General features: G+C 45.4%; 57 protein-coding genes and 1 other RNA gene (1 of these 58 running past the window's edge). 33 read left to right on the forward strand and 25 right to left on the reverse strand.

Features of this window, described 5'->3' with window-relative positions:
• The first annotated feature begins 216 nt into the window (after positions 1–216).
• The gene (gene ppk1, locus FTT68_RS03485) at positions 217–2,298 is read left to right on the forward strand and encodes a polyphosphate kinase 1 (RefSeq protein ID WP_005179379.1); all 2,082 of its coding nucleotides are present in this window, start codon (positions 217–219) and stop codon (positions 2,296–2,298) included.
• A gap of 93 nt (positions 2,299–2,391) precedes the next feature.
• On the opposite strand, the gene oxyR is transcribed toward ppk1, so the two are convergent.
• The 4 genes from oxyR to rubA all read right to left on the reverse strand — a co-directional run bounded on the left by oxyR (position 2,392) and on the right by rubA (position 5,712).
• Positions 2,392–3,291: a LysR family transcriptional regulator OxyR gene (gene oxyR, locus FTT68_RS03490; protein WP_005179377.1), complete on the reverse strand. Its 900-nt coding sequence runs from the start codon at positions 3,289–3,291 to the stop codon at positions 2,392–2,394.
• A gap of 13 nt (positions 3,292–3,304) precedes the next feature.
• On the reverse strand, positions 3,305–4,240 hold the full coding sequence (locus FTT68_RS03495) for an alpha/beta fold hydrolase (RefSeq protein WP_045796061.1): 936 nt from the start codon (positions 4,238–4,240) through the stop codon (positions 3,305–3,307).
• A gap of 51 nt (positions 4,241–4,291) precedes the next feature.
• A complete protein-coding gene (locus FTT68_RS03500) occupies positions 4,292–5,470 on the reverse strand; it encodes an NAD(P)/FAD-dependent oxidoreductase (protein WP_005179371.1) in 1,179 nt (392 codons plus the stop codon).
• Between the two features lie 77 nt (positions 5,471–5,547).
• Positions 5,548–5,712: a rubredoxin RubA gene (rubA, locus tag FTT68_RS03505; protein ID WP_005179369.1), complete on the reverse strand. Its 165-nt coding sequence runs from the start codon at positions 5,710–5,712 to the stop codon at positions 5,548–5,550.
• A gap of 504 nt (positions 5,713–6,216) precedes the next feature.
• Here rubA and FTT68_RS03510 point away from each other — a divergent pair.
• The gene (locus FTT68_RS03510) at positions 6,217–6,759 is read left to right on the forward strand and encodes an adenine phosphoribosyltransferase (protein WP_005179368.1); all 543 of its coding nucleotides are present in this window, start codon (positions 6,217–6,219) and stop codon (positions 6,757–6,759) included.
• Positions 6,760–6,812: 53 nt separating this feature from the next.
• On the opposite strand, the gene FTT68_RS03515 is transcribed toward FTT68_RS03510, so the two are convergent.
• Positions 6,813–7,319 carry a YqiA/YcfP family alpha/beta fold hydrolase gene (locus FTT68_RS03515; RefSeq protein ID WP_034598188.1) on the reverse strand — a complete coding sequence of 169 codons (507 nt, stop codon included), beginning with the start codon at positions 7,317–7,319 and terminating at the stop codon, positions 6,813–6,815.
• Between the two features lie 256 nt (positions 7,320–7,575).
• On the opposite strand from FTT68_RS03515, the gene lysS reads away from it, so the two are divergent.
• Positions 7,576–9,102 carry a lysine--tRNA ligase gene (gene lysS / locus FTT68_RS03520; protein WP_005179355.1) on the forward strand — a complete coding sequence of 509 codons (1,527 nt, stop codon included), beginning with the start codon at positions 7,576–7,578 and terminating at the stop codon, positions 9,100–9,102.
• 95 nt (positions 9,103–9,197) lie between these two features.
• On the opposite strand, the gene FTT68_RS03525 is transcribed toward lysS, so the two are convergent.
• Entirely contained in the window at positions 9,198–9,740 is a 543-nt protein-coding gene (locus tag FTT68_RS03525; RefSeq protein WP_016659284.1) for a hypothetical protein, read from the reverse strand.
• A gap of 324 nt (positions 9,741–10,064) precedes the next feature.
• Between FTT68_RS03525 and cysD the strand changes: the two genes are divergently transcribed.
• The 3 genes from cysD (at position 10,065) to FTT68_RS03540 (ending at position 13,113) form a co-directional block, all read left to right on the forward strand.
• Positions 10,065–10,979, forward strand: a complete 915-nt coding sequence (gene cysD, locus FTT68_RS03530; RefSeq protein ID WP_005179347.1) for a sulfate adenylyltransferase subunit CysD — start codon at positions 10,065–10,067, stop codon at positions 10,977–10,979.
• Between the two features lie 103 nt (positions 10,980–11,082).
• On the forward strand, positions 11,083–12,696 hold the full coding sequence (cysN, locus tag FTT68_RS03535) for a sulfate adenylyltransferase subunit CysN (protein WP_180056470.1): 1,614 nt from the start codon (positions 11,083–11,085) through the stop codon (positions 12,694–12,696).
• 144 nt (positions 12,697–12,840) lie between these two features.
• Positions 12,841–13,113 (forward strand): hypothetical protein, encoded by a 273-nt coding sequence (locus tag FTT68_RS03540; protein WP_005179342.1) that lies wholly within the window; start codon positions 12,841–12,843, stop codon positions 13,111–13,113.
• 70 nt (positions 13,114–13,183) lie between these two features.
• Here FTT68_RS03540 and FTT68_RS03545 read toward each other — a convergent pair whose 3' ends face one another.
• A complete protein-coding gene (locus FTT68_RS03545) occupies positions 13,184–13,528 on the reverse strand; it encodes a co-chaperone YbbN (RefSeq protein WP_168414411.1) in 345 nt (114 codons plus the stop codon).
• Between the two features lie 129 nt (positions 13,529–13,657).
• Here FTT68_RS03545 and FTT68_RS03550 point away from each other — a divergent pair, with 129 nt between their 5' ends.
• The 4 genes from FTT68_RS03550 to FTT68_RS03565 all read left to right on the forward strand — a co-directional run bounded on the left by FTT68_RS03550 (position 13,658) and on the right by FTT68_RS03565 (position 16,758).
• Positions 13,658–14,650, forward strand: a complete 993-nt coding sequence (locus FTT68_RS03550; protein ID WP_152342454.1) for an NAD(P)H-quinone oxidoreductase — start codon at positions 13,658–13,660, stop codon at positions 14,648–14,650.
• Positions 14,651–14,874: 224 nt separating this feature from the next.
• Complete coding sequence (locus FTT68_RS03555) at positions 14,875–15,045, forward strand: hypothetical protein (RefSeq protein WP_005179332.1); 171 nt, start codon at positions 14,875–14,877, stop codon at positions 15,043–15,045.
• A gap of 169 nt (positions 15,046–15,214) precedes the next feature.
• Positions 15,215–16,111 carry a YafY family protein gene (locus FTT68_RS03560; RefSeq protein ID WP_168406690.1) on the forward strand — a complete coding sequence of 299 codons (897 nt, stop codon included), beginning with the start codon at positions 15,215–15,217 and terminating at the stop codon, positions 16,109–16,111.
• A 140-nt stretch (positions 16,112–16,251) separates the two neighbouring features.
• Entirely contained in the window at positions 16,252–16,758 is a 507-nt protein-coding gene (locus FTT68_RS03565) for a hypothetical protein (RefSeq protein WP_016659280.1), read from the forward strand.
• A gap of 74 nt (positions 16,759–16,832) precedes the next feature.
• Here the strand turns inward: FTT68_RS03565 and FTT68_RS03570 are convergent, their stop codons facing one another.
• Both FTT68_RS03570 and FTT68_RS03575 read right to left on the reverse strand, forming a co-directional pair.
• On the reverse strand, positions 16,833–18,149 hold the full coding sequence (locus FTT68_RS03570; RefSeq protein ID WP_005179329.1) for a hemolysin family protein: 1,317 nt from the start codon (positions 18,147–18,149) through the stop codon (positions 16,833–16,835).
• Between the two features lie 124 nt (positions 18,150–18,273).
• Positions 18,274–19,263 (reverse strand): LysR family transcriptional regulator, encoded by a 990-nt coding sequence (locus FTT68_RS03575; RefSeq protein ID WP_075167072.1) that lies wholly within the window; start codon positions 19,261–19,263, stop codon positions 18,274–18,276.
• Between the two features lie 637 nt (positions 19,264–19,900).
• Here FTT68_RS03575 and FTT68_RS03580 point away from each other — a divergent pair.
• The gene (locus FTT68_RS03580; protein ID WP_180056472.1) at positions 19,901–21,502 is read left to right on the forward strand and encodes an isocitrate lyase; all 1,602 of its coding nucleotides are present in this window, start codon (positions 19,901–19,903) and stop codon (positions 21,500–21,502) included.
• 144 nt (positions 21,503–21,646) lie between these two features.
• On the opposite strand, the gene FTT68_RS03585 is transcribed toward FTT68_RS03580, so the two are convergent.
• Both FTT68_RS03585 and FTT68_RS03590 read right to left on the reverse strand, forming a co-directional pair.
• Complete coding sequence (locus FTT68_RS03585; RefSeq protein WP_180056474.1) at positions 21,647–22,411, reverse strand: copper resistance protein NlpE N-terminal domain-containing protein; 765 nt, start codon at positions 22,409–22,411, stop codon at positions 21,647–21,649.
• 178 nt (positions 22,412–22,589) lie between these two features.
• The gene (locus tag FTT68_RS03590; protein WP_180056476.1) at positions 22,590–23,054 is read right to left on the reverse strand and encodes a copper resistance protein NlpE; all 465 of its coding nucleotides are present in this window, start codon (positions 23,052–23,054) and stop codon (positions 22,590–22,592) included.
• A 264-nt stretch (positions 23,055–23,318) separates the two neighbouring features.
• On the opposite strand from FTT68_RS03590, the gene FTT68_RS03595 reads away from it, so the two are divergent.
• Positions 23,319–23,912, forward strand: a complete 594-nt coding sequence (locus tag FTT68_RS03595) for a 1-acyl-sn-glycerol-3-phosphate acyltransferase (RefSeq protein ID WP_127800579.1) — start codon at positions 23,319–23,321, stop codon at positions 23,910–23,912.
• A 162-nt stretch (positions 23,913–24,074) separates the two neighbouring features.
• On the opposite strand, the gene FTT68_RS03600 is transcribed toward FTT68_RS03595, so the two are convergent.
• Both FTT68_RS03600 and FTT68_RS03605 read right to left on the reverse strand, forming a co-directional pair.
• Positions 24,075–24,407 carry a hypothetical protein gene (locus FTT68_RS03600; RefSeq protein WP_104488721.1) on the reverse strand — a complete coding sequence of 111 codons (333 nt, stop codon included), beginning with the start codon at positions 24,405–24,407 and terminating at the stop codon, positions 24,075–24,077.
• Between the two features lie 124 nt (positions 24,408–24,531).
• Positions 24,532–25,293 (reverse strand): 3-oxoacyl-ACP reductase, encoded by a 762-nt coding sequence (locus FTT68_RS03605; RefSeq protein ID WP_168370105.1) that lies wholly within the window; start codon positions 25,291–25,293, stop codon positions 24,532–24,534.
• Positions 25,294–25,436: 143 nt separating this feature from the next.
• Here FTT68_RS03605 and FTT68_RS03610 point away from each other — a divergent pair, with 143 nt between their 5' ends.
• From FTT68_RS03610 to FTT68_RS03650, 9 genes are all read left to right on the forward strand, one after another.
• Positions 25,437–26,312, forward strand: coding sequence for an urease accessory protein UreD (locus FTT68_RS03610; RefSeq protein WP_180056583.1), 876 nt, complete (start codon positions 25,437–25,439; stop codon positions 26,310–26,312).
• A 155-nt stretch (positions 26,313–26,467) separates the two neighbouring features.
• The gene (ureA, locus tag FTT68_RS03615; RefSeq protein WP_045796076.1) at positions 26,468–26,770 is read left to right on the forward strand and encodes an urease subunit gamma; all 303 of its coding nucleotides are present in this window, start codon (positions 26,468–26,470) and stop codon (positions 26,768–26,770) included.
• A 9-nt stretch (positions 26,771–26,779) separates the two neighbouring features.
• Positions 26,780–27,088: an urease subunit beta gene (locus FTT68_RS03620; protein WP_180056478.1), complete on the forward strand. Its 309-nt coding sequence runs from the start codon at positions 26,780–26,782 to the stop codon at positions 27,086–27,088.
• A 12-nt stretch (positions 27,089–27,100) separates the two neighbouring features.
• Positions 27,101–28,801 (forward strand): urease subunit alpha, encoded by a 1,701-nt coding sequence (gene ureC, locus FTT68_RS03625; RefSeq protein ID WP_180056480.1) that lies wholly within the window; start codon positions 27,101–27,103, stop codon positions 28,799–28,801.
• 192 nt (positions 28,802–28,993) lie between these two features.
• Positions 28,994–29,821, forward strand: coding sequence for a DUF2971 domain-containing protein (locus FTT68_RS03630; protein WP_168370108.1), 828 nt, complete (start codon positions 28,994–28,996; stop codon positions 29,819–29,821).
• Positions 29,822–29,948: 127 nt separating this feature from the next.
• A complete protein-coding gene (gene ureE / locus FTT68_RS03635) occupies positions 29,949–30,434 on the forward strand; it encodes an urease accessory protein UreE (protein WP_180054781.1) in 486 nt (161 codons plus the stop codon).
• Entirely contained in the window at positions 30,421–31,086 is a 666-nt protein-coding gene (locus tag FTT68_RS03640; RefSeq protein ID WP_005179301.1) for an urease accessory protein UreF, read from the forward strand. The genes ureE and FTT68_RS03640 overlap by 14 nt, the downstream gene beginning before the upstream one ends.
• 145 nt (positions 31,087–31,231) lie before the next feature.
• Complete coding sequence (ureG, locus tag FTT68_RS03645) at positions 31,232–31,846, forward strand: urease accessory protein UreG (protein WP_005179298.1); 615 nt, start codon at positions 31,232–31,234, stop codon at positions 31,844–31,846.
• Between the two features lie 342 nt (positions 31,847–32,188).
• The gene (locus tag FTT68_RS03650; RefSeq protein WP_104487345.1) at positions 32,189–32,620 is read left to right on the forward strand and encodes a hypothetical protein; all 432 of its coding nucleotides are present in this window, start codon (positions 32,189–32,191) and stop codon (positions 32,618–32,620) included.
• Between the two features lie 52 nt (positions 32,621–32,672).
• Here the strand turns inward: FTT68_RS03650 and rsmD are convergent, their stop codons facing one another.
• Both rsmD and mrdA read right to left on the reverse strand, forming a co-directional pair.
• Positions 32,673–33,227, reverse strand: a complete 555-nt coding sequence (rsmD, locus tag FTT68_RS03655) for a 16S rRNA (guanine(966)-N(2))-methyltransferase RsmD (protein ID WP_016659264.1) — start codon at positions 33,225–33,227, stop codon at positions 32,673–32,675.
• 3 nt (positions 33,228–33,230) lie between these two features.
• Positions 33,231–35,243, reverse strand: coding sequence for a penicillin-binding protein 2 (mrdA, locus tag FTT68_RS03660; protein ID WP_104470010.1), 2,013 nt, complete (start codon positions 35,241–35,243; stop codon positions 33,231–33,233).
• Positions 35,244–35,482: 239 nt separating this feature from the next.
• Here mrdA and FTT68_RS03665 point away from each other — a divergent pair, with 239 nt between their 5' ends.
• The 4 genes from FTT68_RS03665 (at position 35,483) to FTT68_RS03680 (ending at position 38,417) form a co-directional block, all read left to right on the forward strand.
• Positions 35,483–36,001, forward strand: a complete 519-nt coding sequence (locus tag FTT68_RS03665) for a hypothetical protein (protein WP_104484164.1) — start codon at positions 35,483–35,485, stop codon at positions 35,999–36,001.
• Between the two features lie 62 nt (positions 36,002–36,063).
• Positions 36,064–37,380, forward strand: a complete 1,317-nt coding sequence (locus FTT68_RS03670; protein WP_005179289.1) for a hypothetical protein — start codon at positions 36,064–36,066, stop codon at positions 37,378–37,380.
• 82 nt (positions 37,381–37,462) lie between these two features.
• Positions 37,463–38,122, forward strand: a complete 660-nt coding sequence (gene adk, locus FTT68_RS03675) for an adenylate kinase (protein WP_005179287.1) — start codon at positions 37,463–37,465, stop codon at positions 38,120–38,122.
• 88 nt (positions 38,123–38,210) lie between these two features.
• A complete protein-coding gene (locus tag FTT68_RS03680; RefSeq protein ID WP_005179286.1) occupies positions 38,211–38,417 on the forward strand; it encodes a hypothetical protein in 207 nt (68 codons plus the stop codon).
• Positions 38,418–38,510: 93 nt separating this feature from the next.
• Here the strand turns inward: FTT68_RS03680 and nth are convergent, their stop codons facing one another.
• Both nth and FTT68_RS03690 read right to left on the reverse strand, forming a co-directional pair.
• A complete protein-coding gene (gene nth, locus FTT68_RS03685; protein ID WP_045796358.1) occupies positions 38,511–39,221 on the reverse strand; it encodes an endonuclease III in 711 nt (236 codons plus the stop codon).
• 3 nt (positions 39,222–39,224) lie between these two features.
• A complete protein-coding gene (locus tag FTT68_RS03690; protein ID WP_104470011.1) occupies positions 39,225–40,022 on the reverse strand; it encodes an RnfABCDGE type electron transport complex subunit B in 798 nt (265 codons plus the stop codon).
• Positions 40,023–40,363: 341 nt separating this feature from the next.
• Between FTT68_RS03690 and gdhA the strand changes: the two genes are divergently transcribed.
• Positions 40,364–41,707 (forward strand): NADP-specific glutamate dehydrogenase, encoded by a 1,344-nt coding sequence (gene gdhA, locus FTT68_RS03695; protein WP_180056482.1) that lies wholly within the window; start codon positions 40,364–40,366, stop codon positions 41,705–41,707.
• A 78-nt stretch (positions 41,708–41,785) separates the two neighbouring features.
• Here the strand turns inward: gdhA and FTT68_RS03700 are convergent, their stop codons facing one another.
• The 3 genes from FTT68_RS03700 to rlmH form a co-directional block, all read right to left on the reverse strand.
• Positions 41,786–42,547, reverse strand: a complete 762-nt coding sequence (locus FTT68_RS03700; protein WP_087662516.1) for an META and DUF4377 domain-containing protein — start codon at positions 42,545–42,547, stop codon at positions 41,786–41,788.
• A gap of 155 nt (positions 42,548–42,702) precedes the next feature.
• Positions 42,703–43,479: a dioxygenase gene (locus FTT68_RS03705; protein ID WP_087662515.1), complete on the reverse strand. Its 777-nt coding sequence runs from the start codon at positions 43,477–43,479 to the stop codon at positions 42,703–42,705.
• A 112-nt stretch (positions 43,480–43,591) separates the two neighbouring features.
• On the reverse strand, positions 43,592–44,074 hold the full coding sequence (rlmH, locus tag FTT68_RS03710; RefSeq protein WP_005179274.1) for a 23S rRNA (pseudouridine(1915)-N(3))-methyltransferase RlmH: 483 nt from the start codon (positions 44,072–44,074) through the stop codon (positions 43,592–43,594).
• 152 nt (positions 44,075–44,226) lie between these two features.
• Between rlmH and FTT68_RS03715 the strand changes: the two genes are divergently transcribed.
• Positions 44,227–45,189 carry a M28 family peptidase gene (locus tag FTT68_RS03715; RefSeq protein ID WP_180056483.1) on the forward strand — a complete coding sequence of 321 codons (963 nt, stop codon included), beginning with the start codon at positions 44,227–44,229 and terminating at the stop codon, positions 45,187–45,189.
• Between the two features lie 236 nt (positions 45,190–45,425).
• Here FTT68_RS03715 and lon read toward each other — a convergent pair whose 3' ends face one another.
• Together lon and FTT68_RS03725 are read right to left on the reverse strand one after the other, a co-directional pair.
• Complete coding sequence (gene lon / locus FTT68_RS03720) at positions 45,426–47,852, reverse strand: endopeptidase La (protein ID WP_016659256.1); 2,427 nt, start codon at positions 47,850–47,852, stop codon at positions 45,426–45,428.
• A gap of 126 nt (positions 47,853–47,978) precedes the next feature.
• The gene (locus FTT68_RS03725) at positions 47,979–48,587 is read right to left on the reverse strand and encodes a 5-formyltetrahydrofolate cyclo-ligase (RefSeq protein ID WP_168399723.1); all 609 of its coding nucleotides are present in this window, start codon (positions 48,585–48,587) and stop codon (positions 47,979–47,981) included.
• Between the two features lie 274 nt (positions 48,588–48,861).
• Between FTT68_RS03725 and FTT68_RS03730 the strand changes: the two genes are divergently transcribed.
• The 3 genes from FTT68_RS03730 to FTT68_RS03740 all read left to right on the forward strand — a co-directional run bounded on the left by FTT68_RS03730 (position 48,862) and on the right by FTT68_RS03740 (position 52,446).
• Positions 48,862–50,112 (forward strand): YncE family protein, encoded by a 1,251-nt coding sequence (locus FTT68_RS03730; protein WP_180056485.1) that lies wholly within the window; start codon positions 48,862–48,864, stop codon positions 50,110–50,112.
• 37 nt (positions 50,113–50,149) lie between these two features.
• Positions 50,150–50,647 carry a hypothetical protein gene (locus FTT68_RS03735; protein ID WP_180056487.1) on the forward strand — a complete coding sequence of 166 codons (498 nt, stop codon included), beginning with the start codon at positions 50,150–50,152 and terminating at the stop codon, positions 50,645–50,647.
• 215 nt (positions 50,648–50,862) lie between these two features.
• A complete protein-coding gene (locus tag FTT68_RS03740; protein ID WP_373685543.1) occupies positions 50,863–52,446 on the forward strand; it encodes a diguanylate cyclase in 1,584 nt (527 codons plus the stop codon).
• Between the two features lie 210 nt (positions 52,447–52,656).
• On the opposite strand, the gene ssrS is transcribed toward FTT68_RS03740, so the two are convergent.
• From ssrS to FTT68_RS03755, 3 genes are all read right to left on the reverse strand, one after another.
• A non-coding RNA gene (gene ssrS, locus FTT68_RS03745) (6S RNA) lies at positions 52,657–52,840 on the reverse strand.
• Positions 52,841–52,937: 97 nt separating this feature from the next.
• Entirely contained in the window at positions 52,938–53,225 is a 288-nt protein-coding gene (locus FTT68_RS03750) for a cell division protein ZapA (RefSeq protein ID WP_005179243.1), read from the reverse strand.
• 2 nt (positions 53,226–53,227) lie between these two features.
• Positions 53,228–53,779 (reverse strand): hypothetical protein, encoded by a 552-nt coding sequence (locus FTT68_RS03755; RefSeq protein WP_005179239.1) that lies wholly within the window; start codon positions 53,777–53,779, stop codon positions 53,228–53,230.
• A gap of 64 nt (positions 53,780–53,843) precedes the next feature.
• Between FTT68_RS03755 and FTT68_RS03760 the strand changes: the two genes are divergently transcribed.
• The 3 genes from FTT68_RS03760 to ubiH all read left to right on the forward strand — a co-directional run.
• On the forward strand, positions 53,844–54,473 hold the full coding sequence (locus FTT68_RS03760; RefSeq protein WP_180056489.1) for a UPF0149 family protein: 630 nt from the start codon (positions 53,844–53,846) through the stop codon (positions 54,471–54,473).
• A gap of 47 nt (positions 54,474–54,520) precedes the next feature.
• Positions 54,521–55,849: a Xaa-Pro aminopeptidase gene (gene pepP / locus FTT68_RS03765; RefSeq protein WP_160242954.1), complete on the forward strand. Its 1,329-nt coding sequence runs from the start codon at positions 54,521–54,523 to the stop codon at positions 55,847–55,849.
• 798 nt (positions 55,850–56,647) lie between these two features.
• Positions 56,648–57,671: the 5' portion of a 2-octaprenyl-6-methoxyphenyl hydroxylase gene (ubiH, locus tag FTT68_RS03770; RefSeq protein ID WP_180056491.1), read on the forward strand. The gene runs 185 nt beyond the window's last position; 1,024 of the gene's 1,209 nt are visible here — the first part of the coding sequence; its start codon is at positions 56,648–56,650; the stop codon falls past the right edge of the window.

Below are 57,671 nucleotides of genomic sequence, written 5' to 3' on the forward strand. Positions count from 1 at the left end.
TTAATGGAGAAATCTAATCGGTATGTTATACCTGAGAGAAGAGTGAGGAGTTATCCAAGGGTTGTAAAAGGAAAACCTCAAAAATACCCAAGAAAAAGCCAGTCAATCTCTTAACTGACTGGCATTACACAGCAGTGGGCTTTTTTTATGAAATTGTCACAAAATTGAAGCATACTTATGAATAGTGAATACTTGAGAAAAAGTCATAGGGTGCATATGAATACGGCAGCGAGCGCGACCCCTGCGCAAATAGACTATACCTATAATGATCGATACATCAATCGTGAGCTTTCTATCCTCGATTTCCATTTGCGCGTGCTGGAGCAGGCAGTCGATCCTTTGCATCCGTTGCTGGAACGTATGAACTTTTTACTCATCTTTTCACGTAACTTAGATGAGTTTTTTGAAATTCGTGTTGCAGGTGTCATGGAGCAGCTGGATCTGGGTAATGAAAGCCGTAGCCCGGATGGTCTGACTCCGAAACAGGTACTGGAGCAGATTTCCCAAACTGCCCACGCTGCCATTGAGCGCCAATACCGTATTTTAAACCAGGAAATTCTGCCTAAACTGCGTGAAGAAGACATCTGTTTCTTGCGCCGTGGTGAACTAACGCCAGCCCAATCGGCCTGGGTGAAAAAATATTTTCAGGAACAGGTGGCACCGGTCTTAACGCCAATCAGCCTGGACCCGGCTCATCCATTCCCGCGTCTGGTCAATAAAAGCCTGAACTTTATTGTAACGCTGGAAGGGAAAGATGCTTTTGGCCGTCAGATTGACTTGGCCGTGGTGCCAGCACCGCGCTCTTTACCACGTGTGGTGCGTTTACCAGATGAACTGACCGGTGGTAAAGAACATCACGTGATGCTGTCTGCGATTATTCATGAGCATGTATCGGACCTGTTCCCGGGCATGACTGCGACTGGCTGTTATCAGTTCCGTGTCACCCGTAATGCTGACTTGGCCTTAAACGAAGATGTCGAAGATCTGGCCAAAGCGCTGAAAGGCGAGCTGAACTCCCGCCGTTTTGGCCGCGCGGTGCGTCTGGAAGTGACCCAGAACTGTCCGCAACCGATTTATGAATATCTACTAAATGAGTTTGATCTGCATGAAGACCAGCTCTATAAAGTGGATGGTCCAGTGAATCTGGCGCGTTTATTGTCTAACTTTAAACGTCCGCATTTACGTTATGATTCACATACGCCAGTGATTCCGAAAGTGTTGAAAAAGTCCGAGAATATTTTCTCGGCCATGCAAAAGCAGGATATCTTGCTGCATCATCCGTTTGAATCCTTTGCCCCGGTGATTAACCTGCTGCGTGAAGCGGCGCGTGACCCGCAGGTACTGGCAATTAAACAGACTTTGTACCGTAGTGGTGCCGATTCTGAAATCGTACAAGTCTTAGCGGAAGCGGCGCGTAATGGTAAAGAAGTGACCGCGGTCATTGAGCTGCGTGCGCGTTTTGATGAAGAATCCAATATTGCCGTGGCCAACGTGCTGCAAGAAGCCGGCGCGGTGGTGGTCTATGGCATTGTCGGTTATAAAACCCATGCCAAAATGATTCTGGTGGTGCGCCGTGAAAACAACAAGCTGGTGCGTTATGTGCATTTGGGCACCGGTAACTATCATGCCGGTAATGCGCGGATTTATACCGACTACGGTTTGCTCACCACCGACAAGGAACTCTGTGAAGATGTACACCGCATTTTCCAGGAACTGACCGGCATGGGCAAAATGGCCAAGCTGAAAAAGCTGCTGCATGCACCGTTTACCCTGCATACCCAGCTGATCAACTTTATTGATGATGAAATTGCCAATGCCAAAGCCGGTAAACCAGCGCAAATTATTGTGAAGGTGAATGCCTTAACCGAAATGCAGCTGATCAATAAACTGTATGAAGCTTCACAGGCTGGCGTGCAGATTGATCTGATTATCCGTTCGATTTGCTGCCTGCGTCCGGGCTTGCCGGGGCTATCGGAAAATATTCGGGTACGTTCCATTGTCGGCCGATTCCTGGAACATACCCGCGTGTATTACTTCAGCAACAATGGTGATGCGCGTATTTACTGTTCAAGTGCTGACTGGATGGACCGTAACCTGTTTAACCGGGTTGAGGCCTGCTTCCCGATTGAAGATCCGGCACTGAAAAAACGTATTTATCAGCAAGGTCTGCAAATTTATCTGCAAGATAACCAGCAGGCGTGGCTACTGCAGGGAGATGGTACCTGGATTCGTGCACAGGCCGCAGAAGGCGAGCCAGCTTCCAATGCGCAGCGCACCCTGATCGAGATGATTCAGTAAGCGAAGCAAGCCTGATATTTAAAGAATGTCAGGCTTTTATCCGCTAAAAAAATAAGGAGCTGATGCTCCTTATTTTTATGGGTATTGAAGAACTTAGCTGTGCGAGATTTTTTGCAGAATTTGCAATAACACATCAAATTCGCTTTGCAGCGGAGTACTCTTACGCGTTACTAAGGCCAGGGTACGGGTAGGTGCCGCGTCAATCTGTTTCACCACCAGCTCTGAATTGGCCTGAATCATATTGGTATGAATGGCAATTTCAGGCAGTAAGGTAAAGCCGAGGTTGGCTGATACCATTTCCACCAGAGTTGGTAGTGAGCTGGCTTTTAAACGATGATCATTTTTACGCTCGCCAATCGGGCAGGCACTTAAGGCATGATCACGCAAGCAGTGGCCTTCTTCCAGCAGCATCAGGCGAGACAGGTCCAGATCTTCTAAAGATTTGGCCTGAGCCGAGTGTGCATCGGATTTATGGTGGACCAGTACCAGATTTTCTTTGGCAATTTCAGCAACTTTCAGACTGCGGGTATCAAACGGTAGCGCCAGTAACACCATATCCAGGTTACCGTGTTCCAGTTTTTCTACAATTTTTTCACTTTGTGCTTCATGCAGGTGTAACTGGATTTTTGGCAGTTGCTTATGCACTTCATCTAACAGCTGCGACAAAATGAACGGTGCAATGGTTGGAATTACACCTAAATGCAGGTCGCCGGTTAAGGGCTCGCTCATTTCACGGCTTAGACGCATCAAGTCCTGTGCATCGGCCAATAGAACACGCGCTCGGGCTACAACTTGTTCACCGAGAGGAGTCAAACGTACATTCTGGCGATCGCGTTCAACCAATACGCCACCCAATAAGCGCTCTAACTCCATGATTCCGCCCGACAATGTCGATTGAGTCACGAATGAACGGCGCGCCGCTTCTGTAAAATGCAACGTTTCAGACAGTGTAACGAGGTATGACAGCTGTCTTAAGGATGGTAATGCAGCCATAGTGTCCTAATGCTTATAATTTAAAGTGATGAGCAAATAATTCGCTAAGATATGGAATGAAATGCGGAGGGATATCATGCCCCATTCCTTCAATTAATTCAAATTTAGCGTCAGGTATTGCTTTCGCAACAGCCTTACCATGTGCAGGTGGAAGTAAGCGGTCACGAGAACCATGAACAACCAGCGTGGGCTGTTGGATCTGCTTGTCCAGACTGCGCAATGAGCCTGTACATAATATTGCTAAAAACTGCTGAAGTACACCCGCTGGATGGTAACTTCGCTGATATAATTTACGGGCGGTCTGTACCGCTTCCATTTCATTCAGATAACCTGGGGAACCAATCACTTTAAACAGTTTCAGGCTGTGGTTAATAATGCCTTCTTCATCATTGGATGCCGGCTTGCCCACTAGGCTGAACAGCTGTTTCGGGAAAGGAGGCGGTAGGAAAGGCTGGTTGTTGCTGGTAAACAATAGTGCCAGTTTTCTGACCTTGTCCGGATAGCGGGCCGCCAGAATCTGTGCAATCATGCCGCCCATTGAAGCGCCAATCACATCAACCTGTTCCAGCTCCAGTTTATCAATCAGCAGGGCCACATCATCGGCCATATCATACAGGTTATAAGGCGCCCCCTGATTTTCTAAACCCAAGGCAAAACGGCCCATCAGTTTTAGGGTATTCAGGCGCTCGCCCTGATGGCGTACTTTAGAGGACAGGCCAATATCGCGGTTATCAAAACGGATGACCCGAAAGCCTTGGTCAATGAGTGACTTGCAGAAAAAGTCTGGCCAATACAGCAGCTGTGCACCCAGTCCCATGACCAGTAAAATGGTCGGATTGCCAATTTCGCCGCCCATTTCGACATGCAATTCAATGCCATTGCCCAAGTCGACTTTGGTTTCGTGCATAAAACTGCTGTAAGGTGAAACATTTAACCGCAAACTATTCATTCTTATATTCCTTTCTTCAAGGTGAGCGCGCACCCCTGATGGATTAAAGCGCTAAACTGCCGCTGGAATCAAGTCAGGAACAAGTTTACTTAAAGCCAGGCGCTGTTTGCCGGCTGTTGGCCCGAGCAGCACAAAGCCGCGTAAGGTGGCAGTGCTGTCAAAGGCTTTGGCAATCATGCCATCGTCCAGTTCTTCATTTTGCCAGGTCACTTCCACATCTACCGGGGCAGGTAACACCGTTAATGGTGCCGCCGGGGTTTTCACTGCAACCGGCATAGCCGGGTAGTGCACTTGTGTGGTTTCACCATTTAAGGTTTTGGCCAGGGCACGTGCCTGCTGCATGATTGGCATGACATACGGCAATAAAGTCCCGTTGACTTCAGCGCAGTCGCCCACTGCATAAATATCAGCCAGGTTGGTTTCCAGTAAGCCATTGGTCAACACGCCGCGACTGGTATGAATGCCGGCTTCTTTGGCTAAAGTGATATTCGGCTGTAAACCGACGGCGGATAGCACCACATCGGCACTCAGGCTGCGGCCATCGGCCAGTGTCACCAGATAATCACCCTTATCCAGTTTCGATACTTTATCGACCGTGGTGCCCAAGACAAAATGAATCCCGGTTTCTTCCAGGTTCTGTTTAAATGCAGTGGCAATAAATTCAGGCAATAAACGGCCGAGCGGTTGGGGTGCCAGATCAATCACCGTGACTTGATGCTCGGTGTTTTGCAGGTCATTGGCAAATTCACAGCCAATCAGGCCCGCGCCTAAAATCACCACACGTTTATCCTGACGCGCTGCCAGCTGTTCGCGGAAGGCTTTATAGTCATTTAAATTATTGACCACGTGAATATCATCACTGCCATCGCCAGAAATGGCCAGACGAATCGGGTTGGCACCGACTGCCAGTACCAGTTTGGCATAGGCTTGCTGGCTTTCGACGCCATCTTTCTCTAAAGTCAGCAGATGCTGCTCGGCATCAATGGCTTTGACCCAGGTATGCACTTCAATACGCATATTCAGCTGTGCCCCCATTTTTGCGGCATCCCCCAGCGCAATCTGTTCGGGTGCTTTTTTGCCGGCCAGGGCATTGGAGAGGGTAGGTTTTGCATAGTTGATTGCATCATCTGCGCAAATCATGACCAGTTCCTGTTCAGGGTTCAGTTTGCGAAATTCACGGGCGACTGTATAGCCAGCCATACCAGAACCAATGATGACAATCGGATGCATTATTTTCTCCATAAAAGGTTGAGCATAAGTTTCAAGACATAAAAAAAGACCATGCAGTTATGGTCTTCGAGGCGTACTTAGATTTCGACCATCTCAAAATCGACTTTAGATACGCCACAGTCCGGGCAGGTCCAGTCATCTGGAATATCTTCCCATTTGGTGCCCGCGACGATGCCATCTTGCGGCCAGCCTTCTGCCTCGTCATAAATCCATCCACAAACGATGCATTGATACTTTTTCATTTGACTCTCCAAAAGCCGATCTTCAATAAACCTGACCGGCAAAAAATTCCCTAACCAGCATGACTCAGTTGATATGATTTTAACACTTCATATTCGCTTAAATTTTTACGCAGTTATGAGGTTAAAGTAAAGTAAATATCGGAGTCTAATGCTTCATTTCTAAAGCTGAATGGCTAAGAAGGACAAAATTTATCTTTAAAATCTCAAACATTGCATAGTGTCGGACAATATGCACACTAAAAACCAGCGCAAATCTTTTCAAAATATATGAGAGATCACCTAAATTTCGACTAAAGTCGGACAGCTATTTTTGCTTAAATAGGCTATTCTATAATTAGGATAATCTATATTGGTTATTTAGTATAAAAATACCAATAATAAAAACAATGATTTACTAATTTTAATCGGGTTTTATTTAAACCTGAAGGGCGGACTTTGGCTGGTCTTCGCGGTCAAGACGCTGTAAAATTCACCTATTCTTTTTAATCTCTCTCCGATCTCCTTATGAGCAAGCTGTCTACAACGTTGTGGTCTCACATTCGTACTGTCCAAAACTTTCCTAAAGCCGGTATTTGTTTTTATGACTTGACCCCTTTATTCATGAAAAATATTGGTCCGTTGACAGATGCTTTAATTGAAAGTATTCCTGCAGAAAAACTGGCTGAAGTAGATAGCTTTATTGCGGTAGAAGCACGTGGTTTTGTGCTGGCCAGCCTGTTGGCACAGCGTACTGGCAAGGGCTTGTTGCTGGTGCGTAAAGCCGGTAAATTACCACCACCGGTAGTAGGTGTGGGGTATAGCCTGGAATACGGTCTGGACCGTCTGGAAATGGCGGCAGATGTCACCGGTCAGAAAGTTATTATTGTGGATGATGTATTAGCGACTGGCGGTACCTTAAAAGCAGTGAAACAACTGGCGGAAAAATGTCAGCATGAAATTCTGGGTGCCAGTATTTTCCTAGATTTACCAGATTTACACGCAGATTTGGGTCTGAACATCTGGTCGGTACTGGATGAACGCTCTAAGCCGGTGGAAGCAGTTGCTTAAGTCTGAGCACTACCCTGTGAAACATAGAAAGCCTTGCTGAGTGCAAGGCTTTTTTATTTGTGCAGTGATTGCTGTTCCAGTTGCCAGATTAAAGGATTGATATTTTCAGGACACACCAGCCGATGATGACCGCCTTTAAAAGCATGAATTGGCATGTAATTTTCCAGCTGGGTTTGTACCCAGTGCATGTCCAGCTGTTCATCGCCGAGTTCCAGATAGGCCAGCTGCGGAATATCATGGTCCAGTTCCTGTTCGGAAATCTGCGGATAGTCCGGTCGGAAGTCGGGCTGTAAACTCGGATTGGCAATGACGCAGGGAATACCATGCAGCGCCGACATCTTTAAGGCCCAATAGCCGCCGAGGCTATGTCCGACAATAATTTCAGGCTGGATTTTAACAATAATATCGTTATAGAAACTGGCCACCGTCTGGTAGTTCAGATTGCGATAATCCACGGTAATACAGTATTTTTTATCTGCGCAGATGGCATGAAACTTACTCGATTCACGTGAGGAATCCAGCCCATGCAGAAATAGGATTTTCGAGGTGCATCTATTCATTGTTTTCATTCACACTCAAGCGTCTATTGAATAGTTGAAAAGTTTCCTTTTCAATTAATTTCTCCTGCTTATTGTAAGAGTGGTGGCGCAAGAAAGAAGTTAGCTATTGGTCTAACAGTTCAGCAAAAGGCGAGGTGCTGTTTAGCAGAGGTTTAGAAAATGAAAAAAATGGCTTAGGATTCAGCAGAGCATACGAAAAGCCAAATAAATCTGCTATGCTATTACACTTCATTTTTTAGTAATTTTCGAGGCAGAGATGACGCAACCAAACGCTCAGTCGACTTCTGAACCCACTATTTCCGAAAACGATTTAATTGCACAGCGTCATGCCAAGTTAAAGCAAATCCAAGAAAAGGCTCAGGAAAGCAACAGCAGCCCATGGCCGAACACCTTCAAGCGTGAACATTACGCGCAAGATTTACAAGAACAGTTTGCCGACAAATCTAAAGAAGAAATTGAAGGCGGCGACAAGGTGTATGTGTCGGTGGCTGGCCGTGTCATGCTCAACCGTGGTTCGTTTATCGTAATTCAGGACATGACGGGTCGTATCCAGCTGTATGTGGCCCGTAAAGAACTTAGCCCTGAAACCTTGGAAACCATTAAAGGTTTGGACCTGGGCGATATTATTGCTGTTAAAGGTTATATCGGCCGTTCAGGCAAAGGCGATTTATATGTGCATATCGAGCACTTTGAATTGCTGACCAAATCGCTACGTCCATTACCAGACAAGTTCCATGGCCTGACCGATACTGAAGTGAAGTATCGTAAGCGTTATCTGGACCTGATTGTAAACGAAGAAACCCGTAAGACTTTTGAAATTCGTGCCAAAGTGGTATCGGGCATCCGTGCGTTTTTAACTGAAAAACGTTTCATGGAAGTTGAAACCCCAATGATGCACGTGATTCCAGGTGGTGCATCGGCGCGTCCATTTGAAACCCATCATAATGCACTGGATATGCCATTGTTCCTGCGTATTGCGCCAGAACTTTATTTAAAACGTCTGGTGGTGGGCGGTTTTGAACGCGTGTTCGAAATTAACCGTAACTTCCGTAACGAAGGTGTATCGACCCGTCATAACCCGGAATTCACCATGATTGAATTCTACCAGGCCTATGCGGACTACAAAGATTTGATGGAACTGACCGAGCAGATGCTGGAGAAACTGGCCATCGACATCTTGGGTTCGACCGATGTGCCGTATGGCGATGAAGTGTATAGCTTCAAAGGTCCGTTCAAGAAAATCTCGATGTTTGATGCGATTCTTGAGCACAACCCGCAGTTCACCCCTGAAAACGTGAATGACCGTGAATTCCTGGCCAACTTCGTACAAAACGAATTGAAAGAGCAGGTAAAACCGGGCTTTGGTTTAGGCAAGCTGCAAACCATCGTGTTTGAAGAAACGGTTGAAACTCAACTGCGTCAGCCAACCTTCATTACTGAATACCCAGCAGAAACCTCACCGCTGGCTCGCCGTAATGATGAGAACCCGCACATCACTGACCGTTTTGAATTCTTCATTGGTGGTCGTGAGCTGGCAAACGGCTTCTCAGAGTTAAATGATCCAATTGATCAGGCAGAGCGTTTCCAGGCACAGGTGGCTGAGAAAGATGCTGGTGATGATGAAGCGATGCACTACGATGCAGACTTCGTTGAAGCACTGGAATATGGCTTGCCACCTACAGCAGGTGAAGGGATCGGGATTGACCGTCTGGTGATGTTATTCGCCAATGCACCAAGTATACGTGATGTGATTTTGTTCCCGCATATGCGTCACAAGAACTAAAATCTGCTACATCAAATAACCCGCGAATCTCGCGGGTTATTTTTTTTGTTTGAGTATCATCAAGCTATACGTAAAGCACAGATCAGAAGAATTGCTTAGATTAAACTGGTCTGAATACGCACTTTCATGTTCAGGCTTTGCTGCACAATAAAGGATTTCATCCACTGCACCTGTTCACCCATTGGATTGGTTTTGACTGCGGTGTCGAGGAAGGCCAGTTCCGGGCGCTGGAACAGTTGCTGTTCAATGGCCTGTTCCAGCTGGCTTGAGGTGGAGGCCAGTGGCATGCTGACCAGATAAAAGGCCTTTGGATAATTATAAAAGGCATACATCAGGTTAAAGGCTTTCTGGTCACCTTTTAAATTGCCGGCACCAATTTCATAACCGCGATCCTGATTACTGTGGGTCAGACCAATCAAAAACTCGATATTATGGTCCGAAAGTCGTAGACCAAATTGCAGCCCGATCTGATCGGCACTGAACTCGTGCTGGACAAAGGTATTTAGTGCAGAACCATCTTCATCAAACGCTTCCTGCAACACCAGCATGTGCTGCTGATGCTGATACAGAAAGCCGGCAAGCTGCGCCTGTTCCAGCTGGGCTTTTAAGGTGGCTAAATCGTAATGACTATAAGGCATGGAAGCAATCAGAAAAAATTAAAATTTGTTTTATTTTAGGTGTTTCACTTGGAAAATGAAGCGATCTATTAGAGCTTTTAACAATAACTCAATAGATAGAAGTGAGCATAAAAACGGCGACTGGAAAATAGTGATCAGGCTAAAAATAAGTGATGCTGTGCAGGGTATGAGTAAACTTTGATAGCAATATCAGTAATCCTGTATATGACGTTTTTGCATATTAATATAATAAAACAAGCAATAGTACAGATAACTAAATCTCTATAATGAATATAAATTTTATAAAGTGTAATAAGTACACGTTGATTTAAGCTGGTGTTGTCCATGTCATTAAATGAGGAAAGACTTACTCATCTGAAACAGCTTGAAGCTGAGAGTATTCATATCATCCGTGAAGTTGCTGCCGAGTTTGAAAATCCGGTTATGCTGTACTCGATTGGTAAAGATTCTGCGGTGATGCTGCATCTTGCCTTGAAAGCCTTCTATCCTGCAAAACTTCCATTCCCTCTGTTACATGTCGATACAGGCTGGAAATTCAAAGATATGATTGAATTCCGCGACAATATGGCCAAAAAACATGGTTTTGATCTGATTGTGCATCAGAACCAGGAAGGCCGTGACGCTGGAATCAATCCATTTGATCATGGTAGCTCAAAATACACCGACATCATGAAAACCCAGGGGCTGAAACAGGCGCTGGACAAATACGGTTTTGATGCTGCATTTGGTGGTGCGCGCCGTGACGAAGAAAAATCACGTGCCAAAGAACGTGTCTATTCTTTCCGTGATTCCAAACACCGTTGGGACCCGAAAAACCAGCGTCCAGAACTGTGGAACCTTTATAACGGTAAGGTCAACAAGGGCGAAAGCATTCGTGTGTTCCCATTGTCGAACTGGACCGAGCTGGACATCTGGCAATACATTTATCTCGAGCAGATTCCAATTGTTCCATTGTACTTTGCTGCTGAACGTCCAGTGGTAGAACGTAGCGGCACACTCATTATGGTTGATGATGAGCGTATGCGTTTACATGAAGGCGAAGTACCACAAATGAAATCGGTACGTTTCCGTACGCTTGGCTGTTACCCGCTGACCGGTGCAGTTGAGTCAGGCGCAGATACCTTGCCTGAAATTATTCAGGAAATGTTGCTGGCCACCAGCTCGGAACGTCAGGGTCGTATGATTGACCATGATGAAGCCGGCTCGATGGAGAAGAAGAAGCAAGAGGGCTACTTCTAATTTCTCCCGACCTCTCTTTAGACAAGAGAGGAAATTCCCTCTGGGTAAAAGGGAGATACAGGGAGATTAAACCGGTTTCTAAAGAATTTGTGGAGTTTGAGCAATGTCTCATCAATCAGAACTCATTAGCCAAGATATTTTGGCCTATTTAAAACAGCACGAAAATAAAGACTTATTGCGTTTCCTGACCTGCGGTAACGTCGATGATGGTAAATCGACCTTAATTGGTCGTCTGCTTTATGATTCAAAACTGATTTATGAAGATCAGTTGCAAGCGGTAACCCGTGACTCGAAAAAAGTCGGGACGACAGGGGATGCACCTGACCTAGCTTTACTGGTCGATGGCTTGCAGGCAGAACGTGAGCAGGGTATTACCATTGATGTGGCGTATCGCTATTTCTCAACTGAAAAGCGTAAGTTCATCATTGCCGATACCCCGGGACATGAACAATATACCCGTAACATGGCCACTGGTGCATCAACTGCGGATCTGGCAATTATTTTAATTGATGCGCGTTATGGCGTGCAGACCCAAACCCGTCGTCATACCTTTATTGCCAGCCTGCTGGGTATTAAGAACATTATTGTTGCCATCAACAAAATGGACCTGGTGGAATTCTCTGAAGCGCGCTTTAATGAAATTCAGGCGCAATATAACGAGTTCGTGAACCAGCTTGGTGACCGTAAACCGGCCAATATCATTTTCACGCCAATTTCTGCCCTGAATGGCGATAACGTGGTGAACAAGTCGGCCAATACTCCGTGGTACAGCGGCGAAACTTTGATGGAAACGCTGGAAAACGTGGAAATTAGCCGGACTTCAGGTAAAAACGAATTCCGCTTCCCGGTGCAATATGTCAACCGTCCAAACCTCGACTTCCGTGGTTTTGCTGGCACCATTGCTTCGGGCGACATCCGTGTGGGTGATGAAATTGTCGCGTTGCCATCAGGCAAACGTTCTACCGTCAAAGACATTGTAACTTTTGATGGCAATTTAGAACGTGCTTTTGCCGGTCAGGCGGTTACCCTTACCCTGAATGATGAAATTGATATTTCACGCGGTAACCTGCTGGTCAAAGCGGGCGATCAACCGGAAATTTCACGTTCTGCACGCGCAACTGTGGTGTGGATGAATGATCAGCCACTGGTCAAAGGCAAGCTGTACAACATTAAGCTCGGTACGCAAACTGTTCCAGCCAAAATTGCTGAAATTAACTATCGTGTAAACGTGAATACGCTGGAAAAAACTCAGGTAGAGCAGCTGGAACTGAACGCGATTGCTGATGTTCAGATCGAGTTTGATGCGCCAGTGGTATTTGACCGTTATCAGGACAGCCGTTATACCGGCTCGTTTATTTTCATTGACCGTTTAAGCAACGTGACCGTTGGTGCGGGCATGGTGGAAGCAGCGGTAGAATGGACTGCGCATGATGAACCTGTGACTGCGGAAGACCGTGCTGCCCGTTTAGGTCAAAAACCTGCTGCGGTGACTGTAACAGCACAAGCACTGGAAAATGCACAAGCGCTGGAAAGTCTGTTGATTCAGCAAGGTGTAGTTGCAATTGCAAAAGCGGGTCTGAATGCTGCTCAAGTGGCATTACTTCGTGAAACTGGTGTTGTGGTGGTCACCGATGTTGCTGAAGGCACTGACGTAAGCTATGGCACCGAAGCCGTTGAAGAACTGGCTGAGAAAATTGTGGAGCTGGTTCGTCTATAAGACTGGACTGGTTTAAAAACCCGTCTGATTGGCGGGTTTTTTATTGCCTAAATTTTGATTGCATGAGAGTCATTCGATTGGTCAAAATGTGATCTTTCAATTTACCGGTCAATTAATACAATGCTCCCTAGATTTAGGGGATATATGAAAAAATTAATATTGCTGGCTGGCTTGTGTGTGGCTTTTGGAGCTGAAGCCAAACAGAGCAGCCAAAGCATTGAAGCAATCAAGCAGAAAATAATCCAGCAGTCGATTGAGAATTATCCGGGAAATTGTCCGTGTCCTTACAATACTGCAAGTAATGGTAGTCGTTGTGGTAAGCGTAGTGCTTATAATCGTGTAGGCGGATATGCACCGCTATGTTATCCGGAAGATGTGAGTGATCGAATGGTAAAGGAATATAAAGGGTGTAGTTAATTAAAGGCTCCGTATTTTAGATAGCGAGCTAAAGGAAATATTTTTGTTGGATTTAGTTTTATATGGATAATCATTCATAAGAATCATTGAGGATTAAGGCCAGAATAGATTTCATCTCTGTCAGACTTTTGACCCCTGCAATTCTGTGGATGATCTGTCCCTGCTTGAAAATCAGGGTCGAAGGTAATCCATAGACATGATAACGCAGGGTGAGAATGGGAGATTGATCGACATTGATCTTGCCAAATTTAATCTCTGGCTGATGGTGGGCATAATAGCCGGCCAGTTCGGCAAACACCGGAAAATTCTGTACGCAGGGTGCACACCAGTCTGCATAAAAGCGGATCACGGCAAAGCCATCAAACCATTCAAATTCACTGTAATTATTTTCGTTATAGTCGATGACCTTGGCCATGGCTCACCTGAGTTATCAATCTGCGAAATATACATCTCATTATACATAAGTCCGGCTTGGCTTCATTCCGTCATTTTTCTATGTTCAAATAGAGTACAGAAACTTGCACTGAACAATTAAGGAAAATCCATGTCACAAGCGACGATGCAGCAGGTCATTATTACAGAACCAGGCGGCCCGGAAAAACTGGCCTATGAAAGTGTGGCTATTCCGACACCAGCAGCCAATGAGGTGCTGGTTAAGGTTCATGCCTTTGGTTTAAACCGCCCGGATATCTTGCAGCGCCAAGGCCTCTATCCAATGCCGAAAGGGGTAACGCCTGTGCCGGGGCTGGAAGTGGCCGGTGAAGTGGTAGCGGTAGGCGAAGAGGTCAGCAAATTTAAAGTCGGCGATAAAGTTTGTGGCCTGACCAATGGCGGTGGCTATGCAGAATACTGCGTGGTTCCGGAAAGCCAGACCCTGACCATTCCTGAAGGCTTGAGTTTTGTACAAGCTGCGGCTATTCCGGAAACCTTCTTTACCGTATGGGCCAACGTGTTCCAGATGGGGCAAGCCAAGGCTGGCGAAACAGTACTGGTCCATGGGGGTAGCAGCGGTATTGGTACCACAGCGCTGATGTTATGTAATGCGCTGGGCATGAAAACCTTTGCGACTGTCGGTTCAGATGAAAAAGTTGCGGCTATTTCACACCTGACCACCGCCATTAACTACAAGACACAAGATTTTGAGCAGGTGATTAATGAACAGACTGACAATGGCGGCGTCGATGTTATTTTAGATATCGTTGGCGCACCTTATCTGGAACGTAACCTGAACCTGTTACGCCGTGATGGTCGTCTGGTTTATATCGCGTTCTTGGGCGGTGCCAAAGCCAAAGATGTGAAACTTGGCCCGATTATGATGAAGCGCCTGACCATTACCGGTTCGACCATGCGTGCGCGTAATACTGCAGAAAAAGCTGAAATTGCCCAAGGCTTGCAAGACACAGTGTGGCCATTATTGAGCAAAGGTGAATGTCTGCCGATGATTTTTAAAACCTTTAAATTTGATCAGATCCAGGAAGCGCATGCGGCCATGGATACCGGTGATCATATTGGCAAGGTTGTGGTAGAAATTATTTAATTCGGCATCTAAAAAAGACCGGCTATAGCCGGTCTTTTTTATGCTTATTTCAAGTTAGTACATTGATGTTTATTACTTAAACTGTACAAGCTTTACTAAAAATTAAAATATATGTGATGTATTTGACACAACCTGTCGAAACTGTGTTGTACATTAGCCCACATACGAAACAGACATCATAAAAATAAACTGGATATTTCAATGAAGAGACAGAGGGCAGAATCATGAGAATTTCATCTACAGCATATACCACCACCCAGAATATACGTGCTTTAAGGCGCATTCATCGGGCTATTATCCGTCAAAAAATAGGTCTGGCAGATATCCACCGGGTGTATAGTGCCATGCTGCATTTAGAGCGTTATGTGGATCGCCTGGATCAGAATAAGCCTTAAGTCTAAGCTGAATGCAGTCTTGTGATACGTATTTTGATTTACTTTTAACGTAAATGTATTTAAAGTTTTGGTCTAATTATTTATATGATTTTTTATTTAATAAATTTTAATTTACGGTTGTTTAATTGATAGAAAAAACAGTGCCTTAAAACAGCACCATGAGGGTATCATGAAGTGTGTTACTTCAACACATGAACGACTGGCCGAACGGCTGGTCAGTATTTTAACCAAACTCAATGTAGGGCATCAGCTGAGTATTCCGGAACTGGCCCAGGAATTTAAAGTCAGCACCCGCACCATTGAACGTGACTTTGATCGGCTGAATGCCTATCTACCTTTATTGCAGGACAAACGCAGCAAAAAATACTATCTTGATGCTTCCTATTTGGGACGGTTTAAACTTCAGGATATCCAGAACTTTGCCCAGTTGTCGGGCATTAGCGATCTTTATCCCTCGCTGGATATTTCGTTCCTACGTGAGCTGATGGATCATCGTGCCAATCTGGTGTTTTCCGCCAAAGGTTATGATTATGAAGACAGTAGCCAATATGCCGAACATTTTAAAACCCTGACCCAAGCCATTCAGCAGCGTCAGTACATTGGCTTTGTCTATAAAAACAAGTCCCGTCGGGTGCAGCCTTATCGCCTGATTCATCATCATGGTAACTGGTATCTGGCTGCGGTGCATTCGGACACTTTAAAAGTGTATCGCCTGAGCCTGATTGAGCAGATTGAACTCAGTTATGAACTGGACCCGTTTGAGCATGATCCGGCTATTCTGCAACAGTTGGAAGATGAAGAAGGTATCTGGTTTGGTCATGAACAGCAGGAAGTGCATTTATCGGTTGCGGCAGATGCCGCGCTGTATTTTAAACAGCGCCGGCTGTTTCCAAAGCAGCAGATTCTGGAAGAAAAGCCGTGTGGCAGCCTGTTGATTTCCTGCCAGATTCGCCATCATATTCAGCTTTATCCGCTGGTACGCTACTGGATTCCCTATATCAAAATTGTAGCGCCGCTGCATTTACAAACCGAGCTGGAGCAGAGCCTTAGCCATTATCTGCATTAATTCGTATTGTGGGTGTACATTTGAGTTTTGATGACCATTAAGACTGGCCTCTTATTCCTGCCATAATTGCTACGGAATCTGTCGAGCTTTAAGTGAAATTATGCGAAAATAGCGTTTTACTTTTTGCCCAAGGCTATTTCATGATTGACCAGTCTCCTGAATCTTTAAGCGATATTGAAATTATAGACATCCTTCAGAGTATGAAGAATGATGTGCTCAATAGCGAAGCCAAAGAGATTATCCGCAAAGGCGGAAAAGTGGGACGTCAGGAAGCGCATAAACAGGCCTTGGTGGCATTGCATCAATCTTTTGAGGAAAAATTTGTTGAAGCGGTGACGCTGGCATTGAGCTTGAATGAAGCACAAGCCAAAAAAATCCGCTATAAAAAAGACCGGATTCGTATTTTAAAAGCCCGTCAGATTGATTATCTGGCCATTGATGGCGCAGAAACCGCCCAGGTACTGGCACAAATTGCACAAGCTATTGTCCGTGAAGATGCGATTGTGACCCATGACCTGCACAATATTTTCCCGTTCTGGAAAGAAGGTTGGCCAATGGTGCAGTTCGACAGCGCCTATAAAATTCTGGAAGATGATATTGCCATTCACTATCAGGCGGTGCTGGATGAATTGCTGCGTCAGTTTTAAGTGAATTGCTGCATGAAAAAAACCTTCTAGAGTCTAGAAGGTTTTTTTATCGCTCTTGATTGGAGGAAGATGGATTATTCCTGTTCCGGCGGCTGGTTATTTTCCAGTAAACGTGTCACCAACAGCTGGTCAATTTTAAAATGATCGACATCGACCACTTCAAATTTATAACCGCCATATAACACGGTATCGGCTGGACGCGGAATTTTACGCAGCTGATACATCATAAAACCGGCCAGAGTTTCATAGTTTTCTTCATCGGGCATTTCTTCAATTTCAAGTGCATGTTTCATGTCTTCAATTGGGGTACTGCCGTCAATCAGCCATGAATTATTATCACGTTTAATAATCTGCTGTTCTTCTTCAATAGGGGTTACCCAGTCGCCCATTACGGTAATCATAATATCGGACAAGGTAATGACGCCGACCACAAGTGCGTACTCATTAATCACCACCGCAAATTTTTCTTTGGTCGAGCGGAAGCGGTCCAGCACTTCAGACAGGGTCAGGGTATCGGGAATGGTGAGTACATTACGAATGGTTGATTCATTCAGCTGGTTGATTTTCTGGTTATTTAGAATCCGTACCAGAATATCTTTGGCATCAACATAGCCAATCACCTGATCAATATTTTCATTACAGACCAGAAATTTGGAATAGGGAAATTCGGCCAGTTTCTGGCGAATGCTGTCTTCGGCTTCATTTAGGGTAAAGTACACCACATTTTCACGCGTGGTCATGCTGGACGGGACATTACGTTCTTCCAGTTCAAACACGTTTTCAATAAAGTGATGTTCCTGTTTTTGCAACACACCCGCTTGGGCGCCGGCATCCATCACTGCGGAAATATCATCAAAGGTAATATTGTCATCGCGGATGGTATTGACCTTAAATAGCCGGAACAGCATATTGGCGATGGCATTAATAAACCAGGCCAGTGGTTTGCAGACGGTAATAAACACCTGCACCGGATTGATCACGGAAATGGAAATTTTCTCTGGTGCAATCATGGCCAGGCGTTTCGGCATCAGGTCGGCAAACAGAATAAATAAAGAGGTGACCAAGGTAAAAGACAGCGCAAAGCTAAGGGTTTCGGCCCACGGTCCGGTATAGAAGCGGGTGACAAAATCGTAGAAATACGGGCGAAAAGCACCTTCACCTAAAATACCGCCTAAAATGGCAATCGCATTCAAGCCAATTTGCGAGGCGGCAAAAAAGTCTGCCGAGTTTTCCTGTAAATCCAGCACTTTTTGCGCACGTTCATCTCCGGCTTCAGCCAGAATTTTTAATTTGACCTTACGCGCACCGGCCAGAGCGATCTCGGTCAGTGATAAAAAACCTGCTCCTGCAATCAGTATGAAAATAATAACAATGTTCTGGAAGAGGCTCACGAATCCACCTGCGGATTTTTATTCTGAATATTTTTAACGTCAAAAACATCGAGTAGTGCACCGGGCACTACTCATGTTCATCTTAGTATAAGCTTTAAAAAGAGAGATTTATGAGCGTTTTTTGTCAAAATTGAGAAAATTGTGAGTTATTCATTAAAAACTCACGGTTTTCTTCTTCAATCATTTGACGGGCCACATATAAAATCAGCTGGCGTAACCAGCGGTGCGCCGGATGATGATGCAGTAACGGACACCAGGCCATCTTCAATTCAAATTCCGGAATATAAAACGGCGGGTCTTTAATCAGCAGATTCTGGCTTTTGGCCTGTAAACGGGCAATTCGGGTCGGTAAGGTGGCCACCAGATCCACATTGGATGCCAAGAGTGCCGGCATCTGATAATGACGGGTAAAGACTGAAATCTTGCGTTTTTGACCAATCCGCTCCAGTGCCTGATCAATCCAGCCTAATCCGGCCTGTTTTTCAGGATTAACGCCAAAGCCAACGCCCATACCGGTTTTAGAGACCCAGATATGCTGTGCATCTAAATAGCTTTTGAGGTTCAGGTTACTGGCCGCCGGGTGTTTCTGATTGAGTAGACAGGAAAAACTGTCACGCCAGACCAGTACCTGGTGGAAACTTTGCGGAATTTCATTAAAGCGGTTGATGGCTAGGTCTACCTTGCCTTGTTCCATGTCACGATAGGACACATCACTTGGGGTCAGAAAGTCGAGCACCACATTTGGCGCTTCAGAACGCAAGGCTTTAACCAGACGCGGCACTAGGGTAGCTTCAGCATAATCTGAAGTCATAATCCGGAATACGCGATTGGAGGTATACGGGCGGAACTCGGTACGGGGTTCCAGAATCATGGATAAATCGGACAGGGCATCACGAATACGCGGTTGTAATTCAAGTGCGCGTTCGGTCGGGGTCATCCCTTCAGATGAACGGATGAGCAGGGGATCATTAAACAAGTTACGTAGACGACGTAAAATGTTACTCATGGCGGGTTGGGTAACGCCCAATTGTTCAGCTGCTCGAGTGACATTTTTTTCGCGAAGTAATACGTCCAGGTAAATTAGTAGGTTGAGATCGACCCGCTCCAGATTCATAAAAAAAATACCGAAAATAAACCCAAGAAATTATTTGGATTATGCCATAAGCCTGAAGGCTTGGGTAGAACAATTACCGAAAAAGCCTGTTCCCTGATCGGATCAATTCCTGCATATTTACCGGGTTTTTCGGCCCAATTCGCGCGGGGTTTAAGCGGCTTAAATCAGCGCGTGTCGGGTTGATCCAAACCTCATCGCATCCACCTGCAGAAATGCTTGAGTTGAGCGACTCAACACAAGCATGGTCTTCTTCTATTCACTGTCAGGTTGGGTCTACCAGGCTAAAAATAAGCCGGATATTGCCTTGATTTTGTACGGAAAAAGCCGTACCCGACTTAAGTATAATGAATATAAAAAAAGCAAATGGTGTGTTTTTTAATCGGTTATTTGAATTGTGAAATAAAATTTATTTAATAAAAATCAAATATTTGTTTTGTAATATAAATTTTCGGATACGACTTTGATCTACATATTTTTTAAATAAATAGTGAAGATTCTTTGAGGATATTGGATTAATTTTCTAACTCACTCTAATCTGTACTCAACACGACGAAGTGCTCTAAATCTGAACACATCCAGAGGTATGATTTTAGTCATTTCGTTGGAGAAAATCCTAAAATTAATACAGGAAAATATCATGACTACATACCAAACAGCGATTGATGCAATCCGCGAATTGAAAGCGAAATTCGGTAACACTTGGGCAGACATCAGTCCTGAAGATGCTGCGCGTATGCAGATGCAAAACCGTTTCAAAACTGGTTTAGACATTGCTAAATATACAGCTGCGATTATGCGTCGTGATATGGCTGAATACGATGCAGACAGCAGCAAGTACACTCAATCATTAGGTTGCTGGCACGGTTTCGTTGCGCAACAAAAAATGATTGCGAACAAAAAATACTTCGGTACAACCTCTAAGCGTTATATCTACCTGTCTGGCTGGATGGTTGCTGCACTTCGTTCAGAATTCGGTCCACTTCCTGACCAATCTATGCACGAAAAAACTTCTGTTCCTGCATTGATCGAAGAAATCTACACTTTCTTACGTCAAGCTGACGCAAAAGAATTAAACGATTTGTTCCGTGCACTGAAAAAAGCACAAGACGCAGGTGATACTGCTAAAGCAGCTGAAATCACTGCTCAAATCGACAACTTTGAAACTCACGTTGTGCCAATTATTGCCGACATCGATGCTGGTTTCGGTAACGAAGAAGCAACTTACTTACTTGCGAAGAAAATGATCGAAGCGGGTGCTTGTGCACTGCAAATCGAAAACCAGGTTTCTGATGCGAAACAATGTGGTCACCAAGCAGGTAAAGTAACTGTTCCACACGAAGACTTCATCGCGAAAATCCACGCGCTTCGCTATGCGTTCCTGGAAATGGGTCTTGACGACGGTATCATCGTTGCACGTACTGACTCTGAAGGCGCTGACTTGACTCAAAAAATCCCAGTGGTTAAAGAGCCAGGCGACATCGCTTCTCAATACATCAGCTACTTAGACACTCAAGAAATTGACATCTCTGAAGCGAAAGAAGACGAAATCCTGATCAAGCGTGATGGTAAATTACACCGTCCTAAGCGTTTAGCTTCTGGCTTGTACCAGTTCCGTGAAGGCACTCAAATTGACCGCGTTGTACTTGACTGTGTAACTAGCTTACAAAACGGTGCTGACCTGCTTTGGATCGAAACTGCAACGCCTAACGTTGAAGAAATCGCTCACATGGTGAACCGTGTACGTGAAGTTGTGCCAAATGCGAAGCTTGTTTATAACAACTCTCCATCGTTCAACTGGACTTTAAACTTCCGTCAACAAGCTTACGACCGTTGGGTTGCTGAAGGTAAAGACGTTTCTGCTTACGACCGTGCTAAATTAATGAGCGCTGAGTACGACAACACTGAATTAGCAGCTGATGCTGATGAAAAAGTTCGTACATTCCAAGCAGATGCTTCTCGTGAAGCAGGTGTGTTCCACCACTTGATCACACTTCCGACTTACCACACTGCTGCGCTTTCTACTCATGAGCTTGCAGAAGGTTACTTCGGTTCTGAAGGTATGTTGGCTTATGTTGCTGGCGTACAACGTAAAGAAATCCGTGGTGGTATCTCTTGCGTTAAACACCAAGCAATGGCTGGTTCTGACATCGGTGACGATCACAAAGAAATCTTCTCTGGTGACAACGCACTTAAAGCTGCGGACGAAGCTAAAAACACTATGAACCAATTCAACGCGTAATCGCTGAATGGTTTAAAAGAAAACCCTGCGTAAGCAGGGTTTTTTTATGCTTGAATAAAAAGAATAAATAAGAAAGAAAAAAGAAGATCAGTACAGCAAGATAAAAAGAAACGGCAGAATAGAAAATGAAAGAAAAAAGAAAAGCTATTTCACCTTAATATAGTCCGCCACCGCATTGTCCGGATAATTAAAGCTGATTTTATTGTAGCGGGTGTGCTGGGCCGGAATAGGTTCTAAAAAGCTTTCATCAACCAGCGCGTTATATTCCTGATAGTTTTGATCGACCAGAATAATATCGCTGACTTTCAGTTTTAGCGGCTGATCTGACTGGTTATGAATACGCATATAGTAGTCATGCGCTTTGACGGTATCGGTAATATCGCGAAAGCTTAAGCTATCAATATGTTCGGCCTGAATGTCGGCATGTTTCAGCGCATTGCTGACTTCAATGGTCGCAACACGTTCCAGTTTTAGTGCTGGCTGTTTGGATGAGGCATCTACAAGTTCCAGCCCGTTTGCTGTGGGCTGCAATTGTTGAATCTGTTGATCAGTACTGATTAATTGGGCAGTCTCTTCATTGGTATAGCTGACCTGACCTTGTGTATTCTGGCTACGCTGACGGCGAGCATAGATACGGGTATCTTGCAGGCTGTAGCTCTGATCCGGATGAATCTTTAACTCAAGAATACGCTGCTGGCAATCATCACAGTCAAGGATGGTTTTGTAGTGACCGGCCAGCGGCTCCGGCTGTGGTGCTGCTGTTTCAGCAGCAGGCATTAGGCTGTCTTGCGGTTGGGTTTCAGTTTGGGCCTGGGCATTGCTCATGGTACTGCTTTTTTCAGCTTGCCCACCGCAACCACTTAAACACAAGGACAAGGTGCTAATTGCAAGAAGAGGACGAGATAACATGGCAACAGATCAATCTTTGGATAAGGTATTAAACATAAACTTTTCGGGCATATTCGCCTAGAGCAGAGGGCTAAATTGAGCCGCTGTTTTGTAGCAAATTTTATCGCGGGCAAAAAACCGTTTTGAAACAAGAAAAGCCACCAAAGTGGTGACTTTTAGCGATGCTAGATCTTGTGCTTTATTGCAGATCTTTTTGCAGACGATAATTCTGGCTGGCATCAATATTGTCGCCATTATTGACATCACGCGCTTCAATAAAGTTTTCACCGACAAAGAATTTACGGTTATTGGCAGCCTGATCCAGAATAATAACGGCAGGATCATTCGGGTCAAATTCAAACGTACCGGTAATTTTGGACTCCTGACCATTGGCACGGCCCAGGAATTCTTCACTCAGCTCATAGGTTTTATCCATTTTTAGCTCAAGCTCGGTTTCAATGCCCTGGCAGTCGCTACACGGCAAGACCCCTTTATATTCTCCCGGCCAGTCCAGTGCGGTGGCGGCTGTATCATTGGCGCTCATTTCAGTGGCTGCGGCAGGCGAGGTGGTTTCTGCATCGCGGGCGGTTTCAGGGGTTTTATTGTTATCACAGGCGGCCAGTAACAGCGCCGTGAGAGCAAGGCTCAGAATTTTTATTTTCACCGATCAATCTCCTGACAGGACAGATAGGGTCAGCATAGCCTGATTGTAAAAATTGCCCTGTTGGGTTTCTGTGAGTATTTATTTTCAGTTTACGGCATCCGGTTTATTTAAGAAAAACCCGAAAGATTGGCAGGAATGGCGATTGACGGTTTGGCTAATTGTATACATTTATATATTAATTGATTAAATATTCGGCAATCTGCTCTTTTTTAAATCTGTTGAGTTGTTAAACTTCGCGCAATTTTTATTGTGTGGATTGTGCTTGTGTTTGAGAAGTTGGCAGAACAGAGCTTGGGGTTGATGGGCTGGGAAATTGACAATCACTGGCCGCTGGATTTGGACCAGTGTGTGATGATTGCCGCGCCGCATACCAGTAACTGGGATGCACTATATGCACGTTTGGCGCTTAAAGCCTTGGGCGTGAATGTGCGCCTGACCATTAAAGACAGTTATATGAAGTTTCCGTTTGGGCCTTTTGTCCGTGCAATGGGCGGAATTGGCATTGACCGTCGTCCGAAGGCAGCCGGTGAGCAGCGTCCAAGCATGGTGCAGCTGATGAGCGATTTGTTCAAGCAGCATCCCAAGCTGGTGATGCTGGTTACGCCAGAAGGTACACGCGCCAAACAGGAACAGTGGAAAACCGGTTTTTACCATGTGGCGGTAACGGCTGGCGTGCCAATTGCACTGGCCTATATGGACTACGCCCAGAAAAAATGTGGGGTAGGTAAAATTGTCTATCCATCGGGAGATATGGAAAAAGACATGGCAGAAATCATGGCGTTTTATGCCAGCATTGCCGCCAAATTCCCGGAACAGTTTAGTGTCGATACCCGTTACTATGCAGAACCGGCTGAATAGTCACTCATTGTTAAAAAAAGAAGACAGGGCATCGAGCCTGTCTTTTTATTTATATGCTTTCAATATCGAAATTAGCAGTACATCAAGATGCGAGAGGTTGAAGCTTCTCTCTGATTGATCGGCTGTTTTGTGTGATCAAACTTCTAAATATCTGATTTTGATTTAAGGCTGTTCTGCTTTGGGAAAAATTCCGCCCAATGATTGGCAGGCTGCGGTATAAAGATGATATTGCTGCTGCACAATTTCATCCACCGCCAGGCTGGATTGCTGTTCACCTTCCCGATATTGCTCGACATAACGACTGGCTTTTTGCCGGGCGGCAACCAGTGCATGTTCGTGATAGCTGTTAATAGCACTATGTGTCATTAGCGCGGTTTCAATATTGTGGCATTCAAATTGCGCCAGCAATTGTTCAGCGCGTTTTAATTCTTGGGAGTTACCGAACATACAGGCGCTCAGCAGGGTACAGCAGGCCAAAGCAAACAGGGGTTTCATGTTAGCAAAATAGTGAAGAGAGGATGGACCATAGTCTAGCGAATTCAGCCCACCTCTAGCATGACAAACCGGTTTAACTGCTTAAAAATTAGTTTATTGTGATAAAAGTCACACAAAACTGCAGTTAACCTTTGACCAGACCGCCATCAACAATCAGGTTTTGCCCGGTGACTGCACGCGAATACGGTGACAGGAACATCATAATAGCTGCGGCAAATTCTTCTGGGGTGGTAACGCGGCGTAGTGGCGTCGAGGCAGCAATTAAATCAAATACCGCATCTGGCGTGGCTTTGCTGGCATCGGTGGTTTGGAGCAGACCGCCAGACAACATATTCACGTTAATACCATATTGGCCCAGATCATGCGCTGCAGTACGGGTAAAGGCCAACAGTGCGGCTTTGGCGGTGGTGTAGTCATGATAAGGCACCACCGGATTCTGCACGAGGTTGGTACCAATATTCACAATACGGCCAAATCCGGCAGTTTTCATATCCTCAAGCGCTGCTTGGGTGGTATTGAGGGCAGCCACAACTGCACCATCAAACTGTTGCTGCATGATGGCCGGCGTCAGATCTTCGACTTTGGGACGGGCATCACCATTAAACTCAAAGTTAATTAAGGCATTGTTGATGACACTATGAATGGCCTGACCAAAATGCGCCTTGGCTGCGGCAAAGAGAGCCTGCACTTGGGCTTTGTCAGTGACATCGGCCTGATAGGCAAAGACCTGCTCAGGATACTGTTGCACCAGTTGCTCGGCAGCAGCGGCACTGTTTAAATAATTTACCACTACACGCGCCCCTTCCGCCAATAAGGTTCGGGTAATCGCCAGGCCTAAACCGCGTGCGCCGCCAGTCACTAAAACAATTTGATCACGAATTTGCATATTGCTCACATCTTCATTCCCTATGCAGATGCACCATAGCAAGAAATGGCAGCCAGCCAAAGCGAAATCTGCGCCGATAGAAATTGGTGCAGTTATTGCTTAATGCCAGGGCATAGACTTCAAAAAGATACAAATTGAGCAAAATGAATCAGCTGGTGGCAACAGAAGTGAAGCCTGCGGTGCAATATTGGTTTGCACAGCTCGAACTTGGCTTTAAAGGCGCAGAAAATCGCACCGTATTGGAACATCGTAAGCATCATGGTCCTGTTCGGGTGCAAAAAATGCTGTGGCCGGAAAAAACCGGGGTGTGCCACGCCATTATTGTGCATCCACCGGCAGGCATTGCCGGGGGTGATCATTTAACCTTTCAGATGTCGGCAGAGCAGGCCGCACATGCCTTGGTGACCACGCCGGGTGCAGGAAAATGGTACAAGACCAATCAAAAACAGGCTTTCCAACATATTGATATTACAGTTAAAGATGCCTCTATTTTTGAATGGCTACCACAAGAAACCATGCTCTTTAATGGTGCACATGCCAATTCTGAAACCAGAGTTATTTTGGAGGATGCCGCCAGTTTTATTGGTTGGGATATGTTGGTACTGGGCCGTCAGGCGCGCCATGAAACATTTATCGAGGGCAGTTATCAAAATCGATTTCAGCTGTACCGGAAGCATAAATTACTGGTCACTGACCGTTTGAGTTTTAGTGGTAATGACCGCTGGCTCAGCTCCTGTTTGGGAATGAACGGTCATGCAGTCATGGCCAGCTTCTGGGCAGTGCCGCCAGAAAAATTCCGCTCAAAATTCTATTTAGATCAGCAGATTGATCAAATCCGTGAGCTGATTATGCGCATGGATATTAAGGTGACGTTAACCCTGCTGGATGATGTGGTGACAGCACGTTATCTGGGTGATGACGTACGCCAGTGTCATGATGCTTTCGCTGCGATACGTGCCAAGCTGCGCCGTGACTGGTTCGATTTAGATGAAGAATTTCCGAGGATTTGGCGGACATAAAATGAAGTTCTCCCTCCCAATGGGAGGGAGCTAGAGGGAGGGTAAATACATTGGGTTTATTACCTCTCCCTAACCCTCTCCTGAAAGGAGAGGGAATATCATTTTTTAGCACACATTTTGCATTACACCCTTTAGAACAAACTTAGGAACGAGATATGGAACTCAATCCCACTGAAAAAGACAAAATGCTGATTTTTACTGCGGGCTTGGTGGCCGAACGCCGTAAAGCACGTGGGCTAAAACTGAACTATCCCGAGGCGATTGCCTATATTTCTGCCGCGTTGTTAGAAGGCGCACGTGATGGCATGAGCGTCAGTGAGCTGATGCATTACGGCACCACGTTATTAAAACGTGAAGATGTGATGGATGGCATTCCGGAAATGATTGCCGAAGTTCAGGTTGAAGCGACTTTTCCAGATGGCTCAAAACTGGTCACTGTACATCAACCGATTGTCTAGGAGTCAAACATGATACCCGGAGAAGTGATTACCCCAGACTCAGACATTGAAATGAATGTGGGGCGTCAGACCTTAAAAATGACCGTGGCAAATGCCGGTGACCGTCCGATTCAGGTCGGTTCACATTTTCATTTTTATGAGGCCAATGATGCCTTGCAGTTTGACCGTGAAGCGGCACGAGGTTTTCGTTTAAATATTGCCGCAGGCACAGCGGTACGTTTTGAGCCGGGTCAAAGCCGGGATATTGAACTGGTGGCTTTAGCCGGTAAACGCGAAGTCTATGGCTTTGCCGGTCGTGTCATGGGTCCATTGGATTAAGGAAAAATTAAAATGAAAATGTCACGCCGTGCCTATGCGGAAATGTTTGGTCCAACGGTAGGCGATCGGGTTCGTTTGGCCGATACCGAACTGTTTATTGATGTGGAACAAGACCTCACCACTTATGGTGAAGAAGTTAAATTTGGTGGTGGTAAAGTCATTCGTGATGGAATGGGGCAGTCACAACTTTTGGCTGATGACGTTGCCGATACCGTCATTACCAATGCTTTAATTGTAGATTGGTGGGGCATTGTTAAAGCTGATGTCGGTTTAAAGAACGGACGTATCTGGAAAATTGGTAAAGCCGGCAACCCTGATATTCAGCCGGATATTATCATTCCACTTGGTGCTGCTACTGAAGTGATTGCAGGTGAAGGACAAATTTTAACAGCAGGTGGTGTGGATACCCATATTCATTGGATTTGCCCACAACAAGTGGAAACTGCACTCATGTCAGGCGTCACCACCATGATTGGTGGCGGTACAGGTCCTGCAGCAGGCACATCGGCAACGACGGTGACTCCGGGTCCTTGGCATATTTCCACCATGCTGCAAGCCATTGACGATTTACCCATGAATATTGGTTTATTGGGTAAAGGTAACCTCAGTCAGCCTGAACCGATTGCCGAGCAAATTCGTGCAGGTGTAGTGGGTTTAAAACTGCATGAAGATTGGGGCTCGACACCTGCAGCGATTGATAACTGTTTGACTGTGGCAGATGAATTTGACGTGCAAGTCGCAATTCATACCGACACTTTAAATGAAAGTGGTTTCTTGGAAGAAACGTTGGCGGCATTTAAAAACCGTACCATTCACACTTATCATACCGAAGGTGCCGGTGGTGGACATGCGCCTGATATTTTAAGAGCCATTGGTCAGCCAAATGTGTTGCCATCGTCGACCAATCCAACCCGTCCTTATACCATCAACACCATTGATGAACATCTGGATATGTTGATGGTCTGTCACCATTTAGATCCTGCAATTTCGGAAGATGTGGCGTTTGCGGAAAGTCGTATTCGCCGTGAAACCATTGCTGCGGAAGATATTTTGCAAGACTTAGGCGCAATTGCCATGATGTCATCGGATTCGCAAGCGATGGGGCGTGTTGGAGAAGTGGTGATACGCACATGGCAAACCGCACATAAAATGAAAGTGCAGCGTGGACCTTTAGAAGGTGATAATGCCACGCATGACAATCATCGTGTGAAGCGTTATATCGCCAAATATACGATTAACCCTGCCATTACCCATGGTTTAAGCCATGAAATCGGTTCGGTAGAAGTCGGAAAACTGGCCGATTTAGTGCTGTGGAAGCCTGCCTTTTTTGGTGTAAAACCGTCGATGATTATTAAAGGTGGCATGATTGCCGCTGCGCCAATGGGCGATATTAATGCGTCTATCCCAACACCTCAGCCAGTGCATTATCGTCCGATGTTTGGTGCCAATGCCCGTGGTGTGCATAACACCTGTATTACCTTCTTGTCGCAAGTGGCGATTGATGCGAGTGTGCATGAAAAGCTAGGGCTGAAAAAGTTGATTAGCCCATGTAAAGGCACACGGGATATTCAGAAGAAAGATATGAAGCTGAATACTTACTGCCCTGTGATGGAAGTTGATCCTGAAATTTATGAGGTTCGGGCAGATGGGAAATTACTGACGTGTGAACCTGCGGAAGTGTTGCCGATGGCACAGCGGTATTTTTTGTTTTGATTGACCTCTCCCTGACCCTCTCCTAAAAGGAGAGGGAAAGAAGTGATTAATTTAATTGCATCTACGTTCCCTCATCCCTTTGGGATGAGGAATATAATTCCGCAAGAGGATGAGGGTGCTAACTCTTGAATTAACTGTATAAAAGGTATACAAGCGAATTTATCTAGGACTTAAAAAGAAGAGAGAGTTAATTTGCTGAATATTTCTGAATATCCTTTTGTATATCAAGATGAAGACTATATTTATTTATATAAACACCAGCCTATAACAGATAGTCGATTAGAGCTTTTAACGAAAGGAACAATCAGCTTTACTAAGCCCGATAAATTTAATGACCCTTTTGATTGTGTTTACGCAGTTGATGAAAGTTACCATTATTCTGTAGAGGAAATTCAAAAGAAATTTTTAGAGCTTTTCAAACAAAAAATTTCGAATGAAGAAGCGATGCATTATGAAAAAGAAAGTATAGAGAAAGAAAATCAAGCAATTAATGATCTAACATATTTTGCGGATATTAATAGTTTAATGGGGATATGTTGTTTGAATCATAATCCGTTAAATATTCTAATGTGGTCTCATTATGCAGACTTTCATAAAGGTTTTTTAACAGAGTTTAAGTTTAGAAAAACCGATTTACTTAACCCGAGTTTGAACTATTTAAATTTTTTCCCGATTCCTGTTAGCTATATGGATGAAATGCTAGTAATTGATCGAGAAACTAGGTTAGATCCAAATGGTAAAATAATTGAAATTTATACATCTAAAGCAGCTGAGTGGAGTTATGAAAAAGAATTTAGAGTCATCAGACCAAATACGAGTGAATCTATTCAGAAGCTCCCATACGATGACTTAATTTGTAGTGTTATCGGAGGTTTAAAAATCTCGGTAGCCGATGAAAAAAAATTGGAAATGATATGTGAAGCAGAAAATATTCCTTATTATAGAGTTCAAAGAATCTCAAATACTTATAAATTGACAGTTCCCAATCATCATCAGCTTGATGTTGAAAAGAAAAATTAAATGCACCAAGAAAACTCATAATTGGCATAAAAACTGCTTACTTTTGATGCGTAAATTTACAGATATTTTGCTTTGAAATTGAAAAACATAAATCAAAGCAAAACATCTTCGTGACAAAAGGAATAGCATGAAAATCTACACTCAACGAATAGAACACATTTCAGAGGGAAGCACTTTTGAAATCGTTGAACTCAGCTTCGACACCCGCCAAAAGAGCCGATTTCGTGCAACATTAAAATCAGGCGCCGATATTGGTGCAGACCTGCCGCGTACCGGCATTTTGCGTAGCGGCTCATTTATTGCCACTGAACAAGGGGATGTACTCCGGGTCGATGCAAAACCTGAACACCTGATGCAAGTGGTCGCCCAAACCGATTTTGATTTATTGAAAGCGGCGTATCACCTCGGCAACCGCCATGTACCGCTGATGCTCACGCCAACTGCACTGTATTTTGAACCAGATCATGTGCTGGCTGAAATGGTCATTGGACTGGGTCTGACTGTGAGTGAAGTCGAGCATCCCTTTGAACCAGAAAGCGGGGCATACGCACAGCACAGTCATGATCATCGTTTAAGCCCGATCAAGGCTATTCACGCCCATGCCCATCACTAATGCAGCGCAACTGCTCAAACTGCTAACCCTGTCCTCGACAGCGTTACCGGTCGGAGCGTATTGCTATTCGCAAGGGGTAGAAAGTGCGATTGATCAGGGCCTGATTCAAGATGAAAGCAGTAGCATCGCCTACTTTGAAGAAGTCTTGGAGATGCTACTGGTACGTTTTGAACTACCGGTCTTAAAACGGCTGATGCAATTTTATGATGATGACACACAGTTTGATCATTGGGCGCAGATTTATCGTGCCAGTCGGGAAAGCCGTGAACTTTTAGCAGAATCACAGCAGCTGGCATTTTCTCTTAATGCATGGATTAAAGATGTGCTGAAAATGCCGGTGACGGTGAAAAAACAGCTAGGTTTTGTGCCGGTTTATGCCCAGCTCTGCGGCCAGTTGGGTCTCAATGACGCAGATGTATTAACCGCTTATACCTTTACTGTGCTGGAAAATCAGGTGCTGGCGGCGGTGAAAACTGTCCCGCTGGGGCAGATGAGTGGGCAACGGATTTTATGGTATTTACATGAGCAGGTTCCGGCAGCCATCGAAAAAGCCTTAACGCTGGAAGATGAGCAGCTCAGTAGCGCCTTACCCAATTACGCCATGCTGAGTATGGCGCATGAAACTCAGTATTCACGCTTATTTCGTTCTTAAAGTCTTCCTTTTTAAAGGGAGATTGAGAGGGCTCAAAAATTTAATCAATATTCTCTCTCCCTTTGGGAGAGGGAAATCACCTCACCTTAGCGCAGTATGACTGCTCATCTCCTAGAAGGAGAGGGCATTTATAAGGAAAATCAACATGACAGAACGTTCTCCATTACGTGTCGGCATCGGTGGTCCAGTCGGTTCAGGTAAAACTGCACTTACTCTCAATTTATGTCAGGCCTTGCGCCAGCGCTATAACATGGCGGTGGTCACCAATGACATTTATACCAAGGAAGACTCCAACTTTCTTACCCGCAACGAAGCCATGAGCCCAGACCGGATTGTCGGTGTCGAAACAGGTGGCTGTCCGCACACTGCCATCCGTGAAGATGCTTCGATTAACCTGGCAGCGATTGACGACTTGTGTGAAAAGTTCGATGGCTTGGAATTGATCATTATTGAAAGTGGTGGCGATAACTTGGCAGCAACCTTTAGCCCGGAATTATCCGATCTGACTTTATATGTGATTGATGTGGCCGGTGGTGAAAAAATTCCACGTAAAGGTGGGCCGGGCATTACCAAATCCGATTTGCTGATTATCAACAAAACCGATTTAGCCCCGATGGTCGGCGCCAGTCTGGAAGTAATGGATCAGGATGCCAAGCGCATGCGTGGTGATAAACCGTTTTTATTTTCTAACATGAAAACCAAAGATGGTTTGGAGCAGATTATTGAGTTTATTGAAAAGCAGGGCCTGTTTAAAAACTAAATAGCCTAAGCAATATCTCTATTTTTCCCTGATTCTAAAAAGATGGCTACGGCTGTCTTTTTTTTTTCTTTTGTGCATTCAATATTTGTGCTGCTTGAATATCGAGTCAAAAGCACATTTATCCTAAGTCAATTCTATATCTATATTTAAATATTAGATTGGGAAGAGCAGATAAAACCTTAACTGGACAGAAGCTCGGCCAGTCTTTTCTTTTATCCACCAGAAAAATAGCCTAGATATGCATGAAATGTGAACTTGTACATACAGGAACGCAACAAAAAATTGCCAGTAAATTCATGCTAATTGCTGAAAATGCAGCCATCTGAACAGGGAATAAATTGCATGAAAAAGCTGGCTTTTGTGTCGCTGGTGGCGGTGGCGCTTACCGGGTGTGTGGTCACGCCGTATGAGAATGGTCCACGACATAGCGTTTATACCGGTTATGATCGAGGCTATTCAAACTATCCATATACCGTGTCGCGTTGGGAAAATGAACGCCGTCCGGTGTATATTCAGCAGCGTCCATCGGTTAAGCCAGTGAATCGTCCACATGCTCAACGTCCGCATGGGCAAAAACCGGGTCAGGCCAACCGTCCTGCACATAAACCGACACAGAGTAAACCTGCACAAAGCAAACCAGTAAAGCCAAATCGTCCGGTGGCCAACAAGCCGCCAGCGAAAAAACCACAGGCGAGTAATCCAGCTAAGGCCAAACCAGTGACGGCTTTGCCGCCGACTTCTGGAGTGCAGCGTCCATTACGACCGGGCGTATAAATCAAAAAGGATTCCATCTGGAATCCTTTTTTTATAACCGTTCAATCAAACGTTAAAGTGATTTCTGATACAGTCCGGCGCGGACCGTACCGGCTTTGGTTTCCTTGATTTGCTGCCAGGAGGCCGGCAGTTTTAGCTGTTTTAGATCACGGTCGGCTTCGACATAAATCAGGCCTTTATCCTGAATTAATGGATCAGCCAGTTGTGCCAGCTGTTCCCATAAATCCAGGCTATAAGGCGGATCAAGAAACACCAGATCATAGCTGTCTTTCAGACTGGCCAGCGCCTGCTGTGCAGTACTGATTTTTAACTGGGCCCGGGCTTTGGTGACTTTTAACAGTTCTAGGTTCTGGGTCAGGAACTGGGCTTGAGTGCGGTCCGGTTCAATCATGGTGACCTGTGCAGCACCACGTGATAGCGCTTCAAAGGAAAGCGCCCCCGAGCCGGCACACAGGTCCAGCACTTTGGCATTTTGCACATCCCACATCAGCCAGTTAAACAGGGTTTCACGCACCCGGTCCGGCGTCGGGCGTAAACCGTCAATACTGGCAAAGGCCAACTGGCGACGTTTCCAGTCTCCACCAATAATTCGTAGCTGGTTTTTCATGGTTTAGTCACTCTCTATTGTGGCAGATGGGGCAGCGGCCGGTGTTGCTGGCGCAGATGCAGCAGTATCCTGAGCCGGAGTGGTGGTGCTACGAGCACCTTCGGCACTTGGCAGTTCACTTGGCTTTAAACCGGCGGTCATCAGGCCACCACTAATTTGGGCCGCAGATGGACGAATCGGATTCTTGTCTTTGTTGAGTAGCCAGTAATCCAGAATTGGACGGGCCAGGGCCGTGGCAGCACTCCCACCACGGCCATTTTCCAGAATCACCGCAATGGCAATTTCAGGTTTTTCTGCCGGAGCGAAGCCGACAAATAAACCGTGGTCAAGCTGACGGTCGGTGAGCAGCGCTTCATTATAGCGTTTGCCCTGCGCAATACTTTTGACCTGCGCGGTCCCGGTTTTTCCGGCAATTGAATATTGCAGGCCGCCTTTAATGCCTTTACCGGTGCCTGATTGAATAACATCGACCATGGCATCGCGCATTTTAATCCAGTCTTCATCGGTCCCGTTAAATTCAATGCGGCCATTTGTACCATTATGCACCTTAAATGGCCGTGCACCGCGGCTTTCACGCAGCACGTGTGGCGTGACTTTAAAGCCCTGGTTGGCGGTAATGGCCGTGGCCATGGCCAGTTGTAATGGCGTCGCGGTAAAGGCACCCTGACCAATACTGACCGAAATGGTCTCACCGCGCATCCATTTGGCATTGCGGGTACGCATCTTCCATTCCGGACTTGGATATAGGCCGGTGCTTTCACTTGGTAAATCGACGCCAGTGCGTTCACTAAAACCAAACTGGCGCATCCAGTCATTCATCTTTTCAATGCCCATCCGGTAGGACAGTACATAGAAATAGGTATCACAGGACACCACCTGAGCGGTGTGCATATTGACAATGCCATGCCCCGATTTTTTATGGTCACGGAAACGGTGGCTATCGCCCGGTAAGGTGAAATAGCCATAATCCTGAATCGCGGTGCTCCAGTCGACCAGACCATAATGAATCCCGCCTAAACCAAACATCGGCTTAATGGTCGAGCCGGGCGGATACACCCCTTGCACGGCGCGGTTATACAGCGGCTGGTCAATATTGTCGCGCAGGGCAGCATAATTGGTATGGCTGATGCCGGTGACAAAGAGGTTCGGGTTAAAGCTGGGGCTCGACACCAGCGCCAGAATTTCCCCGGTACGTGGATCGAGCGCGACAATCGCACCACGGCGGCCGGCCAGCTGTTCAGAGGCCACCACTTGCAGGCCATAATCTAAGGACAGGTATAGATCATTACCGCGAACCGGATCTTTACGGCCCAAGTGACGCAGCACATTACCGTGTGCATCTGCCTCGACCGATTCATTGCCCGGTACGCCATGCAGTAAATGTTCGTATGATTTTTCTACGCCAATTTTACCAATCAGGTTGGTGCCGGCGTAGGCATCTTTATCAATCTCTTTCAGCTCTTTGTCATTGATCCGGCCCACATAACCAATCACATGCGCAAACAGCTCACCATGTGGATAGTAACGGGTCATCTGGGTTTCAATATTCACCCCGGGAAACTGGAATTTCACTTCACTGAAACGGGCAATATCGGTTTCGTTCAGATTCAGTTTAATGGACACCCGTTCAGTTTTACGTGCGGTTTTAATCCGGCTCTGGAAGCGTTCAATATCTTCTTCAGTCAGTTCCAAAATCGGGGTCAGCCGTTCGATGGTGGCATCAATATCTTCCACATCGGCACGGCTTAAGGTCGCGGTAAAGACCGGATAGTTATCGGCCAGCAACACCCCATTACGGTCATAGATATAACCGCGCGCAGGCGCTAAGGGTTGCAGGCGAATCCGGTTTTTGTCAGATGCGGTGGCAAACTCATCAAAGCTGCTGATTTGCAGATAGGCATAACGCACCACCAGCAGCAGTAAAAAGAAACTGACCAGCCCGATAGAGATGAATACCCGATTGCGAAAAATGCGCTTTTCTTGCTGAACGTTTTTTAAAGGAAAGTGCTGTTTCATATGCAATCGGCTTAAACAGATCAAGGAGATGAGAATAGGGCTGTTATTCTAGCCGATAACACAGCGCTTTGCGTATGCCTGCATGACCGATTCGACACAAATAATGTGATTTAGGTTTTTGACTTTTGCGACAATAAAAAGATCAGCTGCTGTATATAAGAATCTGGGTAAATCTGCTACAGTCAAAAAAATAAAACAGGATTGTTTTACAATTAGAATTAAGGAACTTGGTGAAAATAATGAAAAAAGTATATTCCTTAGTGGCATGTATTGCGCTGTGCAATGTGGCCTATGCCGAAGAATCTTCTTTTTTCCCGCAGGCAAAATTGACCGGGGAAGATACAAAAACCTGGAATATCGGGGCAGGAATTACACAAAAATTACTTCATTTAAATGCAGAATGGGTCAATCCCTACGGTATTGCCTATGCCAAAGCCGGGGCATTTTTAAATGGGGATCATGAACCGGGTGGACAAATTGGCTTTCGCTTGCCATATCATTTCACCGGTAAAGATAAAAATGGTTATTATATCGGAGCTTATGCGGGTCATCTTGAATCCAAAGTGGTCGACCAGAAAGAGAAAGCACGTCTGGGCGCTGGTGTAGATCTTGCTTATGTCTTGCTGAGCCGTGAACGGATCAGTACCTTTAGTGTGGGGATTGGTGCAGGTGAAAAACTGGAAGATCGGGCCGGTCGGGTGATTGCAGAAACCGAGCCAAAACTACAATTTTCCTATACTTTAAGTGTGGGTTTATAGCCAGAATAGCGAGTTAAATGCTTTTAGAATCCGGTAATTAGAAATAAATATGGAAAATATGCATGCTTGAGTACATCAATCAGTTGTGGCAAACCTTTTTGAATCGCCCGGATTTTTGGGCTGTGCTCAGCATTATCCCTGTCACCGCTTTTGTGACCTGGGCCCACGTGTGGATGGCACTGAAAATGGTGTTCTATCCCATTAATTTCTGGGGCTTTCATCTGGGGCCGTTGCCGGTGGGCTGGCAGGGGATTGTGCCGAGAAAAGCCGGGCGTATTTCAGGCATTATTACCGACAATACCTTGTCTAAACTGGGCTCATTGCGCGAATTTCTGGATGCCATGGACCCGGAAGATATGGCACGGATTATTGGCGAGCAGGTCGGTTTCGAGCTGGAGCATTTAATTGATGAGGTGATGATCGATCGCAATGCTGTGCTGTGGGAGAACCTGCCGTATTCAATTAAACGCCGCATTTATGCCCAGGCACATAAACAGCTGCCTGCGGTGCTACGTGAACTGGTCACTGAACTGACTTTGAATGTCGAGTCACTGGTGGATATGCGCGAAATGGTGGTACGCCAGATGGAAGGCGACCGCCGTTTAATGGTGCGCATGTTCCTGAAAGTGGGCCAGAAAGAAATTAACTTTATCTGGCATATCAGTGCGTTAATCGGGATGTTCTTTGGTATATTCCAGATGATTGTCTGGTTTATTGTGCCGTGGCACTGGACCGTACCATTCTGGGCCGCCATCTGGGGCTTTTTAACCAACTGGATTGCGATCTGGATGGTGTTCAACCCGATTGAACCGCATTATGTGAAGTATCCACAATTTTTTACGCGAACACAGAGTCGCAAATTTCCGTGGATTAAACCTGTTATTCCGCGCATTGGCACCTATAATGTTCAGGGTGCCTTTATGAAGCGCCAGGAAGAGGTGTCTGATGTATTTGCCAGTGTGGTCACCGAAGATTTAATTACTTTAAAATCCATTATGACCGAAATGATGTATGGCAGTAAAAAAGACAAGACCCGTCGGATTGTTAAACGCCATATTAATGAAATTATGGAAACCCCACTGGTCAGAACCTCTTTACAATTGTCTTTAGGGCCAAAAGAATACGCAAAACTCAAGACAGACTTGATCGATCGCTCAATTGAAATTACGATGGTGCCTGTATGCGACCCAGCCTTTAATGCGAGCCGTGCACAGAAAATCTATCAAATGTTTAGAGAACGTATTCTTGAACTTACACCAAGAGAGTTTCAAAATTTATTGCGTCCTGCCTTTCAGGAAGATGAATGGATCTTGATTGTATTGGGAGGGGTAACCGGTTTTATTGCTGGTTTAATACATTTGTTTGTCGCTTTCTTATAATTGGATGCTGGACAGCATGTCGAACCTGAGTTCGTCATGAACAAAGTGTCATGTACATTGTTAAAAATGAGGATGTTTTTTTATGCGCATTATCTTACTCGGACCACCTGGAGCAGGTAAAGGTACACAAGCTCAGTTGATCTGTAAGCGCTACAATATCCCACAAATTTCAACCGGTGATATGCTCCGTGCTGCGATTCGTGAAGGTACTGAATTAGGTCTACAGGCTAAAAACGTAATGGAAAGCGGTGGTCTGGTTTCAGATGAATTGATCATCGGTTTAGTGAAAGAGCGTATTGCTCAACCTGATTGTGCCAATGGCTGCATTTTTGATGGTTTCCCGCGTACCATTCCACAAGCGGAAGCGCTGGAAAAAGAAGGCATCAACATTGATCACGTGATTGAAATTGATGTACCGGACGAAGAAATCGTACAGCGTCTGTCTGGTCGCCGTCAGCACCCGGCTTCTGGTCGTGTTTATCACATCGTTTACAATCCGCCAAAAGTGGAAGGTAAAGATGATGAAACGGGTGAAGATCTGGTACAACGTCCAGATGACCAGGAAGAAACCATTCGTAAGCGTTTAGCGTCTTACCACACTGAAACTGAGCAGCTGGTTGGTTTCTACCAAGGCCGCGCAGCGACAGGTGAAAATGCACCGACGTATGACAAACTTAACGGTCTGCGTCCAATTGAAGACGTACAAGCGGATCTGTTCGCAATTTTAGATCAGGCAAAATAATCACCCGCTGATTGTTTTGACTTTAAGGGAGTCCTCGGTCATAGTAGGGCTCCTTTTTTATTTGCGTGCGTATAAGGAAACTGCCTCGGTGAAAATTGGTATGTTAATTTTAATGGTGCTGTTCCTGGCCATGTTGGTGGGTCTGTTTTATATCAGCTATAAAATGCTGCTAAAAGTGCGTCAGGAAGAACGTGCTGCAAATGCCAACCAGCCACAGCAGCGTCAATTGCATCCTAAATTGCAGGCGCAATTAGAGCAGCAGAAAAAAGCACAGGATAAAGACGCACAAGACTAAGCGGCTTTTGGTCGCCCGACTTACATCAGCATTATTGAATGATCTACCTCGAATATGCAGCGCAGGTCATCTTCAAGTATAAAAAAGCTGAATTCAGGATTCAGCTTCAATATTTTTGACCGCAATCTGGCGCGCAGCTCCAAACTCAAACCGGTCTGGCCAGTTACAGACATCGGCCACCACACATTCATGACATTTGGGCTTGCGGGCAATACAGCAATAGCGGCCATGCAGAATTAGCCAGTGATGTGCATCAACGATAAATTCTTTCGGAATCACTTTCACCAGACGGTGTTCCACTTCCAGCACATTTTTACCCACGGCTAAACCGGTCCGGTTGCCGACACGGAAAATATGCGTGTCGACTGCCATGGTCGGTTGACCAAACGCTGTGTTCAGCACCACATTGGCTGTTTTACGCCCCACACCCGGCAAGGCTTCCAGATCGGCCCGATTTTCCGGTACCTGGCTGTTATGCTTTTCAATCAGGATTTTACAGGCCTTAATCACATTTTCCGCTTTGGAATTATATAGGCCAATGGTCTTGATATAGTCCTTTAGCCCATCAACCCCCAGTGCATAAATCGCTTCCGGAGTATTCGCTACTGGAAATAACTTATCTGTGGCTTTGTTCACGCTGACGTCGGTGGCCTGCGCCGATAAGGTCACTGCCACCAGCAATTCAAACGGTGAGGAGAAATTCAGTTCGGTGGTTGGATGCGGACGCTGTTCACGCAAGCGCTCAAAAAAGGTATAGACCTGCTTTCGGGTCAAGTTTTTTACCGGTTTGACTGCGCTGCTCATGAATTAGGCCTCTCCCTGTAAGTGCTGTAATTGTTGCTGAAGCTGCGCCAGTTGCGCGCGCTTGTTGGCATCTTCACGCACACTCAGCTGTTTTTCTAATTTTTTGATCTGGGTTCTGAGCTTGGCCAGCTCGATGGTGGTTTTGGCATCGTGGGTGACAGCCGGATGATCGGCTTTTTCAACCATCTGGATTTCCGGTACGGCATCGGTCTGCTGCGAGAACTGGGCGAACAGCGCGGTATCAATTTCAGCACGCACCACGGGCCCTTTACGGTGCAGGCGGCGCAGCTCTTCACGCTGAATGTGCGCATAATAGCGCTGGCGTAAATCCTTCTGCTCGCTCATCCGTTCCGCGTCTGTGGGTACGGGTTTGACATCTTCAACCAGATCAATACAGTCCACCGGGCAGGGTGGAATACACAGTTCACAGCCGGTACACAGGTCGGTCAGAATGCTGTGCATCAGTTTGCCGGAACCTAAAATGGCATCGACCGGGCAGGCATTAATACATTTGGTACAGCCAATACATTCATCTTCACGAATCACCGCTTTCATACGCTGCGGACGGCCATCGGACTGAATGGGCCAGACACTGGCTTCGGCGGTTAAGCGTTCTCTGCCCAGCAGTTTGGCCAGCGCATCGGCAACCGGTTGACCGCCCGGTACACATTTATTGGCGGCTTCACCTTCGGCAATCGACTTTGCATAGGGTAAACATCCATCCCGATGTCCACATAAACCGCATTGGGTTTGAGGAAGCAGGGCATCAATATTCTGGATGAGAGCAATTTGCGAATTCATGTAAAAACCACGGCTGCGAAGGGCGCAGAGAAAGCGAACAATAAACCTGAGCCGCAGATTCTAGCATGTTTTCAAGCATTAAGCTTGTGTACAAAGTTGGACCATAATCTGCTTTATTTTTGGGCAAAATGGTCAATTTTAAATACATATTTGCTTACAAAAAATGGAATAATTTTTCAATTTTGATCAATCTAATTTATTGAAAATATGGATTAAATAAAGTTTTTTGAAAAAAACTATTGTAGATTGTTAACAAAAGATATTTAATATTTTGCGCCAAAATAAATCATTGATTGAAATTTTGCCCAATTTTGATCCAACATTCTGCTGAGGATTAAGCGTTGAAATATAACAGCCTTAACGATTTCCTAGATTACGTTAAAACACGTGATGCCTATCAACCAGAGTTTCTACAAGCAGTAGAAGAGGTGATGACCAGCCTGTGGCCATTCATTGAAAAGAATCCTCAATACGCTGCACATGGTCTGTTAGAGCGTTTAGTCGAGCCAGAACGTGCGATCCAGTTCCGCGTTTCCTGGGTAGATGATCAGGGTCAAACTCATGTGAACCGTGCGTTCCGTGTTCAATACAACTCGGCAATTGGTCCATTCAAAGGTGGTATGCGTTTCCACCCGTCAGTGAACCTGTCTATCCTGAAATTCTTAGGTTTTGAACAGACTTTCAAAAATGCCTTAACTACTTTGCCAATGGGCGGCGGTAAAGGCGGTTCAGACTTTGACCCTAAAGGTAAATCTGAAGGCGAAATCATGCGTTTCTGCCAGGCGTTAATGATCGAGCTTTATCGTCATTTAGGTTCAGACACAGATATCCCGGCGGGTGATATTGGTGTAGGTGGCCGTGAAGTTGGCTATATGGCCGGTATGATGAAAAAGCTGAGCAATGACACTTCATGTGTGTTCACGGGCAAAGGCTTAACATTCGGTGGTTCTTTGGCACGTCCAGAAGCAACAGGTTACGGTACAGTTTATTTCGCTGAGGAAATGCTGAAAACTCGTGGCGACAGCTTCAAAGACAAAGTCGTAGCAATCTCTGGTTCAGGTAACGTCGCGCAATACGCTGCTGAAAAAGCCATGTTCCTGGGCGCGAAAGTGGTTTCACTGTCTGACTCTAACGGTACTGTGTATGTGAAAGATGGTTTCACAGACGAATTGCTGAAAGAAGTGATGGATCTGAAAAACATCAAACGTGGCCGTATCTCTGAATTTGCGTCTAAACACGGTTTTGAATACTTGGAAGGCAAACGTCCTTGGGGTATCAAGTGTGACATCGCGCTGCCATGTGCAACTCAAAACGAGTTAAACAGTGAAGATGCTGAGGTATTACTGGCTAACGGTGCAATCTGTGTGGCTGAAGGTGCCAACATGCCGTCTACTTTAGAGGCAGTTGAGAAATTCGTTGAGGCGAAAATTCTGTATGCACCAGGTAAAGCATCAAATGCTGGTGGTGTAGCGACTTCTGGTCTGGAAATGTCTCAAAACGCATTACGTTTGGGCTGGACGTTTGAAGAAGTAGATGAGCGTTTACACGCAATCATGAAAGAAATTCACCGTAACTGCGTGAAATACGGTACTCAGGAAGATGGTACTGTTAACTACGTAGACGGCGCAAACATTGCAGGCTTCGTAAAAGTTGCTGATGCAATGCTGGCTCAAGGCGTATACTAAGTTTTAACTGCGTATAAGCTGAAAAAACCGAGGCACTGACCTCGGTTTTTTTATGGGTTATTTTTTTAAGATCTGCTGTTAATTGATCCGGCCAGTTTCAACCGTCATATCGTGTACATAGGCATATTTGGATTGATCAGCCGCCGGGTTTTTCAGTTCATAACGTTTGACCCGAATAATCTGGCGTTCATTCGGATTGTGCTGAAAGCCTTCAATTTGGTCATAGAATAAAGTCCAGTCCTGATCAACTTGGGTTTTCAGACCCTGTTCATTGTATTTGACTTCGCGTACCTGCAAGCAGGTTTGTGGAGCAACGCCGGTACAGGCTTTGGTTTCCGGGGAAATTTCCAGGAAGATGGTTTCACCGGCCGACTGGTATTTGGTTTCCGGCGTCATTTTGCCCTGAAAAGTATGTTGCTGGCCATCTGCAGCGGTCAAGATTAAGCTCGGTTGTTGTGTATCTTTCATGTCCAGCTGCACGCTGACAGGTTTTTGGAACAGGGCAGCGGCAAAACGTTCCTGCTGCATGGCGCTGGCTTCACAGGCCATTTCGGTACTGATTAACATACCCACCTGTAACTGGTTGTTGTTAATCTGCCAGTTACCGCCCATCTGGTTACAGCTGGTGCCAATACTTAAACGGCCATTGTCATTAAAATTCAGGGTCAAGGGTTTGGCTGTGCCGGTATCTAAAGACCATTGGTAAGCGCTGACAATCTTATCGGCATTTTGTTGTTGTAATACAGACACTGCAATATCTCCCGCACGTTGCAGATCACTACTCTGGCAAGCGGCCAAGCTTAAAGGGAAAAGTAAAATAGCTAAATATTTGAGTTTCATTTTATAAATAAAGCACTTATCGGAAATTTATCAGAATATAACCGATTTGCTATTTAAAAAAATGGATACATTTGCCCCTTTCCGGTTGCAAAATGTATCCATAAATAATTTTTTGTTAATAAATAATAAAAAGTTATGTTTGGTCGCGCTAGATTTTAGTCAAAACGGTAAATATCCATACCCAGTGCACCCATGGTAAAACTGCTATGCACAATACTAAAACGATGACCGGTGCCCATGCTAAAAAACAGGGGTGCCAGATGTTCGATAGTGGGATGGTTGCGATTGACATACGGAATGGTCGGCCAGTCCAGTACCGCATCATAGTCCTGATGCGCCAGTTTGCTGACCACATAATTACGGAAAGTCGAAGCCCATTCTGGCACCACGCTGTGCTGGTTGTCCCAAGATAGCTCTCTTAAATTGTGGGTAATACTACCTGAACCAATCAGCAGAATTTGGCGTTCACGTAACACCGCCAAGGTCTGGCCAATCTTGTACAGATCTGCAGCTTGCAGATGCATCGGCAACGACACTTCAATTACCGGAATGTCCGCTTCAGGATACATATGCAGCAAAGGCATCCATACCCCATGATCGCGCGGGCGGGTGCTGTTGGCATGCGCATTAAAACCGGCATTGGCCAGTAGCTGTAATACTTCTTCGGCCAGCTCAGGTTGTCCCGGTGCCGGATAGCGAATCTGGTACAGCTCTTCCGGGAAGCCGCGGAAATCATGCCAGGTTTCTGGACGAATACCGGTGTTGACTTCAAGACTGCGACTTTCCCAATGCGCCGACATCACCACAATCGCCTGCGGTTTGGGCAGGTTGGTGCTTAAACGGGCAAGTGCCGGCCCGACCTGTTCAGGATTGAGCGCGAGCATAGGCGAACCATGCGATATAAATAAGCCGGGAAGGGTCTGTAAATTCATAATGAAAGCCTATGTCACGATTCTGGTCCTATCATGTCAAAGCGACATGCTTTATTAAACCGGGTCGGGTTCAACAGAATGTTCTAAATACGAAACAATGGGTAGGGTTTTCTTAACCCGCCCGATGATAAGGATGATTATGGTTAATGCTCATGGCCCGGTACAGCTGTTCAATCAGCATCACTCGCACCAGTGGATGTGGCAGGGTCAGTTTAGATAAAGACCAGTGCCATGCTGCAGCTTTACGCACCGCTTCAGAATGACCATCCGGGCCGCCAATGGCCAGGGCAATATCATTGCCTTCCAGCATCCAGCCTTTCATGGTTTCAGCCAGTTTTTCGGTGCTGAATTCACGCCCACCCACTTCCAGTGCAATCAGGGTTTCATTGGCTTTCAGAGCATTTAAGATGCTATCACCTTCAATCTGCCGGTATTTTAAAATATCGGCTTCTGAATCATTTTTGCCACGTTTGGCCATCGGCAATTCAATAATCTGGGTTTGTACAAAAGGCTGTATACGTTTGAAATAATCTTCAAAACCAGTCAGTACCCAAGCCGGCATTTTTTGACCAATGGTCAGAATACGGATTTTCATAATAAAACAGGCAAGAAAATGAAAAGTAATTATAACCTTGAAAGCCACTTGTGCAGGAGAAAAGACACAATTTGAAATTGTAATCTGTATGCTGCTGTTGCTTTAATGAGCCACAGGACAATAAAACCTGCTTTTGTATGGAACAATAATAAATGTGGTTATTTCAACAGATTAAAAACGGTTTAGGGATATTGGGTTGTACTTTGCTGCTGGGCTGGATGCAGCCGCTATCCGCCGCCATTTCATTATATGAACCGGCCGATCCACAAAACTTGAAAGTCTATTTGCAGCAGATTATCGGGCCGCCGGGCGTGTACCGTAATCATAAAAATATTGAAGAATTGAACCGGGTTTCGGCTTGGATTAAAGAGCAGATGCGTTTATTCGGCATTCCATGCCAGTACCAGACTTATCCGGTGAATGGAAAAAGTTATCGCAATGTGGTCTGTCATTTAAAGGTTGGCCGTTCAGATCGGGTGATTTTAGGTGCGCATTATGATGTGCATGGCAACCAGAAGGGCGCTGATGACAATGCTTCCGGTGTGGCCGGATTAATTGAAATAGCGCGTATTTTAAGCCAGGAAAAAACCAAGCTGCCGCATAATGTCGAGTTTGTTTTTTATACCCTGCAAGAAGCACCGTATTATCAGACCGAGTTTATGGGCAGTCAGGTACATGCCAAATCTATTTTGGCCGAAAAAGAGCATATTCAGGCAGTCTATGTGCTGGAAATGATTGGCTACTATGATTCGCGTTTAATCCAGCAGTATCCGATGGGGTTAAAATGGATTTATCCAAGTCATGGCAATTATATTGCCGCGATCAGTAATTTTCAGTCCAATGCGCTGGGTGAGCAATACTGTCAGCAGATGCGCCTGTTAGATAAATTGCAGTGTGAACGGCTGGTGATGCCGGCGTTTGTCAGTGCAGTCGGGTTTTCGGATCATCGCAGTTATTGGCAGCATGATATTCCAGCACTGCTGATTACCGATACTTCGCATTATCGTAATCCGAATTATCATACCGAAAAGGATACGCTGGATACTTTAAATGTCACCAAAATGGGCCAGGTGATTGATGGGCTGATTCATCAACTGCTCGGGGCAACGCCATAAGCGGCCATAAAAAACGCAGCCCTGAAATAGAGTAGGACTGCGGTCAAACAGGCCATTCATCTGGAGTTTGAATGGCCATACGATGAGCAGGAATAAAGAAAGAAACTTACAGCAATATGCTCTGTATTATTATAGATGGAGATGAACGGAAATTTTTCAAGTGGAACATTTCATCACCCGAAAACAACAAAAGAGAGCCGAAGCTCTCTTTTGTGGAGAAGATATGAAGGCACCACTTAGTGACGTGCGGCTTTACCTTCTTCTACCGGTTTTACAATCGGTGCTTTCACCAGCGGTTTTGGCATTGAGGTTAATGCCAGCGGTAAAATCTCATCAATGGATTTCACTGCTTTAATTTCCAGACCGTCTTTGACGTTATCCGGAATTTCCGCCAGGTCACGGACGTTTTCCTGTGGAATAAATACCAGTTTAATACCACCACGGTGTGCGGCTAACAGTTTCTCTTTCAAGCCACCAATGCGCATAGCACGACCACGCAAGCTGGTTTCACCGGTCATGGCAATATCCGGACGGATTGGAATACCGGTAAAGGCCGACACCAGCGCGGTAGTCAGCGCCAGACCTGCCGATGGACCATCTTTTGGTGTAGCACCTTCAGGTAAATGCACGTGTACATCGGTTTCAGCAAAGACTGAAGACTCAATGCCCAAAGAGTCGGCACGGGTACGCACCACAGTCATGGCTGCTTTAATCGACTCCTGCATGACATCACCGAGTGAACCGGTGGTAATGAAGGTGCCTTTGCCTTTCATGGTCGCCACTTCAATGGTCAGTAATTCACCGCCCACAGAGGTCCAGGCCAAACCATTTACGCGACCCACTTCTGCTTCTTCTTCCGCCATGCCGAAGTCGAATTTGTGTGGACCCAAGTAGTCTGGCAAGTTGCCCGCGTTGACCTCAACCTGCAGGTTTTTGGCTTTTTTGCTGACCGCTTCTTTGACCACTTTACGTGCAATTTTAGAGACTTCACGTTCCAGGCTACGCACACCGGCTTCACGGGTATAACGACGTACAATGTCACGAATCGCTTCTTCATGTACGGTCAGTTCTTTGCCACGTAAACCGTTATTCTTGATGGCTTTTGGCACCAGATAACGATCGGCGATATTCACTTTTTCTTCTTCGGTATAACCCGGAAGACGAATCACTTCCATACGATCCAGAAGTGCTTCAGGAATATTCATGCTGTTGGCGGTACAGATAAACATCACTTCAGACAGGTCCAGGTCCAGATCTAAATAGTGATCATTGAACTTGTTGTTTTGTGATGGATCGAGTACTTCCAGCATCGCCGAGGCAGGATCGCCACGGTAGTCTTGCGCCATCTTGTCAATTTCGTCGAGCAGGAACAGCGGGTTCTTGACGCCAACTTTGGTTAAAGACTGCACAATTTTACCCGGCATCGCGCCAATATAGGTACGACGGTGACCACGGATTTCCGCTTCATCACGTACGCCGCCTAGCGCCATGCGCACAAATTCACGGCCAGTGGCTTTGGCAATTGATTCACCCAAAGAGGTTTTACCAACACCTGGAGGACCTACCAGACACAGAATCGGGCCACGCAGTTTTTTCACGCGTGATTGAACTGCCAGATATTCCACAATGCGTTCTTTGACTTCGTCCAGACCATAATGATCGGCATCCAGAATTTCCTGAGCTTTGTTCAGGTTAATGCTGACTTTGCTGGCCTTGTTCCACGGCGTATCCAGAATTACTTCAAGATAGTTACGGACCACAGCCGCTTCACTTGATGCCGGTTGCATGGCTTTTAACTTGCGCAGTTCAGACTCGGCTTTTTTACGCACGTGTTCCGGTAAATCGGCTTCGGCCAAACGTTTTTCAATTTCCGCAACGTCATCTTCCGCACCGCCATTCATATCGGAAAGTTCGCGCTGAATGACTTTCATTTTTTCATTCAGGAAGTATTCGCGCTGGTTTTTTTCCATCTGGCGTTTGACAGAATCATGCAGGGTTTGCTCAATCTGCTGTTCTTCAGACTGTTGCAGCAAATAGGTCATGAGTTCCTGTAAATGCGCTTCAAATTCATCGTGTTCCAGGAATTTCTGTTTCACTTCGATATTCAATGGAACGCGGGTCGCCACAAAAAACAGCAATTGCAGCAGGTCATCAATTTTGTTGACCGCAGCAATCAGTTCACGCGCATTACGTAATTTTGCTTCGGCATATTGTGCAAACAGGGCACGCAATTCGAGCACACGTGTGGCCTGAACCTCACTGTCTACCGCAACCGTCATTGGGCTTAACTGATGTTCTGCTTTTAGATGGTCCTCTTCTTCGATAATTTCGACCAGCTTCGAGCGATGTAGACCTTCAATCAGGACTTTGATGCAGTTCTCATCATTTTCGTGATTCACAACTTGCACAATCTTCGCGACAGTACCGTATTGATATAAATTGTCGTGATCAATTTCTTCTGTAAGCGAATCTTTTTGCGCAACTACAAATACTAGATTGTCACTGTTACGAGCCACATCAACTGCATTGATCGATTTTTCACGACCTACAAATAGCGCAATTTGCATGTGCGGATAAACCACCACGTCACGTAGCGCTAAAAGCGGTAATACACTTGGAACCTGAGGCTCTAAGGTTTGTTCATTCATAATAATTTCAGACATGGGCACTCCTAATGAGTGACAACGGTGTTGCCATGTTTTTTATAGTGATGGGTAATTTAAAAATTACAAGGGCCGAAGTCTATAAATTGTTGGAAATTTAGCTAAGTTGATGATTTTAATTCATTGTTAATGATTATAAATCGCAAACTTGCGCTGAAAAGAATACTGGAAATGTGGACTGATCAGGGCATCTAACGGCTGATCCCAGGCCTCACGCGCCAAAGGGACATCCACAATCTGGAAATCATGACACAGCCCGACCCGCAGCGGTGTGGTCGGGGCGCTGGCCAGCGTTTTATCATAATAGCCGCCGCCCATCCCAATCCGGGTTCCGCGTCGGTCACAGGCCAGTAAAGGCATCAAGAGCAGATCAAGTTCGGAGACATGCTGGCCACGACTGGCCATCGGTTCCTGCATACCCAAACGATGGTAGGCAAAGCGTTTATTACGATATTGACCTTGCTGGATACGCACCCAGACCAGCCGGTCATTCATATTACAGATCATTGGTAAATACACCTGTTTACCTTGGGCAAAACAGAGTTCAATGATTTTAGTGGTATGAATTTCACCAAAGGCATGTAAATACACGCCAATTTTCTGAGCCTGCCGATACGCCGGCCATGCACGTAACCGCTGCAATACCTGCTGCTCAGCCTGACGTTGCTGAAAGCGGTTTAACTGGCGGCGTTGTTTGCGCAGCTGTTTACGGAGCTGGATCAGGTCGTGGGTCACAGAGCAGGGCATAAAAACAAGTGGTGCCCGCAGTTTAATCCTTTCTGCACAACTTGCAAAGGGAGCAGGACCGTTACAGATTTTCACTAATAAGATGTATTGCAAAAACCGGAGCTTATTGATGCTCGATCTGCAAGATCAAATGGGCTTCCGTCGGATTTTACAGCAAGCGGATAGATTTCTAGGGCCTGTTGTCTTTATGCTGATGCAGTGTTGATACGTGAGTATGACAAGAACAAATTAAAAATGAACACATGGTTAGGAAAACAATAACATGGACTATAAAAATACCCTGCGTAAATATCTGCTGCCGGCCGTTTGTGCTGTCACGGCACTCAGCGCCAACGTTGCTCAGGCAGCCTCTACAGAAATGCCTGCACCGGCCAATTCCAAACAGGTTTTCTTTGTGGGCAATAACTGGGATGGAACGGTCACAGTGATTCGTCCTTCCGGTGATTTTGGCAAGATTGGGGTGGTGAATATGATTCCGGACCGCAAACAGCGGCTGCTGGAAATTCATTTAAATCCAATCAAGCTAATTGCCTATACCTACATTCAGCAAACTGCGGGCGAGGGCAATGACCAGCTGGTCGATGATATGTACTCCACACCAGATGGCCAGTCAATTGTGGCCTCGCGGCCAAGCTTTGCCGATGTGGTGTCAATTAATATCAAAACCGGAAAAATTAACTGGCGCACACCGGTAGAAGGCTTCCGTGCGGATCATATGGCGGTATCACCAGATGGTCAGCGTGTGGCGGTGTCAGCTTCTTCTGGTAATGTGGTGCATGTCTTGGACATTCATACCGGTAAAGAGCTGGGCCGTTTTGCAACGGGCGATAAGCCCCATGAAAACATCTATTTTGCCAATGGCAGCAAAATTCTGAACTCGGCGATTGGGAATGTGGAAACCTCACTCGATGCACAGTGGCAGGATTTCACCAAGGGCAAACGCTATATTACCATCGCCGATGCCAATACCTATAAGGTGCTGAAAAAAATTGATTTGCGTCTGGCTTTAGATGCTTTTGGACGTAAAGACCTGTCGAACTCGGTACGTCCGATGGTGTTCAGTAAAGATGAAAGCAAGCTCTATGCGCAGGTATCTTTCTTTAATGGTCTGGTCGAATATGATTTAAATCAGGACAAGATTACTCGCATCGCCCAGCTGCCGGGCAGTAGCACTATTCCTAAAGACCGGACCAAATGGGTCAATGACTCGCGCCATCATGGTTTATCCATTAGTGCCGATGGGGAAAAGCTCTGTGTGGCAGGCACCATGGATGACTATGCCACTATTGTGGATCGGCGCACCTTACAGGCCACTCAGCTCATTCCGGCCGGTAAACCGTATTGGGCTACGCGCAGTCCAGATGGCAAAAGCTGTGTAATTTCAGAAAGTGAAACCGATGTGGTCACGGTGATTGACTTCGCTACAGGAGAAAAAGTCCGCAGTGTGCCAGTGGGGAACCATCCGCAACGGGTTCGTATTGGTTATGTGCCAGCCGACTGGTCGACACCTTAATGGTTGAGCTGTGGGGACAAATCAGACAGCAGCAGGAATGCGCTGGCTGATTCTGCCCGTTGATATGCCTATGAAAAAATTCAATCTTGGATTGTGGCTTGGAATTGGCCTGTTGGTGTTGTTAACCGGATTGATCTTGTGGTTTTTCCGGCCAGCATCGCAACAGGCTGTTGCTGAAGCAGAGCTAGTTGCATCACCTGTTTCCGCTGTGAGTACAGTAGAAGGTGTAAGTCAGGTAGAGCCGAATGTTTCTGAATCGGTAGCGGATACCCGTGCAAAGCATTCACCTGAATTGTTGGCACGCCGTGAGCAGTTATATCGGCAATTTGCTGAAATCAGTACTGGCTTCGGGCAGGGGCAAAAGCCGGAGTTGCGCGCCGTTAGTCAATTGCTGGCAGAGCAGAAAGCGCTGGTGGCAGCAAACGTTGTGCAAAAACCAGAAGCCATCAGCCTGCTGGATTTTTTACAGCAGATATTACCTGAAATGAGTCATGAAATTGAGCAGAATAAAAGGGAAATTGAAGGGATTAAATAGCAAGAAAAGTTAAATATTTATTAAGATGGTAATAGAGATAAGATTAAGACTTTTCAACCGCACCACAGCATCTCTCATCTTCCGCAAGAGCAGCGTGGCTATTTGTTAGTACAACTAAAAATGGTCAAATTAAAACCTTAATTTTAGATATCAAAATATAAAATTATGATAAAGTGATACATATCACGCTTTTGTCTGGTTTGGGGTTAGTGTTGCTGAAGCGTTTACTTTTATCACTAAGGCTAAATCTGCGTAAACTGATTCTGTACTCGACCATTTTAAGTGTGTCGGGCTTATTCGTGGTGAGCTTGTTTATTTTGAATTATGTGATTAAAGATCAGTTAATTCAAAACTCGCTATCGGTAAATGAAAAATATGCAGAAAAAATAGCGGTCAGCGCCAACCAGCACTTTAGTGACATGCTTAAAGAGCTGGAATATAGTGCCAAACAATTAGAACAGGATATTGATAATCCGGAATTAATATATGCCGAAGTGAAGCGGCTCAAATATCAGTCAGATAATTTTAACAGCATTTTACTGGTCGATCCTCAACAGCAGATGCTGGCCTATGCACCCAAAAGTTTAGCTTTAAGTTTTCAACAAACCTATAGCACGCCTGGAATTATTGAGTCCTTACAGCAGAAAAAAACCTATATTTCATCGCCTTACTGGTCGGTAAATGGCAATCTGGTCATTCTGATGTCTCAGCCTATTTATAATGGCAAAGATAATTATTTAGGGATGATCAGTGGTTCGATTTATTTACAACGGAAAAATTTATTAAATACAATGCTTAATACGCAATATGACTATAAAAAAAGTTATATGTATGTGATTGATCAACATAACCGTATTATTTTCCATCCAGATAAAAATCGCATCGGTGAAAAAATTATCAACAATACGGGTTTAGACTTTATTAATCAGCATAAAAATGGCTCAATCCGTTTAAAAAATAGTTTAGGTATAGATAATTTGGCAGGTTTTGCACATATTCCAAGTGTAAATTGGATAGTGGTTTCTCAACAACCGACAGAGGATTTACTTGCACAAGCGAATACGCTGATTTTAAAAGTATCGATTGGAATCTTCATTTTCTACTTTTTTATTTTTTTATTGATTTGGTATATCTCAAGCTTTATTTCTTCACCTTTGAACCGCTTAGCTCGTATGGCAAGTATGCTTAATCATGCGGACATTGAAAATAAAATTAAAGAAGTTGATCCATGGTATTTCGAGGTTTTAAAGTTTAGAACCTCATTATTAATGAGTTCGGAAACCTTTAGTCATCGGATTGCGGAGTTAAAACATCATGTCAATACGGACCCATTGACAGGTTTATACAACCGTCGTGGTATGCAATTATTTTTAAATGAACTGCTAGAGACTCGTACCGAATTTGCAGTATTAGCCATTGATATTGATTTTTTTAAGAAAATTAATGATCAGTACGGGCATGATCAGGGTGATGTGGTACTTAAAACGCTCGCGCAACTAATGCTAACTAATTTTAGGGAACAGGATATTTGCTGTCGTAGTGGCGGTGAAGAATTTCTGGTTTTAATGACGACTGCAGATGCAAGTGTGGCGTATAAAGCTGCAGAGCGGCTTAGAAAAACCATGCAGGAAACTACGATTAATCAGATGGGGCAAATCACGATTTCTATTGGCATCGCGTTCTGGCCAAAAGATGCCGTCGATGTGGCTGCAGTACTAAAAATTGCAGATAATAAACTTTATGAAGCAAAACATAGTGGGCGGAATTGCATCCGTTCTACAGTCAAGTCGTCTGCTTAAAAATTTTGCTGAACTGCAATCTTGTGAAGATGTTAATCAAATCGATCTTACTGATTTAATTCGGGATGGCGTTCTTTTAAGATGGGTTGTATCTACAAGAGGGCTTAACGGTTAGTTGGAAGCTTTAAAAGATAAGAACGAGGGAATAATTACTTATAAAAAAAGAGGAAATATAGAAATTCTGAGGGCTGAATAGAGGATCAATCAGCTAAACCCTCCGATGGTGCCGCTGCATGTGTCGTTACCCTGAACCCGATGAGTTCAAGGTGGACGCGACGTATACTTGCTGGGCTTCCCACTCAGGGTGGGCATGCACTCTAAATATACAGAACGCAATCCATAAGTTTAAGTATCGGCAGGGGAATAGACCTGCTGGCGAACACCTCAGAGTTAGACTCAGTATAAAGGATTCAGCTTTAGACGCAAACCTATCGGCCTACAGAACTGTAAATTTAAGTGTCATTTGCACAGGCTTTATGCAAGTCAAAGCCTTATTCGGTCAGTGTTTCGACTTCTTCCAGAATTGTGGCCAGCAAGCGTTCACAATGGGCATATTCCTGCAGGGACTTGTTCATTGACAGCACTTCCTGCATCAGCTCTAAAGCCACCATAATAATCAGCTTGCTTGGTTCCATGCGTGGTGCTTTACGACGGAATTCATCATATTTTTCATTCAGTAATTCTGCTGCACGTTCCAGATCCGCCCGTTTTTCAAGAGTCGTGGCCAGCTTGAAACTGTGTCCTAAAACACGTAAATCTACAGGAATTTGTTCACTCATGCTTAAGCTTCCTCGCTGACATCAGTTGGATGGGCCAATTGCTGAATTTCCTGGGCATTCTGGTCTTGTGCAGTTCCTAAAATGGCCAGACGCTGAATAATTGCCTCGACTTTGGCTTTGGCATGCTCATTCTTCTGCAATAAACGCTCACGTTCTTGCTGCAAAGATTGCACATTCTGCAAAGTCTGACGCTGTTCATTCTGCAGTTTTTCTTTAATGACGCGTAGCTCGTTACGTTCGGCCAGCAATTCCTGAAAGCGGTTTTTGAGATCGGTGCAGCTTTTTTCCAGACGGCTATAACGGTCCGCCAATGCGGTCGCATCCTGATTTAACTGCTGAAATTGGGCCTGACTGGTGCTGAGCTGTTCACTTAAAGACTCAATTTCTTCTTGTTTTTGGGTAATCACCCCATTTCTTTGCACAATTTGTGCATGATGCTGCTCTTCAGCCTGTTGCTTGGCTTCAGCTAAAGATTGAGTTTCACTCTCATAATGCGCAAGTCGTGTTTTTAAAACACCAATATGCGCCTGTAGACGCTGTAATTCTTCTAACATATCGTGGTCGCACAGTCTTGCAAACAAAGGTAATATATACGAAGTATAGAGATTGGATAAGCGAATGCAAGACGATATTTCAGGTTGGTCCGAATGGTACCGCAATTTTTCTATGATTGAAGAAATTTCAAGTCCAAGTGAGTTACATGGTTTACTGACCGGTATAGTTTGTGTGACAAATGCACCAACTGAAGCCGAGTGGCAACAGATTCTGGCAACCCTGAATGTGCCCGAACTCAGCCCGGAAGCGCTGGATATTTTAACCGGTGAAGCGGAAGATGTAGCGCATGCTTTATCTGAAGATGAACTGGATTATCTGCCCCTGTTACCGGATGATGAACACGTATTACAAGAGCGGGTACAGGCGCTGGCTGACTGGTGTGCCGGCGTGGTACTGGGCTTTGGCCTGGCGTCCGGACATATCCGCAGCGATGAGCTGGAGCTGATTGAACATCTGCAAGATGTGGCAGCAGTCGAGTTTGAAGACTCGGACAATGACGAAGAAGGCGAAGAAAGCTATCAGGAATTATATGAATTTGTCCGCCTGATTCCGGTCAGCCTGTCGGTTGGCCGCAAGAAAATAGCGGTTGATGAAAGTTCTTTGTTACAAAACGTACATGCCAAGGCACGTCAGGTGGCTGCGCCAGAAAGTGGCAGTATTGTTGAAATGTTTACCCCACATCGTCCGAGCTGATTCGGGCGATACCATCCTCCCTTTATTTAGGCTGCGAAGAAAAATTAATGAAGAAACTGACCCAGGTAGAATTTAAAGAACGTCGTGACCGTCTGGCTGAACTGATGGGACCACACAGTATTGCCATTATTGCCACCAGTCCGGTGGCCATGCGTAACCGGGATGCTGACTATAAATATCGAACGGACAGCAGTTTCTTCTACTTGACCGGCTTTGCAGAACCTGAAGCGGTCGCGGTCATTGAAACCTATGAATCTATAGATGAAGGCTATACCTATAGCCTGTTTTGCCGCGAACGTAACCGGGAGATGGAAATCTGGAATGGCTATCGCGCCGGTATTGATGGCGCCATTGAACAGTATGAGGCCGATGAAGCCTATGCCATTGACCTGCTCGATGAAGAAATTCTGGAAAAACTGCTGGATAAAAACCAGCTCTTTTACCGTATTGGACAGAATGCCGAATTTGATGCGCGGGTGGCCAAATGGATTGCAGCTGCCAATGGCGAAAGCCGCCGTGGTACCTCGGCACCAGCGCAGGTGGTGCAGCTCGACCGGCTGGTCGATGAAATGCGTTTGCACAAAGACACCAAAGAGCTGGAACTGATGCAAATTGCCGCAGATATTTCTGCCGAAGCACATACCCGGGCCATGCAAACGGTACGCCCCGGCATGATGGAATATGCGCTGGAAGCCGAACTGAATTATGTGTTTGGCCGAAATGGCTGTGTTCCATCCTATAACAGTATTGTCGGTGGTGGTGAAAATGCCTGCATTCTGCACTATGTAGAGAACGACAAAGAACTGAAAGATGGCGATTTGGTGTTAATTGATGCCGCCTGTGAATATCAGTTCTATGCTTCAGATATTACCCGGACCTTTCCGGTGAATGGCAAATTCAGCCCCGAGCAAAAAGCGCTGTATAACCTTGTACTAGATGCTCAGCTTGCAGCAATTAATGCCGTACAGATTGGCAACTCCTATAAAGAACCGCATTATGTTGCGGTACGTATTCTGGTGCAGGGCCTGCTTGATTTAGGCATTATGCAGGGTGATCTGGACGAGATTATTGCGTCAGAAAGCTATCGTCAGTTCTATATGCATGGTACAGGCCACTGGCTGGGCATGGATGTGCATGATGTCGGAACTTATAAGGTTGATGGCGAATGGCGTGCTTATGAAGCCGGTATGGTGGTTACGGTTGAGCCGGGTCTATACATTGCCCCGGATGATGAAACGGTAGATCCAAAATGGCGTGGCATTGGCATCCGGATTGAAGATGATATTGTCGCGACCAAAAATGGACCACTGAACTTAACTGCGAAAGTAGTGAAAACTGTAGACGAGATTGAAGCGTTGATGGCTGCGACCAAATAAAAGCCGTACAGCTCAAAAGCCGGTCAGAAAATCGGCTTTTTTGATTTTGAATTAGCGTTAATGGATTAAATAGAGATAGACATCCAGACTAATGAACGAAAATATGCCAAACCCATTTAAAAATATTGCCAACGCTATGAGGAAATACATAGCCTAAAACAAAACAGCAAATGACTGTAAAAATTACAATATGGGCTGAGCTTATTGTAAGGCTGAGATAGAGGGATGAAAAAATTGCTAACCCTAAACCCAAAAAAATCCCGGCGACAGCGTAGTAAAATGCCGTAATAAAACGTTCAGTATGATCCATTTATTATCCTAACATTCTAATTATTTTAAGAAATTATAGTATAGCTTTTAGATTGAATAATAGAAGACTTAACTTGCGGCCGGAAAGCCATGAAACATCCATTGTATGCCCCACAACAGAACCAAGATTAAAACGACTAAAAAGATAAGTTCTAATTTCTTCATGTTTTAAATTTTCTACAATGAATAGCATACAGCTGATACGAATTCTTTAATTTATTTTATCTACGTTAGGGCTGTCGCTTGCTCAGCTTAAGTCTAGCGCTCCAGGTTTTGTATAGATGTTATATTGCATACCATTCCAGTGTCATCTTATGGAATAACATCTTTTAAACGGGATTTATGGTCAGAACACGCAAGCGCTGAAGCTCAGAAATTCCAGCCATCCACACGAATCATTATAAAAATCCAATCCCTTGATGTAATATAAAATCAATCATGATTAAGATGTATCTAAACTTTTGAGATACCACAAATAAGGATTCAAGCATGCAACAAGAAGTCATCATCGTGGGCGGCGGTATGGTGGGGCTGAGTTTGGCGCTCATGTTGGCCAAAGCCAATATTGCGGTCAAACTGCTCGAAGCAATTCAATACCCGAATTATGATGATGCCAATCTTGCCCCGTATCACTCCAGTTTTGATGCCCGAAACAGTGCGCTGTCGCGTCGTAGCGTACAGATTTATCAGGAACTGGGCCTATGGGATGCCTTGCAGGAACATGCTGTCCCGATTCTGGAAGTGCACATTACCGAGCAGGGCAGTTTTGGGAAAGCGCGTCTGCAAGCCGAACAGGAAAAAGTCGAAAGTTTTGGACAGGTGATTGAAAATGCCTGGTTAGGCCGGGTGTTATTGACTCAGGTGCGCGCTGAACCTTTAATTGAACTGATTGATGGGGTAAAAGTCACCTCGCTGACCCAAGATACAGATCTGGCTTATCTGGAAGCGCAGCGTGGAAGTGAAGTCTTAAAACTGCAATCCAAACTGGTGATTGCTGCCGATGGCCGCGATTCATTCTGCCGTAAAGCCCTAGGCATTGGGGTGGATGAACATGATTATGATCAGGTCGCCATTGTAACCACCGTACAAACCTCTAAACCACACAATCATGTCGGTTTTGAGCGTTTCAGTCCTTTAGGTCCGCTGGCGTTATTGCCTTTGCCGGGCGAATATCGTCGTTCGGTGGTCTGGCCGGTGAAAAAAGGCACGGAACATGAATGGCTGGGTGAAGACAATGACCAGCATTTCCTTAATGCCTTGCAGCAGACTTATGGCGATCGGGCTGGAAAATTCCAGAAAACCGGGCGCCGTTTTAGCTTCCCGCTCTCGCAAGTGCTGGCAGAAAAACAGGCTGTGGGCCGAGTAGTACTGATGGGCAATGCGGCACATACTATTCACCCAGTGGCTGGACAGGGCTTTAACCTGTGTATGCGCGATGCTTATGTGTTGGTGCGTTATTTAAAAGAACAGCTGGCTCAACAGGCCGATTTGGGCGATGCCGCCATGCTGCAAG

This window comes from Acinetobacter sp. Q85-2, from assembly GCF_013420555.1.
In the GTDB taxonomy this organism is placed as follows: Bacteria; Pseudomonadota; Gammaproteobacteria; order Pseudomonadales; family Moraxellaceae; genus Acinetobacter; species Acinetobacter indicus.

Bases quoted from the DNA above. Each gene is read 5' to 3' on its own strand.
- FTT68_RS03690 (WP_104470011.1), bottom strand. From the start codon at position 40,022: ATGAATTCGCAAATTGCTCTCATCCAGAATATTGATGCCCTGCTTCCT.
- FTT68_RS03580 (WP_180056472.1), top strand. From the start codon at position 19,901: ATGACTACATACCAAACAGCGATTGATGCAATCCGCGAATTGAAAGCG.
- FTT68_RS03640 (WP_005179301.1), top strand. From the start codon at position 30,421: ATGCCCATCACTAATGCAGCGCAACTGCTCAAACTGCTAACCCTGTCC.
- rubA (WP_005179369.1), bottom strand. From the start codon at position 5,712: ATGAAAAAGTATCAATGCATCGTTTGTGGATGGATTTATGACGAGGCA.
- FTT68_RS03760 (WP_180056489.1), top strand. From the start codon at position 53,844: ATGCAAGACGATATTTCAGGTTGGTCCGAATGGTACCGCAATTTTTCT.
- FTT68_RS03730 (WP_180056485.1), top strand. From the start codon at position 48,862: ATGGACTATAAAAATACCCTGCGTAAATATCTGCTGCCGGCCGTTTGT.
- ureE (WP_180054781.1), top strand. From the start codon at position 29,949: ATGAAAATCTACACTCAACGAATAGAACACATTTCAGAGGGAAGCACT.
- FTT68_RS03550 (WP_152342454.1), top strand. From the start codon at position 13,658: ATGTCACAAGCGACGATGCAGCAGGTCATTATTACAGAACCAGGCGGC.
- ureA (WP_045796076.1), top strand. From the start codon at position 26,468: ATGGAACTCAATCCCACTGAAAAAGACAAAATGCTGATTTTTACTGCG.
- FTT68_RS03555 (WP_005179332.1), top strand. From the start codon at position 14,875: ATGAGAATTTCATCTACAGCATATACCACCACCCAGAATATACGTGCT.
- FTT68_RS03670 (WP_005179289.1), top strand. From the start codon at position 36,064: ATGCTTGAGTACATCAATCAGTTGTGGCAAACCTTTTTGAATCGCCCG.
- cysD (WP_005179347.1), top strand. From the start codon at position 10,065: ATGTCATTAAATGAGGAAAGACTTACTCATCTGAAACAGCTTGAAGCT.
- FTT68_RS03500 (WP_005179371.1), bottom strand. From the start codon at position 5,470: ATGCATCCGATTGTCATCATTGGTTCTGGTATGGCTGGCTATACAGTC.
- cysN (WP_180056470.1), top strand. From the start codon at position 11,083: ATGTCTCATCAATCAGAACTCATTAGCCAAGATATTTTGGCCTATTTA.
- oxyR (WP_005179377.1), bottom strand. From the start codon at position 3,291: ATGGCTGCATTACCATCCTTAAGACAGCTGTCATACCTCGTTACACTG.
- adk (WP_005179287.1), top strand. From the start codon at position 37,463: ATGCGCATTATCTTACTCGGACCACCTGGAGCAGGTAAAGGTACACAA.
- FTT68_RS03620 (WP_180056478.1), top strand. From the start codon at position 26,780: ATGATACCCGGAGAAGTGATTACCCCAGACTCAGACATTGAAATGAAT.
- FTT68_RS03585 (WP_180056474.1), bottom strand. From the start codon at position 22,411: ATGTTATCTCGTCCTCTTCTTGCAATTAGCACCTTGTCCTTGTGTTTA.
- rlmH (WP_005179274.1), bottom strand. From the start codon at position 44,074: ATGAAAATCCGTATTCTGACCATTGGTCAAAAAATGCCGGCTTGGGTA.
- FTT68_RS03575 (WP_075167072.1), bottom strand. From the start codon at position 19,263: ATGAATCTGGAGCGGGTCGATCTCAACCTACTAATTTACCTGGACGTA.
- FTT68_RS03510 (WP_005179368.1), top strand. From the start codon at position 6,217: ATGAGCAAGCTGTCTACAACGTTGTGGTCTCACATTCGTACTGTCCAA.
- mrdA (WP_104470010.1), bottom strand. From the start codon at position 35,243: ATGAAACAGCACTTTCCTTTAAAAAACGTTCAGCAAGAAAAGCGCATT.
- nth (WP_045796358.1), bottom strand. From the start codon at position 39,221: ATGAGCAGCGCAGTCAAACCGGTAAAAAACTTGACCCGAAAGCAGGTC.
- FTT68_RS03565 (WP_016659280.1), top strand. From the start codon at position 16,252: ATGATTGACCAGTCTCCTGAATCTTTAAGCGATATTGAAATTATAGAC.
- FTT68_RS03525 (WP_016659284.1), bottom strand. From the start codon at position 9,740: ATGCCTTATAGTCATTACGATTTAGCCACCTTAAAAGCCCAGCTGGAA.
- FTT68_RS03495 (WP_045796061.1), bottom strand. From the start codon at position 4,240: ATGAATAGTTTGCGGTTAAATGTTTCACCTTACAGCAGTTTTATGCAC.
- FTT68_RS03715 (WP_180056483.1), top strand. From the start codon at position 44,227: ATGTGGTTATTTCAACAGATTAAAAACGGTTTAGGGATATTGGGTTGT.
- pepP (WP_160242954.1), top strand. From the start codon at position 54,521: ATGAAGAAACTGACCCAGGTAGAATTTAAAGAACGTCGTGACCGTCTG.
- FTT68_RS03560 (WP_168406690.1), top strand. From the start codon at position 15,215: ATGAAGTGTGTTACTTCAACACATGAACGACTGGCCGAACGGCTGGTC.
- FTT68_RS03700 (WP_087662516.1), bottom strand. From the start codon at position 42,547: ATGAAACTCAAATATTTAGCTATTTTACTTTTCCCTTTAAGCTTGGCC.
- ureG (WP_005179298.1), top strand. From the start codon at position 31,232: ATGACAGAACGTTCTCCATTACGTGTCGGCATCGGTGGTCCAGTCGGT.
- FTT68_RS03665 (WP_104484164.1), top strand. From the start codon at position 35,483: ATGAAAAAAGTATATTCCTTAGTGGCATGTATTGCGCTGTGCAATGTG.
- FTT68_RS03540 (WP_005179342.1), top strand. From the start codon at position 12,841: ATGAAAAAATTAATATTGCTGGCTGGCTTGTGTGTGGCTTTTGGAGCT.
- FTT68_RS03650 (WP_104487345.1), top strand. From the start codon at position 32,189: ATGAAAAAGCTGGCTTTTGTGTCGCTGGTGGCGGTGGCGCTTACCGGG.
- FTT68_RS03515 (WP_034598188.1), bottom strand. From the start codon at position 7,319: ATGAATAGATGCACCTCGAAAATCCTATTTCTGCATGGGCTGGATTCC.
- FTT68_RS03610 (WP_180056583.1), top strand. From the start codon at position 25,437: ATGAATCAGCTGGTGGCAACAGAAGTGAAGCCTGCGGTGCAATATTGG.
- FTT68_RS03755 (WP_005179239.1), bottom strand. From the start codon at position 53,779: ATGTTAGAAGAATTACAGCGTCTACAGGCGCATATTGGTGTTTTAAAA.
- lysS (WP_005179355.1), top strand. From the start codon at position 7,576: ATGACGCAACCAAACGCTCAGTCGACTTCTGAACCCACTATTTCCGAA.
- ppk1 (WP_005179379.1), top strand. From the start codon at position 217: ATGAATACGGCAGCGAGCGCGACCCCTGCGCAAATAGACTATACCTAT.
- ureC (WP_180056480.1), top strand. From the start codon at position 27,101: ATGAAAATGTCACGCCGTGCCTATGCGGAAATGTTTGGTCCAACGGTA.
- FTT68_RS03735 (WP_180056487.1), top strand. From the start codon at position 50,150: ATGCGCTGGCTGATTCTGCCCGTTGATATGCCTATGAAAAAATTCAAT.
- FTT68_RS03605 (WP_168370105.1), bottom strand. From the start codon at position 25,293: ATGCAAATTCGTGATCAAATTGTTTTAGTGACTGGCGGCGCACGCGGT.
- FTT68_RS03705 (WP_087662515.1), bottom strand. From the start codon at position 43,479: ATGAATTTACAGACCCTTCCCGGCTTATTTATATCGCATGGTTCGCCT.
- FTT68_RS03600 (WP_104488721.1), bottom strand. From the start codon at position 24,407: ATGAAACCCCTGTTTGCTTTGGCCTGCTGTACCCTGCTGAGCGCCTGT.
- rsmD (WP_016659264.1), bottom strand. From the start codon at position 33,227: ATGAAAAACCAGCTACGAATTATTGGTGGAGACTGGAAACGTCGCCAG.
- FTT68_RS03545 (WP_168414411.1), bottom strand. From the start codon at position 13,528: ATGGCCAAGGTCATCGACTATAACGAAAATAATTACAGTGAATTTGAA.
- FTT68_RS03750 (WP_005179243.1), bottom strand. From the start codon at position 53,225: ATGAGTGAACAAATTCCTGTAGATTTACGTGTTTTAGGACACAGTTTC.
- lon (WP_016659256.1), bottom strand. From the start codon at position 47,852: ATGTCTGAAATTATTATGAATGAACAAACCTTAGAGCCTCAGGTTCCA.